The sequence below is a fragment of the Nocardioides luteus genome, from assembly GCF_000960475.2.
Taxonomy (GTDB): Bacteria; Actinomycetota; Actinomycetes; order Propionibacteriales; family Nocardioidaceae; genus Nocardioides; species Nocardioides luteus_A.
The window spans coordinates 1-56228 of record NZ_JZDQ02000009.1 but is presented as its reverse complement, the minus strand read 5'-3'; the positions used below and the strand labels follow the sequence as shown (position 1 = coordinate 56228).

Annotated in this window: 56 protein-coding genes, 1 tRNA gene and 1 riboswitch (1 of these 58 running past the window's edge); of the genes, 22 read left to right on the top strand and 35 right to left on the bottom strand. The window is 70.7% G+C overall.

Annotation, left to right across the window (positions count from 1 at the left end):
• The 4 genes in view from UG56_RS07930 to UG56_RS07915 are tightly spaced (at most 24 nt apart) and all read right to left on the bottom strand, a layout consistent with a single transcriptional unit that may run on beyond the window.
• Window positions 1-158: the 5' portion of a DUF350 domain-containing protein gene (locus UG56_RS07930; RefSeq protein ID WP_045548639.1), read on the bottom strand. It extends 265 nt beyond the left edge of the window; 158 of the gene's 423 nt are visible here — the first part of the coding sequence; it begins with the start codon at window positions 156-158; the stop codon falls past the left edge of the window.
• 24 nt (window positions 159-182) lie between these two features.
• Entirely contained in the window at window positions 183-668 is a 486-nt protein-coding gene (locus UG56_RS07925; protein WP_045548640.1) for a DUF4247 domain-containing protein, read from the bottom strand.
• Entirely contained in the window at window positions 661-1173 is a 513-nt protein-coding gene (locus tag UG56_RS07920; protein WP_045548641.1) for a DUF2617 family protein, read from the bottom strand. Before UG56_RS07920 ends, UG56_RS07925 begins: the two co-directional genes overlap by 8 nt.
• Window positions 1170-1787 carry a DUF4178 domain-containing protein gene (locus UG56_RS07915; RefSeq protein WP_045548642.1) on the bottom strand — a complete coding sequence of 206 codons (618 nt, stop codon included), beginning with the start codon at window positions 1785-1787 and terminating at the stop codon, window positions 1170-1172. The genes UG56_RS07920 and UG56_RS07915 overlap by 4 nt, the downstream gene beginning before the upstream one ends.
• A 132-nt stretch (window positions 1788-1919) precedes the next feature.
• Here UG56_RS07915 and tmk point away from each other — a divergent pair, with 132 nt between their 5' ends.
• The 4 genes from tmk to UG56_RS07895 all read left to right on the top strand — a co-directional run bounded on the left by tmk (window position 1920) and on the right by UG56_RS07895 (window position 5948).
• Window positions 1920-2570, top strand: a complete 651-nt coding sequence (gene tmk / locus UG56_RS07910; RefSeq protein ID WP_045548643.1) for a dTMP kinase — start codon at window positions 1920-1922, stop codon at window positions 2568-2570.
• Window positions 2567-3727, top strand: coding sequence for a DNA polymerase III subunit delta' (locus tag UG56_RS07905; protein ID WP_045548644.1), 1161 nt, complete (start codon window positions 2567-2569; stop codon window positions 3725-3727). The genes tmk and UG56_RS07905 overlap by 4 nt, the downstream gene beginning before the upstream one ends.
• Window positions 3724-5229, top strand: a complete 1506-nt coding sequence (locus UG56_RS07900) for an alpha/beta hydrolase (protein ID WP_045548645.1) — start codon at window positions 3724-3726, stop codon at window positions 5227-5229. The genes UG56_RS07905 and UG56_RS07900 overlap by 4 nt, the downstream gene beginning before the upstream one ends.
• 131 nt (window positions 5230-5360) lie before the next feature.
• On the top strand, window positions 5361-5948 hold the full coding sequence (locus UG56_RS07895; protein ID WP_143054954.1) for an excalibur calcium-binding domain-containing protein: 588 nt from the start codon (window positions 5361-5363) through the stop codon (window positions 5946-5948).
• 17 nt (window positions 5949-5965) lie between these two features.
• Here the strand turns inward: UG56_RS07895 and UG56_RS07890 are convergent, their stop codons facing one another.
• Window positions 5966-6892, bottom strand: a complete 927-nt coding sequence (locus UG56_RS07890) for a LysR family transcriptional regulator (RefSeq protein WP_045548647.1) — start codon at window positions 6890-6892, stop codon at window positions 5966-5968.
• Window positions 6893-7021: 129 nt separating this feature from the next.
• On the opposite strand from UG56_RS07890, the gene UG56_RS28270 reads away from it, so the two are divergent.
• The 3 genes from UG56_RS28270 to UG56_RS07880 all read left to right on the top strand — a co-directional run bounded on the left by UG56_RS28270 (window position 7022) and on the right by UG56_RS07880 (window position 8386).
• Window positions 7022-7180, top strand: coding sequence for a hypothetical protein (locus UG56_RS28270; protein WP_177191437.1), 159 nt, complete (start codon window positions 7022-7024; stop codon window positions 7178-7180).
• 13 nt (window positions 7181-7193) lie between these two features.
• Window positions 7194-7266, top strand: a tRNA-Thr gene (locus tag UG56_RS07885).
• Between the two features lie 304 nt (window positions 7267-7570).
• On the top strand, window positions 7571-8386 hold the full coding sequence (locus UG56_RS07880) for a CPBP family intramembrane glutamic endopeptidase (protein WP_045548648.1): 816 nt from the start codon (window positions 7571-7573) through the stop codon (window positions 8384-8386).
• A gap of 21 nt (window positions 8387-8407) precedes the next feature.
• Here the strand turns inward: UG56_RS07880 and UG56_RS07875 are convergent, their stop codons facing one another.
• Complete coding sequence (locus tag UG56_RS07875; protein ID WP_045548649.1) at window positions 8408-9709, bottom strand: MFS transporter; 1302 nt, start codon at window positions 9707-9709, stop codon at window positions 8408-8410.
• A 246-nt stretch (window positions 9710-9955) separates the two neighbouring features.
• Between UG56_RS07875 and UG56_RS07870 the strand changes: the two genes are divergently transcribed.
• The 4 genes from UG56_RS07870 to UG56_RS07855 all read left to right on the top strand — a co-directional run bounded on the left by UG56_RS07870 (window position 9956) and on the right by UG56_RS07855 (window position 16933).
• Entirely contained in the window at window positions 9956-12232 is a 2277-nt protein-coding gene (locus UG56_RS07870; RefSeq protein WP_045548650.1) for an immunoglobulin-like domain-containing protein, read from the top strand.
• Between the two features lie 10 nt (window positions 12233-12242).
• The gene (locus UG56_RS07865; protein ID WP_045548651.1) at window positions 12243-14798 is read left to right on the top strand and encodes an alpha-L-arabinofuranosidase C-terminal domain-containing protein; all 2556 of its coding nucleotides are present in this window, start codon (window positions 12243-12245) and stop codon (window positions 14796-14798) included.
• A gap of 10 nt (window positions 14799-14808) precedes the next feature.
• Entirely contained in the window at window positions 14809-16299 is a 1491-nt protein-coding gene (locus tag UG56_RS07860; protein ID WP_045548652.1) for a family 43 glycosylhydrolase, read from the top strand.
• A 73-nt stretch (window positions 16300-16372) separates the two neighbouring features.
• Complete coding sequence (locus UG56_RS07855) at window positions 16373-16933, top strand: TetR/AcrR family transcriptional regulator (RefSeq protein ID WP_256206512.1); 561 nt, start codon at window positions 16373-16375, stop codon at window positions 16931-16933.
• An 11-nt stretch (window positions 16934-16944) separates the two neighbouring features.
• On the opposite strand, the gene UG56_RS07850 is transcribed toward UG56_RS07855, so the two are convergent.
• The 12 genes from UG56_RS07850 to UG56_RS07795 form a co-directional block, all read right to left on the bottom strand.
• Window positions 16945-18153 (bottom strand): alanine racemase, encoded by a 1209-nt coding sequence (locus UG56_RS07850; protein WP_071326953.1) that lies wholly within the window; start codon window positions 18151-18153, stop codon window positions 16945-16947.
• Window positions 18150-19466: a D-arabinono-1,4-lactone oxidase gene (locus UG56_RS07845; protein ID WP_256206502.1), complete on the bottom strand. Its 1317-nt coding sequence runs from the start codon at window positions 19464-19466 to the stop codon at window positions 18150-18152. The genes UG56_RS07850 and UG56_RS07845 overlap by 4 nt, the downstream gene beginning before the upstream one ends.
• A complete protein-coding gene (sph, locus tag UG56_RS07840) occupies window positions 19463-20404 on the bottom strand; it encodes a sphingomyelin phosphodiesterase (protein WP_045550287.1) in 942 nt (313 codons plus the stop codon). The genes UG56_RS07845 and sph overlap by 4 nt, the downstream gene beginning before the upstream one ends.
• On the bottom strand, window positions 20401-22485 hold the full coding sequence (locus tag UG56_RS07835; protein ID WP_052693902.1) for a neutral/alkaline ceramidase: 2085 nt from the start codon (window positions 22483-22485) through the stop codon (window positions 20401-20403). The genes sph and UG56_RS07835 overlap by 4 nt, the downstream gene beginning before the upstream one ends.
• A 175-nt stretch (window positions 22486-22660) precedes the next feature.
• On the bottom strand, window positions 22661-24253 hold the full coding sequence (locus tag UG56_RS07830) for an MDR family MFS transporter (RefSeq protein ID WP_045550289.1): 1593 nt from the start codon (window positions 24251-24253) through the stop codon (window positions 22661-22663).
• A gap of 89 nt (window positions 24254-24342) precedes the next feature.
• Complete coding sequence (locus UG56_RS07825; protein WP_045550290.1) at window positions 24343-24948, bottom strand: TetR/AcrR family transcriptional regulator; 606 nt, start codon at window positions 24946-24948, stop codon at window positions 24343-24345.
• A gap of 72 nt (window positions 24949-25020) precedes the next feature.
• Window positions 25021-25509, bottom strand: a complete 489-nt coding sequence (locus UG56_RS07820; protein WP_218145162.1) for a nucleoside deaminase — start codon at window positions 25507-25509, stop codon at window positions 25021-25023.
• Between the two features lie 51 nt (window positions 25510-25560).
• Window positions 25561-26148 carry a superoxide dismutase family protein gene (locus tag UG56_RS07815; protein ID WP_045550291.1) on the bottom strand — a complete coding sequence of 196 codons (588 nt, stop codon included), beginning with the start codon at window positions 26146-26148 and terminating at the stop codon, window positions 25561-25563.
• Between the two features lie 51 nt (window positions 26149-26199).
• Entirely contained in the window at window positions 26200-26880 is a 681-nt protein-coding gene (locus UG56_RS07810; protein ID WP_052693906.1) for a hypothetical protein, read from the bottom strand.
• Between the two features lie 182 nt (window positions 26881-27062).
• The gene (locus UG56_RS07805) at window positions 27063-28400 is read right to left on the bottom strand and encodes an MFS transporter (RefSeq protein ID WP_045550292.1); all 1338 of its coding nucleotides are present in this window, start codon (window positions 28398-28400) and stop codon (window positions 27063-27065) included.
• 25 nt (window positions 28401-28425) lie between these two features.
• A complete protein-coding gene (locus UG56_RS07800; protein ID WP_045550293.1) occupies window positions 28426-29442 on the bottom strand; it encodes a PDR/VanB family oxidoreductase in 1017 nt (338 codons plus the stop codon).
• A gap of 10 nt (window positions 29443-29452) precedes the next feature.
• The gene (locus tag UG56_RS07795; RefSeq protein ID WP_045550294.1) at window positions 29453-30556 is read right to left on the bottom strand and encodes an aromatic ring-hydroxylating dioxygenase subunit alpha; all 1104 of its coding nucleotides are present in this window, start codon (window positions 30554-30556) and stop codon (window positions 29453-29455) included.
• Between the two features lie 115 nt (window positions 30557-30671).
• Between UG56_RS07795 and UG56_RS07790 the strand changes: the two genes are divergently transcribed.
• The gene (locus tag UG56_RS07790; protein WP_045550295.1) at window positions 30672-31265 is read left to right on the top strand and encodes a PadR family transcriptional regulator; all 594 of its coding nucleotides are present in this window, start codon (window positions 30672-30674) and stop codon (window positions 31263-31265) included.
• A gap of 1 nt (window position 31266) precedes the next feature.
• Here the strand turns inward: UG56_RS07790 and UG56_RS07785 are convergent, their stop codons facing one another.
• From UG56_RS07785 to UG56_RS07755, 7 genes are read right to left on the bottom strand one after another with little or no spacing between them, the layout of a single operon-like run.
• Window positions 31267-32418: a sensor histidine kinase gene (locus tag UG56_RS07785; protein ID WP_045550296.1), complete on the bottom strand. Its 1152-nt coding sequence runs from the start codon at window positions 32416-32418 to the stop codon at window positions 31267-31269.
• Window positions 32415-33101 carry a response regulator transcription factor gene (locus UG56_RS07780; RefSeq protein WP_045550297.1) on the bottom strand — a complete coding sequence of 229 codons (687 nt, stop codon included), beginning with the start codon at window positions 33099-33101 and terminating at the stop codon, window positions 32415-32417. Before UG56_RS07780 ends, UG56_RS07785 begins: the two co-directional genes overlap by 4 nt.
• Window positions 33101-33532: a hypothetical protein gene (locus tag UG56_RS07775; protein ID WP_143054953.1), complete on the bottom strand. Its 432-nt coding sequence runs from the start codon at window positions 33530-33532 to the stop codon at window positions 33101-33103. The genes UG56_RS07780 and UG56_RS07775 overlap by 1 nt, the downstream gene beginning before the upstream one ends.
• Complete coding sequence (locus tag UG56_RS07770) at window positions 33532-34674, bottom strand: molybdopterin-dependent oxidoreductase (protein ID WP_045550298.1); 1143 nt, start codon at window positions 34672-34674, stop codon at window positions 33532-33534. Before UG56_RS07770 ends, UG56_RS07775 begins: the two co-directional genes overlap by 1 nt.
• Window positions 34671-35366 (bottom strand): class I SAM-dependent methyltransferase, encoded by a 696-nt coding sequence (locus UG56_RS07765; protein WP_071326952.1) that lies wholly within the window; start codon window positions 35364-35366, stop codon window positions 34671-34673. The genes UG56_RS07770 and UG56_RS07765 overlap by 4 nt, the downstream gene beginning before the upstream one ends.
• Window positions 35363-36019, bottom strand: coding sequence for a TIGR04282 family arsenosugar biosynthesis glycosyltransferase (locus UG56_RS07760; RefSeq protein ID WP_071326951.1), 657 nt, complete (start codon window positions 36017-36019; stop codon window positions 35363-35365). Before UG56_RS07760 ends, UG56_RS07765 begins: the two co-directional genes overlap by 4 nt.
• Window positions 36016-36708 carry a glycosyltransferase family 2 protein gene (locus tag UG56_RS07755; RefSeq protein ID WP_071326950.1) on the bottom strand — a complete coding sequence of 231 codons (693 nt, stop codon included), beginning with the start codon at window positions 36706-36708 and terminating at the stop codon, window positions 36016-36018. The genes UG56_RS07760 and UG56_RS07755 overlap by 4 nt, the downstream gene beginning before the upstream one ends.
• A gap of 113 nt (window positions 36709-36821) precedes the next feature.
• Between UG56_RS07755 and UG56_RS07750 the strand changes: the two genes are divergently transcribed.
• Entirely contained in the window at window positions 36822-38192 is a 1371-nt protein-coding gene (locus UG56_RS07750) for a hypothetical protein (protein ID WP_052694225.1), read from the top strand.
• A gap of 1 nt (window position 38193) precedes the next feature.
• Here the strand turns inward: UG56_RS07750 and UG56_RS07745 are convergent, their stop codons facing one another.
• Together UG56_RS07745 and UG56_RS07740 are read right to left on the bottom strand one after the other, a co-directional pair.
• On the bottom strand, window positions 38194-39249 hold the full coding sequence (locus UG56_RS07745; protein WP_045551824.1) for an NAD-dependent epimerase/dehydratase family protein: 1056 nt from the start codon (window positions 39247-39249) through the stop codon (window positions 38194-38196).
• Window positions 39246-40061: an S-methyl-5'-thioadenosine phosphorylase gene (locus tag UG56_RS07740; RefSeq protein WP_045551823.1), complete on the bottom strand. Its 816-nt coding sequence runs from the start codon at window positions 40059-40061 to the stop codon at window positions 39246-39248. Before UG56_RS07740 ends, UG56_RS07745 begins: the two co-directional genes overlap by 4 nt.
• Before the next feature lie 119 nt (window positions 40062-40180).
• On the opposite strand from UG56_RS07740, the gene UG56_RS07735 reads away from it, so the two are divergent.
• Window positions 40181-40903, top strand: a complete 723-nt coding sequence (locus tag UG56_RS07735; RefSeq protein WP_052694222.1) for an HNH endonuclease family protein — start codon at window positions 40181-40183, stop codon at window positions 40901-40903.
• A gap of 4 nt (window positions 40904-40907) precedes the next feature.
• Here the strand turns inward: UG56_RS07735 and UG56_RS07730 are convergent, their stop codons facing one another.
• Both UG56_RS07730 and UG56_RS07725 read right to left on the bottom strand, forming a co-directional pair.
• Complete coding sequence (locus UG56_RS07730) at window positions 40908-41654, bottom strand: phosphotransferase family protein (RefSeq protein ID WP_071326949.1); 747 nt, start codon at window positions 41652-41654, stop codon at window positions 40908-40910.
• A gap of 12 nt (window positions 41655-41666) precedes the next feature.
• Window positions 41667-42650: a hypothetical protein gene (locus UG56_RS07725; protein ID WP_045549295.1), complete on the bottom strand. Its 984-nt coding sequence runs from the start codon at window positions 42648-42650 to the stop codon at window positions 41667-41669.
• A gap of 205 nt (window positions 42651-42855) precedes the next feature.
• On the opposite strand from UG56_RS07725, the gene UG56_RS07720 reads away from it, so the two are divergent.
• Entirely contained in the window at window positions 42856-43197 is a 342-nt protein-coding gene (locus UG56_RS07720) for a hypothetical protein (RefSeq protein ID WP_256206494.1), read from the top strand.
• Here the strand turns inward: UG56_RS07720 and UG56_RS07715 are convergent.
• Together UG56_RS07715 and UG56_RS07710 are read right to left on the bottom strand one after the other, a co-directional pair.
• Window positions 43166-44422: an MFS transporter gene (locus tag UG56_RS07715; protein WP_045549293.1), complete on the bottom strand. Its 1257-nt coding sequence runs from the start codon at window positions 44420-44422 to the stop codon at window positions 43166-43168. The two genes, UG56_RS07720 and UG56_RS07715, sit on opposite strands and share 32 nt — an antisense overlap.
• Before the next feature lie 2 nt (window positions 44423-44424).
• Complete coding sequence (locus tag UG56_RS07710) at window positions 44425-45000, bottom strand: ArsR/SmtB family transcription factor (protein WP_045549292.1); 576 nt, start codon at window positions 44998-45000, stop codon at window positions 44425-44427.
• 110 nt (window positions 45001-45110) lie between these two features.
• On the opposite strand from UG56_RS07710, the gene UG56_RS07705 reads away from it, so the two are divergent.
• Complete coding sequence (locus tag UG56_RS07705) at window positions 45111-46463, top strand: FAD/NAD(P)-binding protein (RefSeq protein WP_045549291.1); 1353 nt, start codon at window positions 45111-45113, stop codon at window positions 46461-46463.
• 79 nt (window positions 46464-46542) lie between these two features.
• Here UG56_RS07705 and UG56_RS07700 read toward each other — a convergent pair whose 3' ends face one another.
• A complete protein-coding gene (locus UG56_RS07700; protein WP_045549290.1) occupies window positions 46543-48006 on the bottom strand; it encodes a malate:quinone oxidoreductase in 1464 nt (487 codons plus the stop codon).
• A 183-nt stretch (window positions 48007-48189) separates the two neighbouring features.
• On the opposite strand from UG56_RS07700, the gene UG56_RS07695 reads away from it, so the two are divergent.
• Window positions 48190-49278 (top strand): PLP-dependent cysteine synthase family protein, encoded by a 1089-nt coding sequence (locus UG56_RS07695; protein ID WP_045549289.1) that lies wholly within the window; start codon window positions 48190-48192, stop codon window positions 49276-49278.
• Here the strand turns inward: UG56_RS07695 and UG56_RS07690 are convergent.
• Window positions 49242-49940, bottom strand: coding sequence for a YwaF family protein (locus tag UG56_RS07690; RefSeq protein ID WP_045549288.1), 699 nt, complete (start codon window positions 49938-49940; stop codon window positions 49242-49244). The two genes, UG56_RS07695 and UG56_RS07690, sit on opposite strands and share 37 nt — an antisense overlap.
• A gap of 239 nt (window positions 49941-50179) precedes the next feature.
• Complete coding sequence (locus UG56_RS07685; protein WP_045549287.1) at window positions 50180-50980, bottom strand: putative protein N(5)-glutamine methyltransferase; 801 nt, start codon at window positions 50978-50980, stop codon at window positions 50180-50182.
• 16 nt (window positions 50981-50996) lie between these two features.
• Between UG56_RS07685 and UG56_RS07680 the strand changes: the two genes are divergently transcribed.
• From UG56_RS07680 to UG56_RS07670, 3 genes are read left to right on the top strand one after another with little or no spacing between them, the layout of a single operon-like run.
• Window positions 50997-51353, top strand: coding sequence for a hypothetical protein (locus UG56_RS07680; RefSeq protein WP_045549286.1), 357 nt, complete (start codon window positions 50997-50999; stop codon window positions 51351-51353).
• On the top strand, window positions 51350-51772 hold the full coding sequence (locus tag UG56_RS07675; RefSeq protein WP_045549285.1) for a hypothetical protein: 423 nt from the start codon (window positions 51350-51352) through the stop codon (window positions 51770-51772). Before UG56_RS07680 ends, UG56_RS07675 begins: the two co-directional genes overlap by 4 nt.
• Window positions 51772-52824 carry an MBL fold metallo-hydrolase gene (locus UG56_RS07670; RefSeq protein ID WP_045549284.1) on the top strand — a complete coding sequence of 351 codons (1053 nt, stop codon included), beginning with the start codon at window positions 51772-51774 and terminating at the stop codon, window positions 52822-52824. The genes UG56_RS07675 and UG56_RS07670 overlap by 1 nt, the downstream gene beginning before the upstream one ends.
• Here UG56_RS07670 and UG56_RS07665 read toward each other — a convergent pair.
• A complete protein-coding gene (locus UG56_RS07665; RefSeq protein WP_045549283.1) occupies window positions 52814-53245 on the bottom strand; it encodes a GNAT family N-acetyltransferase in 432 nt (143 codons plus the stop codon). The genes UG56_RS07670 and UG56_RS07665 overlap by 11 nt on opposite strands.
• A 30-nt stretch (window positions 53246-53275) precedes the next feature.
• A riboswitch (TPP riboswitch) is annotated at window positions 53276-53384 on the top strand.
• On the opposite strand from UG56_RS07665, the gene UG56_RS07660 reads away from it, so the two are divergent.
• Window positions 53375-54445: a thiamine ABC transporter substrate-binding protein gene (locus UG56_RS07660; protein ID WP_045549282.1), complete on the top strand. Its 1071-nt coding sequence runs from the start codon at window positions 53375-53377 to the stop codon at window positions 54443-54445. Its footprint overlaps the riboswitch before it by 10 nt.
• Window positions 54442-56085 carry an ABC transporter permease gene (locus UG56_RS07655; RefSeq protein ID WP_045549281.1) on the top strand — a complete coding sequence of 548 codons (1644 nt, stop codon included), beginning with the start codon at window positions 54442-54444 and terminating at the stop codon, window positions 56083-56085. Before UG56_RS07660 ends, UG56_RS07655 begins: the two co-directional genes overlap by 4 nt.
• Window positions 56086-56228: the final 143 nt, after the last annotated feature.

Here is a 56228-nt window from a genome sequence, read left to right as displayed (position 1 = left end):
AGCAGCAGCGCGGGGTCGCGGCGGTGCTCGACGAAGATCAGCTGCCCGAGCTTGCCCGGGGTGAGCAGGTCGATCACGTAGAAGCCGATCACCAGCAGGAGCAGCCCGAGGGCGGCGAAGGCGACGGTGGACAGCAGTCCGCTCATGAGGTCGGTCATCGGTTCATCTCCAGTCTGAGGTGGTCACTTGCCGGATCCGCTGCCGCCGCCGCGGAACGAGGAGCCGCCGCTGCTGCCGCCACCGCTGTTGCGGCCGTAGTAGCTGTTCCAGCCCCAGAGGCCGATCACGGTGCTGTGGTGGCGGTAGCCGCGGTCGTACTCGTAGAGCGTGATCGTCGATCCCGACGGCGTACGCGGCTCCACGACGACCAGCCAGTCGTCGTCGTAGCGCAGGTAGCTGTTGGCGCCCTCGGCCCGGTTCTCGTCGGCGTCGGAGCCGCTGGCGATCTTGGCGGCCACCGAGGTGACCGTGCCGTCGTCCTCGAAGACGATCCCGGCGTCGCTGTCGGGGTCGGAGCCGCTCACGTGGTCGAAGTTCTTGCGCAGGTACTTCTCGGGGCTGTTCCCGTCACCCGCCACCGCGATGGCGATGATGATGGCGAGGACGACGCAGACCGCCACGATCGCCCAGCCGATCAGCTTGCGGTTCGGGCCGTTCGGTTCAGACACGTTCGACCTCCTCGGGCCGGTAGCTGGTGACGGTGGCGACGATCTCGCCGGTCTGCGGGTAGGTGTGCCAGGTGCTCCAGGTGATCTGCCACTCGCCGAGCTCCTCGAGGGCCAGCGCGGTCACCGCGTTCGGGTCGCCCGGGAAGTGTGCGACGACGGCGTCCGTACGCCCCCTCAGCCGCTCCACGAGCTCCGAGGCCCGCTCGGCGAGCTCGTCGGGCTCGAGCGTGGCGACGTGCGAGCCGAGGCTGTAGCCGCCCTCAGCGTGCGCCGCCGGAAGGGGTGCGGACTCGGTGAGGCCGCACGCGATGGTCTCGTGCAGCAGCGGGCGGTCGTGGCGGCGTACGACGACCTGGTGGCTGGCGCCCAGGACGCTCAACGTGACCGTCAGTCCGGTCCCGAGGTCCACCGTCTGGTAGGCCAGTGGAGTGACCTCGATGGGAGCGAGGCTCCAGCGCAGGGTGTCGCCGCGTACGTCCGCGAACGGGACGTCCAGGAGGGTCACTCGTCGTCCAGGGTCGCGGGCCGGTCGGTGGAGGGGTAGACCGTCAGCTCGAACGGCTGCAGCACCTCGCCGAGGGAGGGCTCCCAGTTGCTGCCCCACTTCTCGAAGCCGAGCAGCTTGCCGTCGACCGACTTGTAGTCGGCGTACTCGGCCGTGCCCGACGGCGCCGTGCCGGTCGCGCCGGTCGCGGTGAAGGATGCCGAGCCCTTCTCCTGGAGGCGGTAGGCGACCCCGCCGACGATGACGTCGCGGTCACCGACGGTGCCCTGCTCGATGTCGCCGAGCGGGATCGCGTGCCACAGCGAGACCTCGAAGCTCTCGTCGTCCTCAATCGAGAGCCACTTCTTGCCCTCGGCGTCGTCGAGCATGTGCTCGGTCCAGCGGTAGCCGTCCTCGTCGAAGTCGAGGCGGCCACGGACGAACCAGTTGTGGCCGAGGTATTCGATGACGTCGCCGTTGCGCACCTGCCGCAGCTGGTCGGAGGCGTGCTTGTGCTGGTCGCCGATGAAGTCGTCGGGTTCCGGCTGCGCCGTCGGCTGCTGCCTGCTCCTCCAGAGCAGGTAGGCCGCGACCGCGAGCGCGGCCAGCAGCAGGACGATCAGGACGTAGATCACCGAAAGACTCCTTGGGTCAGCGTGAGGACGACCCGAACCTTAACCTGGCTCCGGGGCCTTCCACAGCCTCAATCGCCGCACCTGCGGGCGGCGTACGTCTGGGTTGTCGGTCCCACCCCGTAGGTTGGGGTCGTGAGGTTTCCGGGTGTCTATGCAGAGCACGGCGTCTTCGTGTGTTTCGAGGGCGGCGAGGGGTCGGGCAAGTCGACCCAGTCGCGGCTGCTCCACGAGGCGCTGACCGCCCGCGGCCACCGCGTCCTGCTGACCTTCGAGCCGGGCGACACGGCCGTAGGAAAGGACGTACGCCGCATCGTGCTGTCCCCGGAGACCGGCGACCTCGACGACCGGACCGAGGCGCTCCTGTTCGCCGCCGACAAGGCCGAGCACATCGAGTCGATGGTCCGCCCGGCGCTGGAGCGGGGCGAGGTGGTGATCACCGACCGCTATGTCGACTCGATGCTGGCCTACCAGGGTGCCGGCCGGGTGCTGGACGCCGCGCAGCTCGAGGAGGTGGCCCGCTGGGCGACCGCCGATCTGCGGCCCCACCTGACCGTGCTGCTCGACCTGGACCCGACGGCCGGGTTCACCCGGTTCGAGGAGCGTGACCGGATGGAGCAGGAGTCGGTCGAGTTCCATCAGCGGGTGCGGTCGGCGTTCGTCGCGCTCGCCGAGCGCAACCCCGAGCACTACCTGGTCCTGGACGCCCGCGCCCCGGTCGAGGAGATCCACGAGGCGGTGCTGGCCCGGCTGGAGCCGCTGCTCACCCAGGCGGTGACGGCATGAACGTCGCCACGACGTCGGTCTGGGACAACCTGGTCGGCCAGCGCCACATCATCTCCACCCTGCAGACCGCCGCGACGGGTCATGGCATGACCCAGAGCTGGCTCTTCACCGGCCCTCCCGGCTCGGGACGGTCCAACGCCGCGATCGCCTTCGCCGCCGCGCTGCAGTGCCCCGACGGCGGCTGCGGCCAGTGCCACGAGTGCCACACGGTGCTCGCCGGCAGCCACGCCGATGTCAACCTGGTCCGCACCGAGAAGCTGACCCTCGGGGTCGACGAGATCCGCGACCTGGTGCGTCAGTCGGCGCTCACGCCGGCCGGCAAACGCTGGCAGATCCTGATCGTCGAGGACGCCGACCGGCTCACCGAGCAGGCCAACAACGCGCTGCTCAAGGCGGTCGAGGAGCCCGGGGCCCGCACCGTCTGGATGCTCTGCGCACCGACGGTCGAGGACGTCCTCCCGACCATCCGGTCCCGGTGCCGGCTGGTCACGCTGAGCACCCCGACGGCCCCGGACGTGACCGCGTTCCTCCAGCGCACGCTCGGTGTCGACGAGGAGCGTGCGGCCTATGCGGCCCGCGCCAGCCAGGGCCACATCGGCCGCGCCAAGGCGCTCGCCCGCGACGACGACACCCGGCGCCGCCGTGAGCAGGTGGTGGCCTATCCGGCCAAGCTGCGCAGCCTCGCCGACGCGCTCAGGGCCGCCGGCGAGCTCGCCGCGGTCTCGAAGGAGGAGGCCGACGCGGTCACCGCCGACCTCGACGCTCGCGAGAAGGCCGACCTCGACGCGGGCTACGGCGTGGTCGAGCGGGGTCGCCGCCCGCGGGAGTACGGCCCCGCCCTGTCCGCCCTCGAGAAGGACCAGAAGCGCCGCGCCACCCGCCGCCACCGCGACGTGATCGACCGGGGGCTGATGGACCTGGTCTCCGTCTACCGCGACGCGATCACCCTGGCCGCCGGTGCCCCGGTGACGCTGGTCAACGAGGAGCACCGTCGCGAGATCGAGCAGGTCGTCGCGTCCTCGACCCCCGAGCTCAACCTGCAGCGCATCGGCGCCATCTTCGAGGCCCGCGAGCAGCTGCTGGAGTTCAACGTTCAGCCCCAGTTGGTGCTGGAAGCCATGATGGTGGCGCTGTTGCCGCCCGGAGGAGACCAGTGAATCGCACAGCCGTTCTCGTCGTGATGTCAGCGCTCGCCCTGACGGGCTGCGGTGGTGGTGGCACTCCCGACGCCGACCAGGTGAGTCCGAGCGCGGCGGCGACCGCGGCCCCGAAGGCGGGGCTGCAGACCTTCTACAGCCAGAAGCTGGACTGGAGGGAGTGCAACGGCGCCTTCGAGTGCGCGACCCTGGAGGTCCCGCTCGACTACTCCGACCCCACCGGCCGCACCATCGAGGTCTCGGTCATCAAGGACCCGGCCAACAAGAAGAAGATCGGCTCGCTGGCGATCAACCCGGGCGGTCCGGGTGGCTCGGGCATCGAATACGCGCTCTACAACAACCAGTCGTTCAGCAGGACCGTCCGCAACTCCTACGACATCGTCGGGTTCGACCCGCGCGGTGTCGGTGAGAGCACCCCGGTCGACTGTCTCGACGACAAGTCGCTCGATGCCTATGTCGCGGTCGATCCCGACCCCGACACGCCCGCGGAGGAGAAGGCCTACGTCGACACCGGCGTCCAGATGGCCCGGGGCTGCGCAGCCCAGAAGGACGGCATCTCCGCCCACGTCAGCACTGTCGAGGCGGCGCGGGACATGGACGTACTCCGGGCGGCGCTGGGAGAGGACCAGCTCGACTACTTCGGCGCCTCCTACGGCACCCAGCTCGGCTCGACCTACGCCGAGCTCTACCCCGACCGGGTCGGCCGGTTCGTGCTCGACGGTGCGATCGCCCCCGGTCTGAGCGTCCTCGACTCCAACCTGGCCCAGGCGAAGGGGTTCGAGGTCGCGCTCCGCTCCTACGTCGGGCACTGCGTCGACGAGGGCAGCTGCTTCCTCGGCGACTCCGTCGACGAGGGTGTCGAGCGCGTCCAGAAGCTGATGGCCGACATCGACGCGAAGCCGCTGCCTGCCGGCAACCGCGAGCTGACCGCGGGCAACGCGCTCTACGGCCTGATCACCCCGCTCTATGTCGAGTCCTACTGGCCCTACCTCACCGATGCCCTGCAGGCGGCGCTGAAGGGCGACGGCTCCCAGCTGATGAGCCTCTCGGACAACTACGCCGGCCGCGACCCCGAGGGTGGCTACCTCAACAACACGATGGAGGCCAACTGGGCGGTCAACTGCCTCGACGACCCCTCCGGCTTCAGCCCGGAAGAGGTACGCAAACAGCTGCCCGCCTTCGAGAAGGCCGCTCCCACCTTCGGTGCCGCCCTGGCCTGGATGCTCAACGGCTGCGCCGCGGAGAAGTTCAAGGCCACCGAGCCCGAGCCCGAGATCGACGCCGAGGGCTCCAACCCGATCGTCGTCATCGGCACCACCCGCGACCCGGCCACCCCCTACGCGTGGGCCGAGAAGCTCGCGGAGGCCCTCGACTCCGGCGTACTCGTCTCCCGCGACGGCGACGGCCACACCGGCTACATGCAGGGCAACGGCTGCGTCGACGACGCCGTCGACGCCTATCTGGTCGACGGCAAGGTCCCCGACGACGGCCTGGAGTGCTGACGCGGCTCTTTCGTCGGATTTACCTCATGTGGGGTGGGTTGTCGTCATGACGCCCCCGGCGGATCCCGCTGGCTCAGAGGATCGCTTCTCGTAAAATCAACCTCGAGAAGAAGGGTCACGAGCACGTGATCATGAACCAGCGAATCCGTTCGACGACGAAGGCCTTCGCTGCCACCGCCATCGCCGCCCTGGCGATCGCGGTCGCCCCCGTCATCGGCCAGCCCGCCCACGCCACCGAGTCCCCGGCGACCATCTCGGCCAAGGTCGTCACCAAGGTCGTCAACGTCTCCGCCAACAAGTACGGGACGCAGTCCTACCGCCCCGTCGGCAAGCTGACCGCGGGCGGCAACCCGATCAAGGGCAAGCGCATCCACCTGCAGAAGCGGGCCAGCGGCCGCTGGATGAGCGTGACCTCCTGCGTCACGAACCGCTACGGCAAGTGCGCCGTCATCGTGACGCCGAAGGTCAGCCGCTACTACCGCTGGAAGTTCGCCGGCGACGCCAACCGGCGTGCCGACGTGTCCGCGTCGTTCTACCTGAGGAAGCGCGTCTCGGGTCTGGACTACACCTACGCCAACGGCGAGAAGGTCTACAACGCCACCTCGGCCAACGACCGCGACTGCGGCGAGATCCCGGCCTACAAGAAGCCGGTCCGGATCAACAACAGCTCCGACCCGTGGGCTCTCGACCGGGACAACGACGGCTACGGCTGCGAGTGACCTGAGCCTTCGCACCGCTAGCGCCGGTGGACCGGGTCCGCGATGGCCTGGATCCGCTTGGTGGCCAGCTCGATCATCAGCGTGGCGGCGGGGGAGAGGGTGGCGTCGGTGCGGTGGACGATGGCGAAGGTGTCGTACGTCCGGGGCCGCAGCGACACCCACCCTGCCTTCGGTGCCAGCCGGGGGAGCAGTTGCTCGGCTGCTCCCTTGGCGATGACGCTGTCGGCGTACCCCATCCCCACCAGCTCGACCGCCGTCTCGATGTCCTCGACCTCGACCCGGCTCGGTGGGTTGCGGCCGGTCTCGTGGAGCAGGTTGCGGATCGTGACCCGGGTGGGGTCCTCGGCGCTCCAGGTCGTGTCGGCCATCACCAGCGTGGCCAGCGAGAGCCGGTGCGGGGTGACCGGCGTCGCCAGGTGCGCGGGGTCGGCCGAGATGTAGACGAGCTCGTCGCGGGCCACGGGCGTGACCTTCAGCCCCGGTCCGGAGACGCTGCCGACCAGCAGCATCGCCGCCTCGAGCCGGCCGCGCCGCAGATCCTCCTGGACCTCGGTCGAGTTCTGACCGATCAGCTCGACGCGTACGCCTGGATACCGGTCGAGCACGTCGGCCACCAGGCCGGCCCCGCCGTAGAGCCGCGCGATCCCGAACATCCCGAACCGGATCGTCCCGGTCTCAAACTGCTTCACCGCCTGCACGGCCTTGCGCGCGTCCTCGGCGGCCGCGACCGTACGCTCCGCGTGCGGCCTCAGCTCGTCGGCCACCGCGGTCGGCACCACCCCGCGACCGACCCGGCGGAAGAGCTGGACGCCGAGCGTACGCTCCAGGCTCCTGACCTGCTCCGAGATCGACGGCTGCGCATAGCCGAGCTCATCGGCCGCCGCGGTCAGCGAGCCATGCTCGTAGACCGCGAGGAACACGCGGAGCTGGTGCAGCGACAACATAGAGTCATCCTATGTCTTTCCAAGGAAAGATCGTCTACCTCTATGAGTCGCCGACGGTCATCATTGAATCACCAACACTGTGTCCGCAGCCGGTGGTTGATTCACGTTCCTAGGGGAGTAGAGCAAGTAATGAAGCACGGCGTTCGCCGCCTGGGCCGCCTGATCGGCAAGGGCAAGCCCACCCGCATCACCATCGACGAGCAGGTCGAGGCGCACCGTTTTAGTGTCGAGCGCGCAGTCTCGGTACACTCATCCGGTCCGCTCAACCAGAGCCGCTTCATGCGGTAACGGATGACGGTACGCCGCCTTAGCTCAGTCGGTAGAGCGTCTCACTCGTAATGAGAAGGTCGTCGGTTCGATTCCGACAGGCGGCTCCGCAAAACCCCGGTCTCACCAGCGAAAACGCTGGCGCAAAGACCGGGGTTCCTTGATTTTCGGAGGCCGGATCGCCACCTCTGCCGCCTGTCGGACGCCAGGTCGAGCGTGGTCGTTACCAGTTGACGACGTTTGTCAGCGCCCGTTGGCAGATGCGTGCTATCACTTCCGTGTGCGGTCCGGACGCCCATGTTGCTGGAGTACCCCCCACTCGGTCGCGAGGGCGTCCAGGACCGCACACCAGCCCCCGGCTGCGTAGCGGATTCCGGCACGGCGGCGGAGAGGGTCCGGCAGGATGAGGCCATGACGATTCCGGAGTCCGGTGCGGCGGACGCGGCATCCGGCCACGATCGACCGGCGGGGACCCGCACGCCTCTGAGCTATGGGCTGTTCGCGGTGCTGGTGGTCACCTACCTGGCGATCATCCAGGGCGGCGGGATGCTGATGAAGGCGCTGGTCGAGGTCGGCGACGACCCGATGACCACGACGAAGGGCGTCGTGATCACCATGGTGATCCCGCTGGGCGTCGCGCTCGCCTTCGTCTACGGGGCCGCCGCGGTGCTGGGTCGCCTGCGGCCGGTGCTGCGCGACGACCGTCCCGTCAGCCGCTGGGTCATCGTCGTACCGGTCATCTTCGTGGTGTGCATCCTGCTGGCCATCGACTACGGCGCCCTGTCGGAGAAGACGGGCGGATACATCGTCGTCCTGCTGCTCGCGACCCAGCTGGTCGGCTGGGGCGAAGAGGGCATGTTCCGCGGCCTCGGGGTCACGACGCTGCGCGAGCACGGACTGACCGAGGGCAAGGTCGCGCTGTGGTCCAGCCTGATCTTCGGTGTCGTCCATCTCTCGAACGCGGTCGGCCGTGGTGCCAACGCGATCCCGCAGGCGCTCATCGTGAGCCTGGCGGGCTACTTCTTCTACCTGACCCGTCGCCGAGCCGGCACCAACGCGGTGAACTCGGTGATCCACGGCCTGTTCGACTTCTCGCTGCTCACCGGCACCGCGATCCTCGTCGACCAAGGCGCCTACCTCGGGTCGCTCGCGGGGATCCTGGCGTACGTCGTGACCGGCGTCGTGCTCCTGGCCCGGCGTCACCACATCGACCCCAGCCGCCCCTGAGCGACCGGCGGCCGCCCGAGGTCAGGCGTGATCCGCCGACACGGCCTCGACCGACGGCTCGGTGTGAGGCCCGGCCCACCAGACGATGGTGGTGATCACGCCGATCACCAGCAGCGCGCTGGTCAGCCAGAACGGATACGTACGGTCGATGCCGGAGAGCCACCCGGAGATCCAGCCGAAGGGCGCGGCAGCGAGCATCACCGCGGTGCGCTGCAGCGCCATCACCCGTGACCGCTCGGCCTCGTCGACGTGGAAGGCGACGAGCGACTCCGAGAGCATGAAGAGCATCCCGGCGCCGAAGCTGTCGAGGAGGAGGCACACCCCCAGAAGCGCGTACGTCATGATGTCGGCGTCACCGTCGGCGGCCGGGATCGCGACGAGCACGAGCTGGCCCGCCAGATAGATGCCGAAGCCCCACAGGGTCGCCTGCTTGAGGTCGTGACCCGAGGTCAGCCGGCGGATCAGGGTGAAGAGGAAGAGCACCGACAGCAGCGACCGCACCATCGGGAAGAACGGCAGCACCGGGTCGGGCACGTGCAGGTGCTGGTTGACCAGGAGCTGCCAGAACGTCCCGTTGACGAGCGTGACCGCCGCGACGAGGGCGGCGATGGCCAGCGCCAGGAGCGAGCCGTGCGAGCGACCGAGCAGCCGCGCGGCCTCGCGGTAGCCGACGAAGAGCCGCCAGAGGCTCTCGTGCCGGGTCTCCTCCATCCGGATCAGCCCTCGGCGGGTCTCGGTGGAGGCGGCGTACAGCAGGATGATCTTGGCCAGCATCACCACCGCGGCGTTGATGAAGAGCACCCGCACCGCCGGCTCGAGGCCGAACTGCGCGACCATGAAGGCGGCGATCGGGGCGAAGAGCGCCGAGCAGTCGGCGGCGACCCGGACGAGCGAGTAGATGCCGGTGATCTGGTCGCGCTCGGCGTCCTCGACCATCAGGCAGTCCCAGGCGTTCGCGGTGACCTGCAGGGCGCCGTTGAGCAGCGACGCGGCCAGGAAGGCCCAGAAGTCCTGAGCGAAGGCCCAGATGAGGCACGGGATCACGAAGGCGATCACGTCGAAGACAGCGTTCGTCAGCCGGCGACCCATCCGGTCGGTGATGATCCCGCCGGCGAGCCCGAAGAACACCTGCGAGATCATCCCGGCGGTCGCCAGCAGGCCGATCTGCGCGTCGTGCAGGCCGAGCGTGAGCATGAAGACGGAGAGATAGGGCAGCACCAGAGCCATCGACAGGCCCCACATCGGCTCGGTCCACACGCAGGCGCGCGGGTTGCCGCGGAGATGGATCAGGGTGTGCCACAGGGAGCCGGGGGAGGATGCCACCGGGTCAGTGAACCAGGTGTGACGTGATGCCGGAAAACGATTTCGCGACGGGCGATCCTGCGACGTCCGATTACCGCCGGATCGGCAGGTAGAAGGCCCATTGAGCAGGCGTCCGCGGCGGTGCGGATCGGTCCGGTTCTCTTGACGGGCGCCCCGATCGGCTGCTTATGTTAGCGCTCACATCCGATGTGACTGAGGTCACATCGGGTGGTGCCCCGGCCCGAAGACGACCCCTGGAGCGCGCAGATGGACCAGTCGAAACCGACCGCACACGACCCGCGCCGGCGGCATCTGGCGCGCACCCTGACGGCGCTCGCGTCGCTCCCCCTGATCCTGGCCGGCCTGGCGACCACGGCCCCGGCGCAGGGTGCGAGCGATACGGGGCTCGTCGTCCACTACCCGCTCGACCAGACCGGTGGCACCACGGTCGTCGACCAGTCGGGCACCGGTCACGACGCCACGGTCGTCGGCGACACGACCTGGCTCGGCGGTGAGGGACTCTCTCTCGGCGGCACCGACGGGTACGTCAAGCTGCCGAACGACGTGATGGCCGGCCTGACGTCGATCACCGTCTCGCTCGAGGTGAAGATCGCCGCGGACCAGGCCACCCCGTACTTCATCTGGGGTCTCGGCAACACCGGCTCCAACGGGTCGGGCAACGGCTACCTGTTCACGACCGGCAACGCCTACCGGACGTCGATCGCCACCGGCAACTGGAGCACCGAGCAGACCGTCACGGCCGGTCGGAACCTCGCCCGAGACACCTGGAAGACCATCAGCTACACGCTCGCGGACGGCACCGCGGTGCTCTACGAGGACGGTGTCGAGGTCGCCCGCCGCACCGGCGTGACCATCACGCCCGGTCAGATCGGGAACGGCGTCACGACGGCGAACTACCTCGGCCGATCCGTCTACAGCGCTGACCGCCACCTGAAGGGTCAGGTGCGCGACTTCCGGATCTACGACCACGCGCTGACGGCGGCAGAGGTCCACGACCTGGGCTACGTCACCGACGAGCAGCGCGTCGAGCGCGACCTGGCCTGGCTGGAGCTGGGCGACACGTCCCGCGTCGTCAGTGACCTCTCGCTCCCGGGCGGCGGCCCCAACGGCTCCACCTTCTCGTGGGCCTCCTCCGACCCTGCCGTCGTCTCCGCGACCGGTGACGTCACCCGCCCGCCCTACGGCAGCCCCGACGCCACCGTGACGCTCACCGCCACCGCCACCCACGGCTCCGCCAGCCGGTCCGAGGAGTTCACGGTCGACGTGCCGGCCGACATCAGCGACGCCGAGAAGGTCACTCGCGCCACGGCCGCGCTCCGCGTCTGGGACGCCGACGAGATCCGCGGCAACATCACCCTGCCGACCCAGGGTCTGCACGGCACCACCGTCAGGTGGGCCTCCAGCGAGCCCGAGGTCGTGACCCCGACCGGCGAGGTCCACCGTCCGGCGTACGGGAAGAACGCGGTCCGCCTGGCGCTCAACGCCACCGTGAGCCTCGGCAAGGTCAAGGAGAAGCGGCAGTTCCGGCTGACCGTGCTGCCGCTCCCGAAGCAGGAGCCGCTCGAGGGCTACACCTTCGCCTACTTCACGGGCGAGGGGACGGCCGACGGCGAGCAGGTCTACCTCGCCGCCAGCCGGGGCAACGACCCGCTGCACTGGGACGAGCTCAACGGGGGCCAGCCGGTGCTGCGGTCGCAGTACGGGGACAAGGGGGTACGCGACCCCTTCATCATCCGCTCCCCGGAGGGTGACAAGTTCTACCTGATCGCCACCGACCTCAAGATCTACGGCAACGGCAACTGGGACGCAGCCCAGCGGAGCGGGAGCCGCTACATCGAGATCTGGGAGTCCACGGACCTGGTGAACTGGTCCGAGCAGCGACACGTCCGCGTCTCCTCGCCCCAGGCCGGGAACACCTGGGCGCCCGAGGCCTACTACGACGAGGGGATCGGCTCGTACGTCGTCTTCTGGGCCTCGAAGCTCTACGACGAGTCCGACCCCGAGCATGCCGGCAACACCCACAACCGGATGGTCTACGTCACCACCAGGGACTTCCGGAGCTTCAGCGAGCCGAAGGTGTGGATCGACCCCGGCTACTCGGTGATCGACTCCACCGTCGTCGAGCACGCAGGGACCTACTACCGGTTCACCAAGGACGAGCGGAACAACACCTCCACGACGCCCTGCAGCAAGTTCATCGTCGAGGAGAAGGCCACCTCGCTGCTCGACCTGGACTGGAGCTTCGTCGCGGAGTGCATCGGCAAGGCGACCGCCGAGAACCCGGGCGTCGACCGGGGCGAGGGGCCGACGATCTTCAAGTCCAACACCGAGGACAAGTGGTACCTGTTCATCGACGAGTTCGGCGGCCGCGGGTATGTGCCGTTCGAGACGACGGACCTGGACTCGGGCAGCTTCTCGATCTCCAGCGACTACCTGCTTCCCAGCCGTCCCCGCCACGGGACCGTCCTGCCGGTGACCAAGGCCGAGCTGGACCGCATCCGCACCGTCTACCGCGTGTCCTGAGGAGACCATCGTGCATCGCATCCGTCTGCTGACCGCCCTGTCCGCCGCCACCGTCCTGGCCCTGCCCCTGACCCATGCCACGCCCAGCCTCGGCGCCGACGGCCGAGCCGCTGTACCCGAGCCCGACTACACGATCACGGCCCACGCCGGTGAGTCCGGGCCGGAGATCAGCGACACCATGTACGGCGTCTTCTTCGAGGACATCAACTACGCCGCCGACGGCGGGCTCTACGCCGAGCTCGTGCGGAACCGGTCGTTCGAGTTCCTGCCGGTCGACAACCGGTCCTACACCGGCCTGACCGCGTGGACCCCGCGAGCCGTCGGCGGCGGCGCCGGGACCGCCACCCCGGTCAACGACGGCTCCCGGCTCAACGAGCGCAACCGCACCTACCTGCAGCTGTCCCTGGCCAACACCGGCGGAGGCACGTACGGGGTCTCCAACAGCGGCTGGAACAACGGCGTCGCGCTCGAGGCCGGGAAGCGTTACGACTTCTCGGTCTGGGCGCGCTCGGACACCGCCGGCGGTACGCCGCTGACCGTGTCGCTGCGCGACGAGACCGGCGCCACGGCGTACGCGGATCCGGTCCGGCTCCAGGTGAACGGCGACACCTGGAAGAAGTACGCCGGCACCTTCACCGCGAGCGCCACGACCGACTCCGCTCGGCTGTGGCTGCAGGGCGAGGGAGTCGGCACGCTGCGCCTCGACATGGTCTCGCTGCTCCCCGAGGACACCTTCATGGGCCGGGAGAACGGGCTGCGCAAGGACCTCGCCGAGAAGATCGCGGCGCTGAAACCGGAGTTCGTCCGCTTCCCGGGTGGCTGCCTCGTCAACACCGGCAGCATGTCCGGCTACGACGCATCCTCCGCCTGGCAGCGCGCCCGGGCCTACCAGTGGAAGGACACCGTCGGCCCGGTCGAGGAGCGTGCGACGAACGCCAACTTCTGGGGCTACAACCAGTCCTACGGACTGGGCTACTTCGAGTACTTCCAGTTCGCCGAGGACATCGGGGCGATGCCGCTGCCGGTCGTGCCGGCGCTGGTCACCGGCTGCGGCCAGAACCGCGCCACCGACGACGAGGCCCTGCTGCAGCGCCACATCCAGGACACCCTCGACCTCATCGAGTTCGCCAACGGCCCGGTCGACTCCGAGTGGGGCGCCCTGCGCGCGAAGATGGGACACCCGGAGCCGTTCGGGCTCACTCATCTCGGCGTCGGCAACGAGGAGAACCTGCCGGCCGAGTTCTTCGAGCGCTTCGCGAAGTTCCGTGCGGCCATCGAGGCGCGCTACCCGGAGATCACGATCATCAGCAACTCCGGCCCCGACGACCAGGGTGCGCTGTTCGACCAGCACTGGGCGCAGAACCGGGCCGCGGGTGTCGACATGGTCGACGAGCACTACTACAACTCCCCGACCTGGTTCCTGCAGAACAACGACCGGTACGACAGCTACGACCGCAACGGGCCGAAGGTGTTCCTCGGCGAGTACGCCTCCCAGGACAACAAGCTCTTCAATGCGCTGTCCGAGGCGGCGTACATGACGGGTCTCGAGCGCAACGCCGACGTCGTCCGGCTGGCCTCCTACGCCCCGCTGCTGGCCAACGTGGACCACGTGCAGTGGCGCCCGGACATGATCTGGTTCGACAACGACCAGTCCTGGAGCTCTGCGAACTACCAGGTCCAGAAGCTGTTCATGAACAACGTCGGTGACCGGGTCGTCCCCAGCGAGGCGTCCGGCAAGGTGATCGAGCCGAAGCCGATCACCGGCGGCATCGGTCTCTCCACCTGGGCCACCTCCGTGGCGTACGACGACGTGTCGGTCACCGCACCCGACGGGACCGAGCTGTTCGCCGACGACTTCGCGGACGGTGACGCCGAGGGCTGGAGCCCGCTGGCCAACCGGGGAACCTGGTCGGTCGTCGACGGTGCCTACACCCAGACCGACGCCACCGCCCAGGACACCCTGGTCAGGGCCGCGAACATCACCGCGAGCGACTACGACCTCGAGCTCGAGGCGAAGAAGCTGGCGGGCGCCGAGGGCTTCCTGGTCGCGTTCGGGGTGAAGGACTCCGGCAACTTCTACTGGTGGAACATCGGCGGCTGGAACAACACCCGCACGGTCGTCGAGAAGGCCACCAACGGTGGCAAGGAGACCCTGGTCGCCCGGGAGGGCCACTCGGTCGAGACCGGACGCACCTACGACGTACGGGTCGAGGTCCGCGGCACCCATGTCCGGCTCTTCCTCGACGGCCAGCTCTTCCAGGAGTTCGACGACGACCAGGTCACCGAGCCGTTCGCGCAGGTGGTGACCCGCGACGAGGCGACCGGCGACCTGATCGTCAAGGTCGTCAACGCCCAGGCCGATCCGGCGGTCACCCGCGTCGACCTCGGCGTCAAGGTCGCCTCCAGGGCGCAGATGACCGTCATCAGCGGCGACCCGGAGGAGCAGAACACGCGTACGGCCCAGCCCATCAAGCCGGTGACGAGCACGATCCGCGGCGTGGACAGCAGCTTCACGCGCACGTTCGCGCCGTACTCCGTGACCTTCATCCGCATCCAGACCCGGTAGGGGAGCACCCATGTCCGACCACCTGAACCACCTCGCCCTCCGAGCCGGCCTCAGCAGGCGTCACCTCCTGCAGGCCGGGGTCGGCCTCGGGGCAGCGGCCGCGCTCGCCGGCTACGCCGCGCCAGCTGTCGCCGTCCCGGCGGGATCGATGCCCAGCGACGCAGAGATCTGGGGCGTGCCGACCCTCAACCCGCTGGTCGAGCGCCGGGCCGACCCGTTCGTCACCCGGCCCGTCGACGGGATGTACTACCTGACCGGCTCCGTGCCGGAGTACGACCGTCTGGTGATCCGCGGGTCGGCCTCGCTGGCCGGGCTCGCCACCGCGGCGGAGTCGGTCATCTGGCGCCGCCCGGCCAGCGGGAAGATGGGCGGCCACATCTGGGCGCCGGAGCTGCACCGCATCGACGGCCGCTGGTACGTCTACTTCGCGGCCGGCGACTCCGACGACGTCTTCCGGATCCGGATGTACGTCATGGAGTCGACGCTCGCCGACCCGCGTGACCCTGCGGGCTGGGGCACGCCGCGGCAGATCGTCACGCCGTGGGCGAGCTTCGCGCTCGACGCCACCACCTTCGAGCACGCCGGCCGCCGCTACCTGGTCTGGGCGCAGAGCGAGCCCGAGATCGCGGTCAACACCAGCCTCTACATCGCCGAGATGAGCTCCCCGTTCGCGATCAGCACCTTCCCGGCGCGGATCGCAACCCCGACCCGCAGCTGGGAGGTGCAGGGCTACAAGGTCAACGAGGGCCCGGCCGTGCTGGTCCGCAACGGCCGTGTCTTCCTGACGTTCTCGGCCAGCGCCACCGACGCGCGCTACTGCATGGGCCTGCTCACCGCGTCCGCGGACGCCGACCTGCTCGACCCGGCATCGTGGACCAAGAGCCCCGATCCGGTGTTCATGACGAACGCGCAGACCGGCCAGTACGGCCCGGGGCACAACTCGTTCACGGTCGCCGAGGACGGGGTGACCGACGTCCTCGTCTACCACGCCCGCGACTACCGCGACATCACCGGAGATCCTCTCTACGACCCGAACCGGCACGCGCGCGTGCAGAAGGTGGTGTGGCACGAGGACGGCACCCCCATGTTCGGCGTGCCGGTCGGGAAGGGCGGGCCGATCGTGCGGCTCACCCCGCTGGATGCGCCGGGCTCGTTCGTACGCCACTACGACTACGCCGTGCGGGTGGACCGTGCCCCGCGGGAGCTCGCCGACAGCCAGTTCCGGTTCGTCCCCGGGCTCGCGGGCGACGGATCGGAGTCGCTGCAGTCGGTCAACTTCCCCGACAGGTATGTCCGGGTGACCGGCGGCACGGTCCGGATCGACCCGGTCGAGCCGGGCCCGGCGTACGCTGCCGAGGCCAGCTTCCGCAGGATCCCGGTCAAGGGCGGCATCTCGCTGCAGGTGGCCACGGACCGCGGCGACTACCTCCAGCACGACCGGGGTGCGCTCACCGTCGGTTCCGCCCCGGGACGCCGCTCCAGCACCTTCGGCCTGACCTGACCCGGTCTGTGACTTGGACGCTAGTCTTGGTCACGTGGTGAGGGTGTCAGCGGATGAGCGTCGACGGTTGTTGGTGCAGGCCGCGATCCGGGTGATGGCGCGCGACGGGGTCGCCCAGGCGACGACGCGCTCGATCGTGGCCGAGGCGGACATGGCGCTCGGTGCCTTCCACTACTGCTTCCGCTCCAAGGAGGAGCTGCTGGAGCAGGTGATCACCACGATCACGAGCCACACGCTGGCGCCGGCGCTCGAGATCATCGAGGGCTCGGGGACGCTGGAGGAGAAGTTGCGGGGTGGGCTGGCGTCCTACTGGCAGCACGTGCTGGACAACCCCGACGAGCACCGGGTGACGTACGAGCTGACGCAGTACGCCACCCGCAACCCGGCCCTGGCCGAGTTCGCGCGGAAGCAGTACCGCACCTATCTGGACGCGCACACCCAGGTGATCGAGACGCTGGCCGCCAGCACCGGGGTCACCTGGGCGGTCGAGGAGGCGGTGCTGGCGCGCTACCTGACCGCGATCGTGGACGGCCTCACCCTGCTCTACCTCAACGAGGGCGACGCCGAGACCGCCGGCGCGGCGATCGACCTGGCGGCGACCCAGCTGCTGGGGCTGGTCGTGCAGGGCTCCTGACCGCCCGGCGGTCAGAGGAAGGTCTTTCCCTCGCCGCGGTAGGTGGGGACCACGTCGACGATCCGGTCGCCGTCGACCAGCACCATCTCGTCGACGTGCTCGGAGAGCTCGCCGGCCTTGGTGTGCCGGAACCAGACGTGGTCGCCGATGTCGAGGTCGTCGACCCGGTCGCCCACCAGCGGCGTCTGCACCTCGCCGGCGCCCTCCTGATCGACCAGAGACAGCCCCGGCGGCCACACCGGCGTCGGCAGCCGGTCCTTGCCGGCGGCGCCGGAGGCGATCCAGCCGCCGCCGAGCACCGTGGCGTGCTGAGGCGAGGGGCGGCGTACGACCGAGAGCACGAAGTACGCCGCGGGCTGGGGGTGGAACCGGGTGTAGAAGTCGAACAGGCGCGGCGCCAGGAGCCCGGACCCGGCGGCCACCTCCGTGACCGCGGGCTCCGCAGCGGTGAGCTCGAGGCTGCCGGTGCCGCCACCGTTGACGAACTCCAGCGGCGCCACGCTGCGTACGGCGGCGACCGCGGCGGCCCGCCGCTCGGCGAGCTCGGCGGCCGACCGGCGCTGCATCGCCCGGACCGCGAAGCGGCTCAGGTGCGGCTGGTTGTCGCCGATGCCCGCGATCTGGCCCTCGTAGCCCATCAGGCCGACCAGCTGGAAACGTGGGTGGGCCGCGACCGCACGAGCCAGCGCGGCCGCGTCCTCCGGCGAATGCACGGGGGAGCGGCGGGCGCCGAGGTGGAGCCGGCCGCCCGCGAGCCGGAGCGAGACGTCCAGCTCGAGGCAGATCCGGATCGGAGGGCCGTCCGGCCCGACGATCGCGGCGGTCAGGTCGAGATGCCGGGGGCTGTCGACCATCAGTGTGACCCGGGAGGCGAGCTCCTCGTCCTTGGCCAGCCGACGGAGCGCCTCGCGGTGCATGGTCGGGTAGCCGACGACGACGTCCTTGTGCTCCTCGGCCAGCCAGAGCGCCTCGGGCAACGTGTAGGCGAGGATGCCGGACATCCCCGGGACCTCGAGCGCGTCCCGGATCACCGAGCGCACCCGGATCGACTTGCTGGCGACCCGGATCGGCTTCCCGGCGGCGCGGCGGACCAGCTGGTGGGCGTTGGTACGCAGCGCGGCCACGTCCAGGACGGCGAACGGCGGGTCCAGGTGCTCGGTCGCGGCGAGCAGGTCCGGCCAGGGCGTACGGGCAGGGCCGGAGCGCTGGGTCAAAGTCATCGTCGGGCCTCCGGTGCCGGGCCGAGCACGCGGTCCAGATAGGGGTTGGCGAAGGTGCCGGCCGGGTCGAGCCGATCGCGGAGCGCGACGAAGTCGTCGAAGCGTGGATAGACCTCCCGGAGCGACGTCGCATCGAGCCGGTGCATCTTGCCCCAGTGCGGCCGGCCGCCGGCGGCGCCGAGCACGTCCTCGCAGATGCCGAACCAGCGTTCGTGCGGCATCCGGTGGTACTGATGGAAGGCGACGACGGCCGAGTCCCGCTCGTAGGCCGGCGAGAGCCAGATGTCGTCGTGACGTACGAACCGGACCTCGAAGGGGAACGACACCGCCTCGTCGTGGGTGTCGACCCACCGCTTCAGCTCGCGCAGCGCCGGCACGAGGGCGTCGCGCGGCACGAAGTACTCACCCTCCCGGAAACGTACGTCCCGGTCGGAGGCGAACACGTTCGGAGCCAGGTCGGTGAAGTCGCGTGCGGAGATCGCCTTGGTCACGAAGCGGGTGATCGCAGGAACCAGGCGCGGGAAGCGGGTGCCCACGCGCAGCATCGCCTCGAAGCCGATGTTGGTGACGATCCGGTCGTCGAGGGTGCGGACGAAACGGCTCATCGGGCGCAGCTCGGTGTCCCCGGGCAGCCGCTGAAACTTCCTGGTCAGGGCCGTCGTCGTGTGTGGGAACCAGAAGAACTCGAAGTGGTCGTTGGCGGCCACCAGCTCGTCGACGCCGTCGAGCACCTCCTCCAGGGGCGCGGCCGCGTCGACCGCCCGCAGCGCGTAGAGCGGCACGCACTGCAGCGTCACCGCGGTGATCACGCCGAGCGCGCCGAAGGAGACCCGCGCGGCCTCGAACAGCTCGGGCCGCTCGGTCGCCGAGCACTGCACGACCGACCCGTCGGCGAGCACCAGCTCGAGGCCGCATACCTGCGTCGAGATGCTGCCGAAGGCGGCGCCGCTGCCGTGGGTGCCGGTCGAGATCGCGCCGGCGAGGGTCTGCCGGTCGATGTCGCCGAGGATCTCCATCGCCAGCCCGTGCCCGGCCAGGATCGGGTTGAGCCGGTGCAGCGGGATGCCCGCGTCGACCGTCACCAGCCCGGAGTCGCGGTCGACCGAGCGGACCCCGTCGAGCCGGTCCGGCCGCAGCTGTACGCCGGGCGCGACCGCCGCGCCCGTGAACGAGTGCCCCGAGCCGATCATCCGGACCTTCAGCCGGTCGCGGGCGGACTCCTTGACGGCGGCCGCCACCTCGTCGGTCGTCGCGGGCGTCGCCACGCGAGCGGGGGTGACCCGCTCGGTGCCGGCCCAGTTCTGCCAGGTCACGATGTCCCTCCCAGGACCGGATAGTGGTCGGAGTAGTCCGCGTAGGTCGTGCCGCCGGAGCTCCACGGCGGGGACGTCGGGGTCAGGGTGGTGTTCGTCCATCCGCGAGGCTGTGCGTGGCCGCTCCGGAACAGCACGTAGTCGAGCTGTTCCCGCCCGCCCGAGCTCGCCAGCGGGTTGGTCTCCGGGTCCCAGCTGTAGGGGTGCCCGGCGAAGGTCGGGGCGGTGGCGTCGAGCGCGGTCAGCATGGTGGCGTACTCCGGGGAGTCCTTGACCACGTTGAGGTCGCCGGTGATCACGATCGGCTCGTCGGCCGGGATCGCGAGCCCGTCGAGGAAACCGTCGAGCTCGGCGAACTGCTCGGCCCGGACGTCGGCGCCGCGACCGAAGCAGGCCGAGTCCTCGGCCTGAACATGGGTGCCGACCACATGCACCGGACGGCCGTCGACGTCGAGCCGGGCGTAGACGAAGCCCTTGTTCGAGAACCAGTCGGCGCCGCACCCGTCGGCGTACACGTACTGGACGCGGTGAGTGATCGGCCACCGGCTCAGGATCGTCACGCCGCCGTCCTCGGGGGTCAGCGACGAGTAGGACCCGAGCGTCTCGTCCCAGCCCGACCGGGAGCGGCCGAGGACAGGCGTCTGATGGGGATACTGGCTGGACAGGCGCGACTTCAGGGTGTCCGACGGGCCGTTGTCGAACGCCTCCTCCAGCACCACCACGTCGTGACCGCGCAGGTGGTCGGCCTCCGCGAACAGGCCGGCGCGGGTGGCGTTGGCCTTCCCACCCAGGATCGTCGGGAGCATCGCGACGTTGTGGGTGAGGATGCTCAGGTCGGGTGGCGGGGGCGCTGCCGAGGCCGCCGGAGCCGTCGGGCCGGGCAGCAACGTGGCGGCGACGGCACATACCGCCGCGACGCCCAACGCTGCGGACCTCATCGGCCCACCACCGAGAACGTCGGGCTGGTGCCGCTGATCGACCGGACGCTCCCGAGCAGGCTCCGGGCGTCGCCGAAGTAGCGGATCCGGTAGCTGCCGGGCTCCACGTCGTCAGGTACGTCCCAGGCGATCGTCACCTTCGACGCGGCGATGCCGTAGCGCTCCCAGTGGAACTTCGTCGACCAGTCGCCGTCGTCGGCGATCCGCCGCCAGCCGTCCGGCGTGCTTTGCTCGACCGTGAGGTAGCTGCCTCCGTGCTTCAGGTCGTTGTTCGGATGCGCGCCCGCGAAGGTGACGCTCACCTGCTCGCCCGGACGGTACGTCGCCCCCGGCGCGGTGAGCACGTCGCCGTACGCCTTTCCGAGGGGTGGTGCGTCGGCCACCACCGCACCCTGGAGCGACGGGAACTGCTCGGCGCTGCGGTCGCGCTCCTTCTCGCCGAGCGGTACGTCGACCCCGTCCCGCATCGCGGCACCGAGGTCGGCCGCGGTCTGCATGAACGCCGGGAGCTCGTAGCGCCCGAAGAGGGTCGAGGCGCCCTCGTACTCCTTGGCGTCGTACTCCTCCGGAGTCGTCAGGTAGTGCGCGTAGGCGTTCGCGTAGCCCTGCACGAGCACGTGGTCGATGTCGGTGCCGACCGCCTCGGCGACCGCCTGGCGCAGCCGGAGGCCGGAGACCACGGTCACCTCGGCGGGCATGCCGACGAGGTAGAGGTCGCCGATCCGGACCAGCTGCACGGGCAGCTTCTGCTGCACCATGTCGAGCGGTCCGACGGGCAGCAGGATCTCCTTCGACCCCTGGCACGCGCGCAGTGCCGGGCTCGCGGTGTAGAGCGCCTCGGAGATGGCGGCGACCGCCGGGTTGCCGCCGTCCTTGCCCTCCTTGAAGATCGGCAGCCCGCCGCCGCCGTCCTCGGTGCTGCCTGCCGCGAACGCCGCGCCGAGCGCGGCCGGGCAGGTGGTGTGCGGCTTCCCGTCGGGGGTGAACTCGGGACGTACGGCGGTGTTCGCGAGGTCGACGTAGACGATCCGGGAGTCGACGCCTCCGGTCAGGGTGCGGTCGTCGTCGAGCCCGCGGCGGGCGGCGTCGTACGTCCTGGTGCCGATGATCCGGGTGTTCTCGAACTGGTCGGTGGTCGGGCCGTCGGAGGGGTGCAGATTGAGGTTCGGCGACATGTCGCCGGAGTTGGTCTGAGCGAAGGACGCGACGACGTCGGGGTCGTCGCTGTCCTCGACGTAGTCGACGCCGCTGGCCAGCCGCTCCCAGGCGTACTCGGCGTAGCCCTTGTTGTCCGGGCTCACCAGGGTGTTGTTGGTCGACATGCTCGTGGCGTGGACCGGGAACCAGTTGATCACCCCGTCGAGGTCGCCGCCTCGGTGGACCTGGAGCGTGGTGCTCCGGGTGTCGACGCCACCGGGGAAGTACGCCTTGTCGGCCTCCGGGTTGCGGTCGAACGCCGTCTTCGAGCGGTTGACGTTGGCGTTCGTGAGCTCGCTGGTCGACAGGCTCAGCTCGGCCGGGGCGAGGTCGGCGTCCGCCCGTTCGATCGAGGAGACGATCCCGTCGACGAGCGCCCGGAACGTCTTGCCGTGGTAGCCGAGCGTGGTGATGTTGTAGAGCGTGTGGTGCGAGAAGCCGCCGGGCGCCGAGTGGGTGTGGGTGGCCGTCAACATCACGTTGCGCTCGGTGTAGGTGTCGCCGTAGCGCTGCTCGAGCTTCGCCAGCACGGCGTCGCGGACGCTCTGGAAGATCATGCCGGCGTCGGCGAGGACGTGGACCACGCGCTCGCCCGACTCCGGGTCGGCGATCACGAAGGCCCGGGCGCGCTGCCGCATGTGCAGGCCGCTGCTGACCTGGCTGATGTCGGCGTAGCCCATCATCCCGGTCTCGGCGACCTCACCCGTGACGTCGGCGATGCCACGGCCGACCAGGAAGTCCTCGCCTCGGTCGGTCGTGGCCCGTGCTGTGCTCGACGGGACGGTCGTCGCTCCGCTCGCCGAAGGCGGTGCCGCCGCGAGTCCGAGCGCGGCGACCGTCACCGCCGCCGTGGCCGTCGCAGTCCTCCAGGTGACCCAAGTCATACCCGGAGGATGCCCGCTGCCTGCAGGGTGGGTCAATAGTCCTGGACAAATGACCCACTTCGTGGTCAGGCGTCCGCGGTCGTGCCCAGATGGAGATTCCGGTGAGCCGTACGCGGTCAAAGAGGTGGGTCCTGACCGGCAGAAACCGCTGGTCAGGACCCACCTTCCGAACGACTCAGCCGGCGACAGCCTCCCCGCGGGCGACCATGCCGGCCTCGTTGGAGAGCTTGACCTCCTTGAGGAACAGCGCGAGGGCGAAGCCGAGGAGGACGAGCGGCACGAGGTACCAGAACGCGGGGGCGAGCGCCTCGGCGAAGGCGTCGACGACCCAGCCGTGGATCGGCTCGGGCAGCTTGTCGACGGCGGCCGGCGTGAGGCTCCCGCCGGAGAACCCGGCACCGTCCGCCGGCATCATCCCCGAGGAGGCCATCTTCTCGGCGAGGCCTTCGAAGTTGTCGGTCAGCCTCGTGGTGAACACGGTGGTGAACAGGGCCGTGCCGACGGTGGCGCCGATCTCCCGGAAGAAGTTGTTCGCCGAGGTCGCGGTGCCGAGCTCGTGCGGGTCGACAGCGTTCTGCACGGCCAGGACGATGGTCTGCATGACCAGGCCCATCCCGGCGCCGAGGACGAAGATCATCAGCCCGAAGACGACCATCGACATGTCGCCGGTGATCGTGGTCATCCAGGCGATCCCGGCCGCGGTGACGGCCAGGCCGACGATCGGGAAGATCTTGTAGCGACCCGTCTTCGAGATCGCGATGCCGGAGACGATCGCGGTCAGCATCAGGCCGGCCATCATCGGCAGCATCAGCAGCCCGGAGCCGGTGACCGAGGCACCGGTCGACATCTGCAGGAAGGTCGGCAGCATCGCCATCGCCGAGAACATGCCCATCCCGAGCACCAGGCCGATCAGGGTGGTCACGGTGAAGGTGGCGTTCTTGAAGAGGCGCAGCGGGATCAGCGGCTCGGGCGCGAGGGTCTCGGTCACGATGAAGGCGGCCACCGAGGCCAGGGTGCCGACGAGCACGCCGAGCAGCTGCGGCGAGGACCAGTCGTAGCCGTCGTGGCCGAGCGACTCCCACGAGGTCAGCAGCACGATGCCGCAGGTGGAGAGCACCATGAACATGATCCCCAGCCAGTCGACCGGACGCCCGGAGCGGTGCGAGGGCAGCTTCAGCGCGTACCAGGCCACCACGAGCGCGATGATCCCGACCGGGACGTTGATCCAGAAGGTCCAGCGCCAGCCCGGACCGTCGGTGAGCCAGCCACCGAGCAGTGGCCCGATCACCGCGGAGATACCGAAGAGCGCACCCATCGGGCCCATGTACTTGCCGCGCTCGGAGGCCGGCACGATGTCGGCGATGATCGCCTGCGAGAGGATCATCAGCCCGCCACCGCCGAGCCCCTGGAGACCGCGGGCGGCGACCAGCTCGGGGAACGTCTGCGCCATCCCGCCGAGGAGCGAGCCGAGGGTGAACAGCGCGACCGCGAACAGGAACGGCCAGCGCCGACCCCACAGGTCGCCGAACTTTCCGTACAGGGGCATCACGATCGCGATCGCCATGATGTAGGAGGTGATTACCCATCCCTGGTGCTCGACCCCGTCGAGCTCCCCGACGATCGTCGGCATCGCCGTGCTCACGATCGTCTGGTCGAGGGAGGAGAGGAACATCGAGGCCATCAGGGCCCCGAAGATCAGCCAGATCGTACGCGGCGTCAGCACGACCAGCGGCTTGTCGGGCGCGTCGGGCGCGACCGTGTGGCTCATGGGTTGGACCTTTCAGGCAGGAGTTGACGAGGTGAGGACACACGGGTGCCGTGTGACGTGAGGATCCCGAGAGTTGAGGCTGTCTGCGGCTAGTCGTCGAGGAGCAGGCGGAGCTGGGCGACGGCCTCGGGCAGATGCGCCGCCGCATCGCCCTCGTAGCCCGACCGCGCCCAGGCGAGTGCGCTGGACCGCATCAGCAGTCCGGCGACCATCCCGATGGTGTCGTCGTCGACGGGGGAGGGTCGTGCCTTGCGACGCTCGGAGAGCAGCTCCTCGAACTCGCCGACGATGCGCTGGTGCCAGGCGACGTGCCGCTGCATGAGGCGGGGTTCCGAGGTCAGCAGCCGCATGGCTCGCTCGACCTGCTCGATGTTGGGAGCGGCGTCCTTGAGGAAGCCGGCCACCAGTGCCTCCAGGTCGCTCATCAGCCGCCCCGACGGCCCGCCGGAGACGAACTGTGCGCGCACCTCGGCATCCAGCTCGATCTCCTGGATCCCGAGAACCGCGTCGTCCTTGGAGTCGAAGTAGTTGAAGAACGTACGCGTCGACAGCCCCGCCGCAGAGCTGATCTCCTCCACGGTGACGTCATCGAGCCCACGCTCGCCGACCAGTCGCTGAGCAGCCTCGATCAGCGCCAGCCGACGCTCCCGCTTCTGACGCTCGCGGGCGTTCGGAGGCGGGGCAGAGGTGGGCACGCCACTATTCTTGCACTGAGTGCAAGTTGCAGTCAATGCAAGAAAAGTGTGTTGGCGGTTACACCGCGCCGATCAGGCTCCGGCGGCCGCCTGGTGGAGCGCACGGATCTCCTCGACCAGCTCGGGCACGGGGCCGACGACCTCGACGGCCGGTGCGACCTCCTGGATCGGCAGGGCCCGCACGGGCGACTCGGAGGCGCCCCAGCCCGCTCGCCACCGCGTCAGCTGCTCGGAGGAGGCGATGTAGACGATCCGTCCGACGCCGGACCAGCCGTGGGCGGCCGAGCACATCGGACAGTGCTCGCCGGAGGTGTAGACCGTCGCGCCCGCCCGGGTCGCGGGGTCGAGCTCGATGCCCGCCCAGCGGGCGAGCTCGATCTCGGGATGTGCCGTCGGGTCGCCGGTCGAGTGCTCGCGGTTACGCCCCTCCCGGAGCGCGGTGCCGGCGCTGTCGGCCAGGACGGAGCCGAACGGCCCGTCGCCGTCCGTCAGCGCCTCCGCGGCCAACTCCAGGCAGCGTCGCAGGTGAGCCATGTCGGTCGGGGTGAGTTCGGTGGTCACCGCCCCAGTCTGCGGCCCGGCGCTGCGTACGTCCCCTCATTTCGGCGAGGGTCAGCCCGCCTCGATCACCGCGCAGGCGATCCGGTCACCGGCGTCGCCGGTCTTGGTGGTGTCCTCGTCCGGGCCCTCGGGGGCATACCGCTCCGGGACGTTGGCGTAGTTGTCCCGGCCTTCGTGGATCATCACCGCGCTGCCGTCGGCGTCCCGGAGGTCGGTGAGCGTGAACGGGCCGGAGAACTCCAGGCTGGCGGTGCCGTCCTCGTTCACGAGGAGCGCCGGCAGGTCGCCGAGGTGCTCGCCGTGGGCGCTGTCGTCGGGGTTGAGGTGACCACCCGCGGAGAGGAAGTCACCGGTCTTCGACGGGTCGTCCGGAGCCGCGCTGTCGGCCTCACACTTGCCGGTCGTGTGTACGTGGAAGCCGTGGTAGCCGGGCGAGAGGCCACTGACCCGGACGCTGATCTGGGTGGCCCCGTCGTCCTCCTCGATCTCGACCGTCCCGACCTTCTTCCCGTCGGGGCCGGCGAGCTTCGCGCTCACCTCGTCGCGATCACCCGGGTCAGGGTCGGCGCCTTCCCCGCAGGCGGCGAGAGTCAGCAGGCAACCGGCTGCGAGCACGGCAGCCGTCGTACGACGGGACATGGGATACCTCCACGAGAACGGATCCGGTCGCCTCCACCGTACGTCGAAGGATCAGCAGCCGTCGCGGAGCAGGCCGGGCTGGCGGCCGACGGAGACCTCGATGAACTCGATCTTCGCGTCGCGGGTGTTGCCGGAGAGGAGGAAGCCGATCCAGCGGTCGCCGTCCTGGACGACCCAGGTCGTCTGGCCGTAGTCATTGGTCTTCTCCGAGCCCGTCCCGTAGACGTCCTTGAGCACCATCAGGGTGTCGCCGATCGTGACGCCCTGGGCGGTCTCGAGGACGGGCTTGCTCATCCCGAACGAGCCGATGGTGCCCTGCTGGTCGTAGGTGACGTCGATGCCGTCACCGAGCTGGTCGGCCCACTTCCAGTGCGTGCCCTCGCACGCGTCCTCGCGCGCGGTGTCGCGGGTCATCCAGCCCTGATCGACCAGGCTGCGTACGTTGCCCTCCGCCTTGATCTTCCCGAACGCCCCGGGCGCCAGCGGGCCGCCCCAGTCGAGCTGCGGCGTCGGCTCGGCCGACGGCGTCGCGGAGACCGGGACCTCCGACGGAGCCGGGGTGGGCGTCGCGGAGGGCTCGGAAGACGGCGCAGAGGACGGCACCGAGGAAGGTAGGGGCGTGGGCGATCCGGCGGCCGGCGCGGGATCGCTCCCGCACCCGGCCAGGCCGAGCAGCCCGACCACGGCGGTCGCCGCGAGCACGGCGCGGAGGTGAAGGCGGGATGTGGTCATGGGTGGCTCCTCGTCGGTCGTACGCCCCGAGCGGGCGTTCTGCCGATCCAGACGCTTCACGGCCGGTCCCGGTTGCATCCCGCGCGCCCCTGGCGGGGGATAGTCCAGGGAGCTTCCGTCGGTTACCGCCCAGTAGAGCGACGGAAACTCCCTGGACTATCTCGCCACACCCGACGCGCCACCTAAGCCGACGCGACCTCCGGAACCGGCCGGGCGGCCCGGCCGCTCCGCAGGAAGAGCAGCGCGACGGCGGAGATCGCGACGACGACAGCAGCGCCGACATACAGGTTCACCGGGGTCCAGGAGGCGTCGAGCAGGCGCCCGGCGAGCATCGGCGACAGGATCGCCCCGATCCGGCCGATGCCGATCGCCCAGCCCATGCCGGTGCTGCGGATCTCGGTGCCGTAGACGGCCGGGGTGATCGTGTAGAGGCCGGCGATGCAACCGTTGATGAGCGCGCCGACGCCCACGCCGATGATCAGCGCGACCGTGAGCAGCGCCGTGCTGGTGATGAAGACGACCATCGTCAGCGCCGAGAGCACCGTGAAGCCGATCAGGACCAGGCGGCTGTCCAGCCGGGAGGCGACGAGGCCGTAGAGCACCGAGCCGGCGGTGCCGCCCAGCGCCAGCATCATGCCGGCGGTGACCGCGTCCGCCTCGGCCATCCCGGAGGTCACCAGCAGCTGCGGGGTCCAGCTGTTGACGAAGTAGAAGCCGAACATCGTCGCCAGGAACGCCACCCAGATGAGCAGGGTCGAGCGGCGCAGGTCCGCACCGAGCAGCACGCCGGGGTTGCCGTTCCGGCGCCGGGTCGAAGACACGAGCGCCGAGCCGAGCGAGTCGGCGGTGACGGTGGCCTGACCGAGCCGCCTGAGGATCCGGTTGATCCGCTCGACGGCCTGCCGCGGCCGGCGCTGGAGCAGGAAGTCGACCGACTCGGGCAGGAGCACGACCAGGAGCACCAGCGCGATCGCGGTCGCGACGCCGCCGGCGACGAAGACGCTGCGCCAGCCGAGGTCGGCGAGCATGCCGCGCGCGGCGACACCGCCGAGGGTGGCGCCGATGCCGTAGCCGGCCGTGTAGAGGCCGATCGCCAGACCGCGCCAGCGCGCCGAGGCGTACTCGCTCGCGATGACGTTGGTGCTGGCCAGAATGCCGCCGACCCCGAGCCCGGTGATGACGCGGGCGAGGCCGAGCAGGAGGGCGGACGGGGCGGCTGCGGAGAGCAGCATCCCGGCGGTCGCCAGGCCGACGCTGATCAGGATCAGCGGCCGGCGGCCGATGACGTCGGCAACCGGGGCCAGCGCCAGCGAGCCGACCGCCATGCCGACCAGGCCGGCGCTGAGCAGTACGCCGAGCTCCGAGCCGCTCAGCGCGAACTCCTCGGTCAGCGAGGAGGCGGTGAAGGCCATCGCCATCACGTCGAATCCGTCCAGACAGTTCAGCAGGACGCAGAGCGCGACGACCATCCACTGGTAGGGAGTCATCGCGGAGGCGTCGATGCGCGCACGGAGGTTCATCTCGGGTCTCTTTCGGGGTGGGGGTTCACGGAAGATGCAGGGTCACGGCCGCCGGCTCGGCGGCATCCGCGTCGGCGGAGTCGCCGCGGGCGGCGCGGGCGACGCAGAGGCACAAGGACGCGTACGTCTCCTTCTGCTGCTGGCTCAGGAAGACGTCGCGGTGGTCGATCCGGCCGCTGACGTCGAGCACCTTGACCTGGCAGATCCCGCACTCGCCCTTGCGGCAGTCCCACATCACGTCGACGCCGGCGTCCTCGAGCGCATCGAGCATCGAGCTGTCCTTGCCGACGCGGACCGAACGGTCGAGCTGGGGGAGGTGCACGACGAAGTCCTCGGCCGCCCAGGCGCCGCTGCTGCCGAACGTCTCGAACCGCAGGTTCGGCTCCGGCAGCTCGTGGGAGACCCAGGCGCGACGGATCGCGTCCATCAGCCGGATCGGCCCGCACATGTACATCTCGGTCCGCGCCGCGGCCGGCGACCCGGCGATCTCGCCGACGAGCTCGGCGACATCCAGACGTACGTCCTCGTCGTCGACGAACACCCGCACGCGATCGCCGTGCACCTCGACGAGCTCGCCCAGGTACGCCATGACCGCACGCCGCCGCCCGGCCAGGACGAGCGTGTAGTCGGCGCCGCGGCGGCGCAGCGCGTCGGCCATCGCGACCAGCGCGGTGACGCCGATGCCGCCGGCGACCAGTACGTAGCGGTCGGCGCCGACCCCGAGCGGGAAGCTCTGGACCGGGCCGGTCATCTCGACGACGTCGCCGGGCGCGAGACCGTGCATGTGCCGGGACCCGCCGCGTGAGGAGGGAGCCAGCTGGACGCCGAGCGTGAGCCGGCGGCCGCCGTCCTCGGAGCGGACGACCGAGTAGGACCGCTTCCGGACGTGCCCGGCGAGGTCGAGCCGGAGGTCGACGTGGGTGCCGGGTGCGGCGTGGACGGGTCGGTCGGGAGCGAGCACGACCCGGCGTACGCCTTCGGCGAGGTCGGAGGTCTCGACCACGCGGCCCTGCTGCCACCAGGTCTGGGTGTTCACTGCCATGGCGGCCGCCTCACTTCGCGGCCGCGGCGGCGGGGAGACCCTCCGCCTGCAGCATGCGGTCCAGGATCCGGCGCACCCACATGCCGCCGGCGTCGATGTTGAGGCTGTAGAACTCGTGGTCCGGGTTGGCGTCGATCGCGCGCTGCTGGGCGGCCAGCATGTCCTCGTCCTCGCCGAAGACGCCGTGGACGCCCTGGCGCAGCTGGGTGGTGATCGTCTGGCTCTCCAGCCGGTAGTTGCGCATGAAGGCCCAGAAGTAGTGCGACGTCCGTGCCGTCTCGGGGGTGATCGTGTTCATCACGAAGCCGTTCACGCCCTGGCTGCGGTCGCCCTCGGGGGCGCCGGTCCCGGCCTTGGCGACGCCGACGTCGATGCAGATGGTCGAGGGCGCCTCGAAGTGGATGATCTGCCAGCGGTCGACCTTCCCGGAGAAGCCGGGGAACTTGTCGCGCATGTTCTTCAGCCAGAACGGGGGCGCGTCGATGTCGCGCATCCAGCGGGTCACGGTCACGTGGCGGTCGTCGTGGCTCACCTCGAACTCGGCCTCGGAGAGCTCGTCCTGCCCGATGCTCGAGCTGTGCACGAACTCCTCGTGGGTGAGGTCCATCAGGTTGTCGAGCACCAGCTGGTAGTTGCACGGCGCGTAGATCGTCTCGCCGTCGCCGGCCCAGTCCGGTGAGTCCATCTGGTGCATGTCGGGCACGGCGGCGGGGTCGGCGAGATCGGGGTCGCCCACCCAGACCCACACGTAGCGGTAGCGCTCCACGACCGGGTAGGACGGGACGATCGCGCTCGGGTTGATCGTCTCCTGCGCGGGCATGCTCGTGCAGCGGCCGGCGGAGTTGTAGCGCAGCCCGTGGTAGGGGCACTGGATCTCGTCGCCGAGCACCGTGCCCTTCGAGAGCGGCGCCAGCCGGTGCCAGCAGGCGTCGGCGAGCGCGACCGCGCGGCCGTCGCTGTTGCGCCACAGCGCCAGCGGGACGCCGGCGATGGTGCGGGCGAGCGGCTGCTTGGCGGTCACCTCGTGGTCCCAGGCCGCGACGTACCAGGCGTTGCGGGGGAAGTTGAAGATCTTGCTGGCCGCGGTGATCGGCGGGGAATCCAGGATGGTCATGGGGAACTCCCTATGGGGATAGGTGTTGTACTCGTCACAAACTACCTATCTCTATAGTGAGTGACAAGAGGCAGGTACGCTCGCGGCACGGTCACCGCGTGGAGAGGGGGTCACGATGTCGCTGAGGTATGCGCTGCTCGCCCTGCTCACCTCGAGCCCGATGACCGGCTACGACGTCTCCAAGCAGTTCAGCCAGTCGGTGGCCCACGTGTGGCACGCGCCCGACTCCCAGATCTATCCGGAGCTCAACCGGATGGAGCGCGACGGCCTGCTCGAGTCGACGGTCGTGCCGTGGGGCAAGAAGGGCACCAAGAAGGAGTACGCCGTCACCGACGCCGGGGTGCAGGCCTTCCGGGAGTGGATGGACGCGCCCATCGAGATCCGCCGTCAGCGGGAGCCGGCCTACCTGAAGGCGGCCTACCTGGAGTGGGCCGAGCCGGGCGCCGCGCGCGCCGAGCTGGAGCAGTTCCGCGACTACTGGACCGAGCACCTGGCGATGCTCGAGGCCACCCGTGCCACGCTCGTCGACCGCAGCCACCCCACCCTGGCCCGCCGCCTGGACCACTACGACGCGAGCCAGTGGGACCGGATCGTGCGCTACAAGGTCTTCGCCTACGACGGCCTGATCGACCAGGCGCGCGCCGCGATCGCCTGGGCCGAGCGCGGCCTCGTGCTCGTCGACGAGCTGGAGGGCTCCGCCGTCGAGTGACTCACGCCGGCAGGCGCACGTGGAACCGGCAGCCGGTCGCGGCCGGAAGGTTCTCCACCCAGACCCTGCCGCGGTGGGCGTCGACGAGGCCCTTGACGATGGCCAGGCCGAAGCCCGCGCCCTGGGCGCTGCTGCCGTCGGTGACCTCGGGCACGGCCGGGGTGCGCGCGGTGCTGCCCTGCCAGCCGAGGTCGAAGACCCGCTCCATGTCGCCGGGATCCAGGCCGCCGCAGCCGTCGCTGACGCTGAGGTCGACGCTGCGTACGTCTCCGGGGGCGAGCTGGCAGCGCACCTCGACCGTGCCGTCGGCGGGGGTGTGGCGGATCGCGTTCATCAGCAGGTTGGAGACGACGCGGGACAGGCTGGCCGGGTCGGCGGTGATCTCGAGGCCGTCCTCGACCTGGCCGCCGAGGCGGACCCGTCGTTCCCGGGCCACCGGGTCGGCCCCGGCCAGGGCCTCGCTGACCAGGTCGCCGAGCAGGACCGGCTCGGGCGTCAGGGTGAGCGCGCCGGCCTGGATCCGGGAGAGCTCGAAGAGGTCGTCGACGAGCCGGGCCAGCCGCTCGACCTCGACGCGGATGCGCTGGTGGTAGCGGTGCGGGTCGGCGGCGATCCCGTCCTCGAGGGCCTCGGCCATCGCCCGCAGGCCGGCCAGCGGCGTACGCAGGTCGTGGGCGACCCAGGAGATCAGCTCGCGCCGCGACTCCTCGAGCCGCGCCTCCCGCGCGCTCGCCTCCTCGAGCCGTCGCTGCGTCTCGGCGAGCTCGGCCGACAGCGACCGGAGCTCCCGCGGGCCGCTCTCGGAGGGCTTCTGGTGCCCGCCGAGCGCCATCTGCCGGGCCTGCAGCTGGACGGCTCCCGACCAGCGGACCATCGCGGAGCCGATGACGAACGCGACCAGGATCGCCACGACCACGGCGATCGAGGTGACCACGGTGATGACCAGCAGGTCGTGGCCGGAGAGGAACATGAGCCACGCGATCCCGAGTACGCCTCCGAACACCGTCAGCACGGCGACGGCGGCGACCAGGGTGAGCTGCCAGCGGATCGACCAGCGCCGCGTCAGCCAGGCGACCAGCAGCCCGACCAGGCCGACGGCGAGACCGGCACCCGCGGCGACGAGAGCGATCAGGGCGGCATCGGCGAACTTCATGCGCCCACCTCCGCGGGCTCCCAGCGGTAGCCGACGCCCCAGACCGTGACCAGCCGCTCCGGCCGGGTCGGGTCGGACTCGATCTTCTCCCGCAGCCGGCGTACGTGGACCGTGACCGTCGAGCGGTCGCCGATCGTCCAGCCCCAGACGTGCTCGAGCAGGTCCTCGCGGGTGAAGGCCTTGCCGGGATGGGCGATCAGGTAGCGGAGCAGGTCGAACTCGCGGGTGGTCAGCGCCAGCTCGGCTCCGGCGTTCGTCGCCACCCGCCGGTCGGCGTCGACCACGAGGGAGCCGTCCGAGACCACGCCGCCCTCACCGGAGTGGCCGGTGCGCTTGAGCACCGAGTCGACGCGCAGCACCAGCTCCCGGGGACTGAACGGCTTGCCGACGTAGTCGTCGGCACCGAGCTCGAGCCCCATGATCCGGTCGGCCTCGCTGCCGAGCGCGGTGAGCATGATGATCGGCACCTCGCTCGCCAGCCGCAGCCGACGGCACACCTCCAGCCCGTCGATCCCCGGCAGCATCAGGTCCAGGACCACGATGTCGGCGGGCCGCTCGCTCATCGCCCGCAGCGCCTGCTCGCCGTCGCCCGCCTCGACGACGTCGTGCGAGCCCGCGCGCAGGTAGGACGCCAGCACCTCACGCACGGTGAGGTCGTCGTCGACCACGAGCACACGTGCCATCAGCTCTGTTCCTCCTCGACGGTCCGCTGTCGCGAGCGTAGTTCGCCGAGCGCGACCGCGACACCGGCACACACGCACAGAACGGCGAACCCCAGCAGCCCCTGCGTGTAGTCGCGGTCCAGCAGCGTCGGGTTGTCCGGCTTCGCGCCGAACCGGCCGAGCACCGGGATCGCGACCAGGACGATCGGCCCGAGCAGCACCAGCACCGTCACCGCACCCCGCGCGACCGCCCGCGGCAGCAGCCGGCCACCGAGCCAGCCCAGCGCCAGCACTGCGGGCGCCAGGATCCCGTCGTGGATCACGACCGCCGCCGCCAGCCAGAGCGCCACCTCGACGATCTGACCGAGATCCTGCCGGCTCAGCAGCAGCCAGGCGCCGTACGCCATCCCGACCGCGCCGAGCGCGATCAGCCCACCGCGCATCCCTCTCATCAGAGCACCTCGATCCGGGAGACCCACTTGGTCTGCATGACCCCGGGACGGTCGGGGGCGATGAGCCGGACCGGGTAGCCGTGGTCCATCGAGAGGGTCTCGCCGTCGAGCTCGAGGGCCATCAGGGTCCGGTCGTCGTCGGCGAAGTTCGCCGGCAGCACGGTGTCGGCGGAGGCGCTGAAGGTCTGGATCGACCGGATTCGCACGTCCCGTCCGGTCGGGGCGTCGATGAGGTCGAGCAGGTCGCGGAGGCGTACGCCGCGCCACTCGCCCGTCGCGCTCCAGCCCTCCACGCAGGCGATCGGCAGGGTCGAGGTCCGTTGCTCCATCGCGACGAGGTCCTCGCGGGACAGGGCCCGGGAGGTCGCGCCGTGGACCAGCTCCAGGCGGTAGGCGGAGCTGCTCGCCGCGGCCACGACCCGCGCCGAGTGGGCCGTCCGGTTGATGGGGATGCCGTGCTTGCGTGACCGTGAGGAGAGCGCCGCGATACGGCCGACGCCGGGGACGGTGCCGGCGGTGTAGAGGAAGGCCGCGGCCAGAGCCGAGGTGCCGGCCAGGACCAGCACCCCGCGGCGGCTCACCGGGCCCGCGGCGCGGGCGTTGGGACGGTCGTGGGCGGTGTCATCGACGTCGCCGGTCAGGGCGTCGCGGATGACCGGCAGCTTCACCGCGATGTGGACCAGCAGCGCCCCGACGGCGACGAAGGCGAGCGCGTAGTGGGTGGTCCGGAAGCTGAAGCCCCAGGGATACCACTGCGCGACGTTGAGCAGTCCGGTCGTGAGCTGGACCAGCGAGGTGCTGACCAGGATCGCGATGGAGCCACGCTCTAGCGCCGTCGGCAGCGCCTCGCGGACCTGTCGCGGCACCGGCTGGAAGAGCTTGGGGAAGACGACCCACAGCTTGACCAGCAGGAGCGGGATCGCGGCGGTCCCGGCGACGACGTGCAGGCCCTGGGTGACCTGGTAGAGCCACGACGGGCTGGTCGGCAGCGGCACCGGCTGGCTGTCGCCCTGGGCGTAGTGGCTGATCAGCCCGGTCGCGAGCGCGACCCCGAAGCAGATCCCGAGCCACAGCCCGACCCGGGCGGCGACCGCGGCGCTGCGCAGGCGGGAGGTGAAGGAGTCCTCCGACGGGATCCTCATGACGGGTCCTCCATGAGTACGGCCACCCACCGCTCGCCGGTGGGCGTCAGCGGTGTCCGGGACAGCGGTCCGAAGGCCGTCCGGCGGGAGTGGGGCAGGGGTGAGAGCCGATGGACGGCGAACCCGACCTCGGCAGCGATCGGTCCGATCGAGTCGGCGCCGACGATCGCCCACGGGAGCTGCGAGACGCCGCCGCAGTCGCAGACCAGCTCGGCGAGCAGCGGGCCGCCCGGCGTCCCCGGCGGGTGCACCTCGGCGACCACGCGGCCGCCCGGCACCAGCAGCCGGCGTACGCGGGCGAGGAGGGCGAGCGGGTCGCCGCCGATCCCGAGGTTGCCGTCGGCGAGGAGAGCGGTCGCCCACCAGCCTTCGCCGGGCAGGGGGTCGAAGACGTCGCGACACACGGCGCGACCGCCGCGGGCCTCGGTCTCGGCGACGGCCTCCGGGACGATGTCGACGCCGAGCGAGGGCAGGCCGCGGGCGGCGAGCGCGGCGGTCATCCTGCCGGGGCCACAGCCGAGGTCGATCGTCGGCCCGGCGCAGTGCGAGAGCAGGGCGAGGTCCGCGGCATCGGCGGTGCGGGTCCAGTCCTCGACCGGCAGCCGCGACGCCCTGCCGTCGACGCTCACCACCCGGCACTTCTCGCTGGCGAAGGCGTGCGCGAACGCCGACTCCGCCGCCACGGCCGTCATCGGGTCACCCGCGCGATCTCGGCCGCCGCGGCGGCGAAGCGGGTGTGCGGGGCCGCCACGGCGACAGGGGCGACGTCGGTGACGTGGTCGACGTCGCGGAGCCGGTCACCTTCGGCGACGCGAAGGCCCCGTCGTTGGAGCGCTGACCGGGTGGCGGCGTACGTCTCGGGGGTGGACATGGGCACGTCGATCAGTGCGCCGGCGGCCGCGGGGTCGCGGAGCGCCAGGGCCCACCAGCCGCCGTCCTCGGCGGGGGCGAGGACGGCATCGGCCGCGATCAGGCTGCGGGCCACGGCCAGCAGGCCGGCCGGGGTCACCTGCGGGGTGTCCATCCCGATCTGCACGACCGGTCCGGTGACGTCGGCGTGGGCGTTCGCGAGCCGCTCGCCGAACCCGTTCCCGCGCTGCGGGGTGATCGTCCAGCCGATGACGGCCGCGCGGATCTCCTCCGCGCGGACCGCCGCGGAGACGTCGCCGGAGAGGGCCAGCCGGCAGCGGTCCGGTCCGACCGCGAGCGTGCACGCCTCGATCGTGTCGAGCAGTGCGGCCGCCGCGATCTCCGTGGCCGCCGCCTCGCCGACATCGGCCGCCAGCCGGGTCTTCACCAGGCCCCGGACCGGTGCCTTGGCGACGAGGAGGAGCGTCGGCGTCATGCGAGCACCCGCCAGAAGTCGTACGCCGCCCGCAGGCTGCCGCGCACGGAGCCGGAGACCTTCGAGCGGGTCCCGGCGGTGCGCAGGTGGTAGTCGACGTCGATCTCGTGCACCCGCCAGCCGGCGCGGGCCGCGCGGTCGAGGAGCTCGACCGGATAGCCGGAGCGCCGGTCCTCGACGCCGAGCTCGAGCAGCGCCTCCCGCCGGGCCGCGCGCAGCGGGGCGATGTCGCGCACCCGCAGCCCGGTACGTCGCCGCAGCGCGCGCAGCACGAGCCGGTTGCCGACCCTGGCATGCCAGGGCTGGGCACCGGGCGTCACCGGCCGGCGGCAGCCCAGCGCCAGGTCGGCCTCGTCGCGCCTGATGGCGTCGACCAGTGGCAGTGCGGCCTCGGGATCGAAGGAGCCGTCGCCGTCCATCACCACGACGTAGGGAGCGGTGGCGGCCAGCAGGCCGGCGTGCACCGCCGCCCCATACCCCGGCCGCGACTCCGACACCACCCGCGCCCCCAGCGCGCGGGCGATGTCGGCGGTGCCGTCGGTCGAGCCGTTGTCGACGACGATCACCGAGAGGCTGGAAGGTACGCGCGGCAGCAGCTCGCGCAGGGCGGCGGCCTCGTCGCGGCAGGGCAGCACGAGGTCGGTCTCCGGATCTGGTCCGGGACCTGTTTCGGGGCGGGTTTCGGCCATGGGATCGACTCTAGGAACGCCTCGCCCTCGATGGGGCCGGCAGATCTTACGGTCCGATGACGGGGGCCGTGGCGCGACGTCGGCCGGGTCGTCGCCGACCTACGCTCGCAGTCGTGAACTCCTCAGCTCACCGCGCCGCCATGGTGGGGCTCGTCGTCACGGTCGCCCTCGTCGGGACGGCTGTCGTCGTGCCGCCGCTCCTCGACTGGCAGGTCTGGCCCCGGGTGCACATCGAGGACGGGACCTTCCCGCCGCTCCACGGGTTTCCGCAGGTCAAGCTGGGGATCGGCACGATCCCTGCGGTCCTCCTGGCTGCCGCCTCGGTGCGCTGGGCCGACCCGGTCGCGATGCGGCTGCCGTGGCGGCGCCTGCTCCTCGTGGCGTACGCCGTCGGGCTGGTGTGGCTGCCGTCGCTGGCCCTCGTCGACGGCGCCGAGGGCATCTCCGGCGTGCTCGGCAGCCCGTCCGAGTACCTCGGCACCGCCCGGTCGGTGGACGACGTGGGCGGCCTGCTGCGGGAGTACGTCGCCCGGATCCCCTACGACGCGCCCGACGGCAACTGGCCCGTCCACATCGCCGGGCACCCGCCCGGGATGGTGCTCTTCTTCGTGCTCCTGGTGAAGCTGGGCCTCGGCGGCGACCTGGCCGCCGGGCTGGTCGTCACCGTGATCGCCGCGACCCTGCCGCTCGCGGTCATGACGACGCTCCGCGTGCTCGGCAGCGAGCACCGGGCGCGCGCGGCGGCCCCCTATCTCGTCCTCACCCCGTCCGCCGTGTTCCTCGCCGTCTCCGCCGACGCGGTGATGGCCGTGACCGCCGCCTGGGGGATGTGCTGCCTGGCCCTCGGCTGCCGCGTCGGCCCGCGCCGCGGCTGGCCGTGGGCGGTCGTGGCCGGGCTGCTCCTCGGCTATCTGGTGATGATGTCGTACGGCCTCCCGCTGGTCGGCGTGCTGGCGCTCGCGGTGCTGTGGCTGGGCAGCGGCCGGCGGTGGGGCTGGGGCCGGGGGTGGTGGGTCCAGGGGTGGTGGGTACTGCCGGTGGCCGCCGTCTCGGCGCTCGGGGTGGTGCTCGTCTTCGCCGCGGGCGGCTTCGTCTGGTGGGAGGCCTACCCGGTGCTGGTCGACCGCTACTGGGACGGTCTCGCCAGCCAGCGTCCCGGTTCCTACTGGACCTGGGGGAACCTGGCCGCGCTCGCGATCAGCGCCGGCCCGCTCGTCGGCGCCGGGATCGGTGCGACCTGGGCCGCCCGGCGCCGGCTCGACGACCGGGCGGTGGTGGTCCTGGTCGCCGCGGCGCTGATCATGGTCGTGCTGGCCGATGCCTCCCAGATGAGCCGGGCCGAGGTCGAGCGGATCTGGCTGCCGTTCATCCCCTGGCTGACCCTCGGCTGCGCCCTCCTGCCCGAGCGGTGGCGCCGCCCGGGTCTTGCGCTCCAGCTCGCCACCGTGCTGCTCGTCGAGCATCTGTTACACACGAGCTGGTGACTCACCCCGCGGCGGGACGCAACGGGGCGGTCGCGAACGCCGGGAGACCGACGTCGGGCAGCACCTCGGCGCGGAAGCCGAGCTCCTTCTCCGCGAGCTGTGGGGAGGCGACGACATGGCGTACGTCGCCGATCCGGTAGCGCCCGGTGACCACCGGGGCGACCTCGTGCCCGGCACCTCGCGCGACCAGTTCCGCGACCTCGCGGATCGTGACCGGGTGCCCGGAGGCGACGTTGTAGGCCGCCAGGGTCCCGGGTGACCGCTCGGCGGTCGCCTCGAGCCCCGCGAGGTTGGCCCGGGCGACGTCGTCGACGTGGACGAAGTCGCGCTGCTGGCCGCCGTCCTCGAACACCTGCGGCGCCTCGCCCCGCTCCAGCGAGGACCGGAAGATCGCGGCCACCCCCGAGTAGGGGGTGTCGGCGGGCATGTGCGGCCCGTAGACGTTGTGGTAGCGCAGCGCGATCGCGGTCGCGTCGGCCTGACGGGCCCACGCGGAGGCGTAGTGCTCCTGGGCGACCTTGCTGGCTGCGTACGAGCTGCGCGGGTCGAGGCGGGCCGACTCGGCCACCGGCCCCCACGTCAGCGCGCCGCCGCAGAGGTCGCAGTGGTTCTCGAAGTCGCCGGCGTCGAGCGCGGCTCGCGAGCGCGGGGGTGGCACCCGGTCGCCGTGGGTCTCGCAGACGTAGCGGCCCTCGCCGTAGACGACCATCGACGAGGCCAGCACCAGCCTCGAGACCCCGTGCGCGCTCATCGCGGCCAGGAGCGCCGCGGTGCCGAGGTCGTTGTGGGCGGCGTATAGCGGGAGATCGGCCACCGTCACTCCCGCCCCGACGACGGCGGCCTGGTGGCAGACCGCGTCGACGCCGTCCAGCAGGTCACCCCACGCGTCGGCGTCGCGTACGTCGAGCAGGTGGGTGTCCGGTGGCGCGGGGGCGGAGGAGCCGTGGGCCATGGGCAGCAGCGCGTCGACGCGGACGACCTCGTGGCCGGCCTCCTCCAGCGTCCGCCCGATGGCGGTGCCGATGAAGCCGGCGGAGCCGGTGAGCAGGACCCTCATGGGATCTCGTAGGCGAGCTGCTTGCCCTCGGCCCAGGTCGAGCAGGAGCACCCGGCCGGGTCGGGCAGGCCGCCGATCGTGTCGGCCAGGATCGTGCGCATCCGCTCCAGGTTGGCGGCGAAGAGCGCGTAGACGTCGTCCTCGTCGACCCCCTCGCCCTCGGCGGCACCCGCGTCCATGTCGGTGACCAGGCACAACGGCGCGTAGCACATCCGCAGCTCGCGGGCGAGTGCCGCCTCCGGGGCACCCGTCATCCCGACGAGCGTCCAGCCCTGGGCGGCATGGTGGATCGACTCGGCCCGTGTCGAGAACCGCGGACCCTCGATGACGATGAGGGTGCCACCGACCTTCACGGACGGGTCGGCGGCCACGTACGCCTTGGCGATCCGCGCGCAGTAGGGATCGGCGAGAGGTACGTGGGTGGCGCCCGTCTCGACATAGCTGGGGATCCGTCGCCAGGTGCGGTCGACCAGCTGGTCGGGGGTGACCAGGTCACCGGGGGCGACGGCGTCGGGCCGGAGGCCGCCGACGGCGCTGGGGGAGAGCACCTGGGTCACGCCCAGCGACCGCAGCGCCCACAGGTTGGCGCGGTAGGGGATGGCGTGCGGCGGGTACTCGTGCGAGCGGCCGTGGCGGGGCACGAACGCCACCGCCCGGCCGGCGACCGTGCCCACCGTGATCGGCGCCGACGGAGCGCCGTAGGGAGTCTCGACGACCACCTCCTCGGCATCGCTCACGAACTCGTAGAGCCCCGTCCCGCCGATCACCCCGACCTCGGCGCGAGGTGTCTGTCCCATCTCCGACCCAGTCATGGCTTCACTGTGCCAGCGCCGAGGCGCCCGGCGACAGGACTCGTCACATCCGTCATCGATCGGTAATACCTCGCGGCGGAGCCCGTCGATGTCGGTGGTCGCAGGCACAATGCGATCCCGTGGGGAGACGTACGTCGCTGGGCGTCCTGGTCGTGCTGCTGGCGATCGCCGGGTGGGCGGTGTCGCTGTGGCTGCCGGACGAGGCGCCGGCGACCCGGAGCACGCCGCCTCCGGCGGTCACCGACGTCCCGTCTCCGGTGGGCGGGCCGGTCGACGTGGCGAAGGTGCGCGGTGACCTCGCGGGGCTGGCGACGGTCGCGAGGCGGCCGGAGGGGCTGGTTGCGTACGAGCGCTCGGTGTTCGGCGAGAGCTGGGCCGACGCCGACGGCAACGGGTGCAACCAGCGTGACGACGTGCTGCGGCGTGACGCCGTCGAGGTGCGGACCGGGCAGCAGGGCCGGTGCGACCACGACGTGCTCGCCGGGACGTGGGTCGACCCCTACACCGGCCGGCCCCTGACCTTCACCGACCTGAAGGAGCCGAGGCAGGCGCAGGCGATCCAGATCGACCACATCGTCCCGCTCTCCGAGGCCTGGCGCTCCGGGGCGAGCAGGTGGCCCGAGGACCGGCGCCGCGCGTTCGCCAACGACCTGGACAACCTGCTCGCCGTCGACGGCCCCACGAACATGAGCAAGGGCGACGACGACCCGGCGGGCTGGCGTCCGCGGAAGGGGTTCCAGTGTGCGTACGCCGCCCGCTGGGTCGAGACCAAGAAGCGCTGGTCGCTCGCTGCCGATGACAGCGAGCGGCGTGCGCTGGGCGAGATGCTCGGCTACTGCTGAGGGGTCACATCCGGGCTCTCAGCACGTCGACCTCACAGCCCGGCGCGAAGGGGTCGAAGCCGTGCTCGCTCAGCCAGCGAACGGCCAGCAGGCTACGCAGCGACCACCACGCATGGATCACCTCGAGGTCGACGCCGGTGCCGTAACCGGCGAGGACGTCGTCGAGGTGCTCCTCGTGTCCGAGCGTGAAGGTGGCGAGGTCGTACAGAGCATCCCCCTGGCCCGCCTCCGACCAGTCGATGATGCCGGTGACCTCGTCGCCGTCGACGAAGACGTGCGCGATCTGCAGGTCGCCGTGGGTGAACGCCGGGGTCCACGGCCGGAGCGCGGCCTCGGCGACCTGGCGGTTGCGCGCGACCAGGTCGGCGGGCAGGATGCCGGTCGCCACGAGCGCGTCGCACTCGTCGTCGAGCTCGGCCGCCAGGGCACCGCTGCTCCGGCCCGCCCGGCCGCGCCGGGGCGGCAGCGGCGCGTCGTGCAGCTTCCGGATGGCCGCGCCCGCCGCGGCCCACGCCGCCGGTGACCCGGTCGCCGGTCCGCCGAGACGCCCGAGCGTCGTTCCCGGGAGCGCGGCGATAGCGAGCACGGGCGGCTTGCACCACAGGATCTGCGGTGTCGGGACCGGCGCCAGGGAGATCGCCTCGACCTCGGCGTCGATGCGCGCCTGATCGGCATCCACCTTCAGGAACACGTCACCCACGCGCAGCGTCGCGCGCTCGGAATGGGCGACGACGACCTCGACCTCATCCATGAGCGACCAGTCTCAGACCGCCCGGCGGTAGTTGGCCATCGCGCGGTCGTAGGCCTCCCAGGCCCGCCAGGACTCCAGAGCCCGCTCGCCCTGGGGCTTGAGGCCGTCGACCTTGTGATAGGACTCGCCGCTGGCGTACTGCGACTCCCGGCCCGTCACCAGCGAGAGCAGCATCGGCAGCACGCTCTCGTCGGTCACCGTGATCGTGGCGACCCGGAAGGTCTGCCGCACCCACTCGGCACGCTGGTCCGAGCCCAGGACGAGCACGACCGGCAGCTGTGGGGCGCGCGCGATCGAGTCCAGGATCGGGCCGAGCCCATCGGGAACCCATCGCTCGTCGGCCGGCGGCGTGGGTGCCTTGGGGATGCTCATGGTCGTGTACGCCGGGAGCGGGCCGGTCAGCGGGCCGGCCACCCTCTCGACGGACGGCGGGGCCGGGTCCGGCGCGACATCCGGGGTCACCTTGTCCTCGACCTTGTCCCCGGCCCGCCGGCGCGGCCGGACGGCGGGGATCTTGGCGGTGAAGCTGAAGCTCCCGGTGCGGGTGGGGTCGACGTGGCGGCCGGGGGTCGGCTCGGGCGCCCTGCCGATGACCGGCGGTGCCGGCGCGATGGCCGTGGTGACCAGCTCGGCGGCGTGCGTCCCGTGTGGCCGGATCGAGCCGTCGGCGGCGAACTCGAACAGCGCGACCCGGACCCGATCGGCCCACTCGACCGCGTCCGGGGTGTAGCCGGCCCGGCTGAACAGCGCGACCGTACGGGCGTCGTAGGCGTAGCCCGCGCCGCGTACGGCACAGACGCTGCGGGCCTCGGTCAGCGCGCGGGTGAGCACGACCTGCGCGACGATGACGTTGTCGGGCCGGCCGCCGATGATGTCGACGTCGGCGGCCGCGGTGCTGCCCGAGGGGGCGGCATCGGGCCAGCCGAGGGAATGCAGATGCTCCGCGGCGCGTTTCTCGGCTTCTTCGCCCGTTCGGGGCTGCCTCGGGGATGCCAACCTAGGGTCCTTCCTCGATCCTCCCTCGGGCCTCCCTGCCCGATCGAGTTGGGGAGGATGATAGGCCCGCTGCGTACGCCCTGTCCCGCGGGGTGGCGAATCGGGTCGCGATGTTCGCTCCTGGCGGATCGGCCGCGAATGTCGGCGCTCGCCGCTAGCGTTGATGTGTATGAGGCGCCCGCATGAGAACGTCGCTACGGTCTTGGTGGATCCGCGCATTCTCGGCGACATCGAGATCGAGCTGATGTCGCTCGACATGCCGCTGTGGCGGGTGTGCGCGGCGCCGATCGTGAAGGACGGTCAGCGCTTCGCGTTCCAGATTCGCAACAAGCTGCTGATGTCCAAGCGCGGCGAGTGGGACTGCGCCAAGGACTGGGTCCCGGTCTGGATCGGCTTCGGCTCGACGTGGGCCGCTCCCGGCGAGGCCATCCCCTGGCCGGCTCACAAGGCGCTCTGGACGCTCCTGGAGGACTACTCCGAGCAGGTCCGCTACCACAAGCGGCTCGGCGGCATCCCTAGGATCCCGCGGCTGCGGGAAGCCTGCTAGCCGTCTTCGGCGTGCGCTCGATCTGCTTCCAGGTCGGGTCGACCGCGGGGAACATCGTGACCACGAAGTAGGCGATCCCGCAGCCCACCAGGGCCGTGGTCAGGCCGAACGCGGAGACCAGGCTGCCGCCGAGGAGCCCGCCGAGCGGCATCAGGCCCCAGGCGAACGCCGAGATCAGCGACATCACCCGGCCGAGCACGTGCGCGGGGATCCGCTCGAACTGGATCGCGCCGAGGATCGGGTTGATGAACCCGCTGCTGGTCCCGCCGATCGCGAACACCATGAACACCACCCACAGCGGCGCCCCGAACGCGATCACCAGGAACCGCGGGATCCCGGTGACGAGGAAGCAGACCAGGTACGTCGGGTAGCGGCGCATCCGGTCGCCCAGCGCCGCGGCCACGGCCGATCCCAGCGCGGAGAAGCCGGAGAAGGTCGCGAACAGCAGCCCGATCGTCTCCGGGCCGGCGTGCTCCTGACCCCAGACAGGCATCAGCACGCTGCTCCAGGCCAGGTCGATGAGGTTGGTCAGCGCGACCATGAACGCGATCCCCAGGAGCACCCGGTCGCGGCGGAGGAAGTGCCAGCCCTCGGCGAGCTGGGCGCGGTAGGAACCGGGGTCCTCCGCCGATTCGGCGGGCTTCGTGGCCGGGAGGCTCGTCAGCGCGGCGGTCGACATGCCGAGCACCAGGGCACCGAGCGCGAACGAGGCGGCGTCGATCACGATCGCGTTCGTCGCGCCGACCAGCCCGATGAGCAGCCCGGCCACGGCGGCGCCGAGCATCGAGGCGGTGCGCTCGACGAACGAGTAGAGCCCGGTGGCCCGCTCCGTCGGGACACCGGCCGCCTCGACCAGCTGCGGGAGCATCGACACCTTCGCGGCGTCACCGGGGCCGCGCAGCGCGCCGGCGAGGGCGACGAGAGCGAGCAGGATCGGGAAGTGCAGCAGGGCCGCGGCGTACAGGAGCGGGATGAGGCCGACCACGACGGCCGAGCCGAGGTCGCAGGCGATCGCGACGCGGCGTGGGCCGATGCGGTCGATGACCGGGCCGCCGAAGATCTTGCTGAGCACCAGCGGGGTCATCTCGAAGAGCGCGATCAGGCCGGCCTTGGCGGGGCTGCCGGTCGTCTCGAGCACGAACCAGGGCAGCGCCAGCATCGAGATGCGGGTGCCGACCAGGGAGATGGTCTCGGCGGCCAGCGAGCCGTAGAGGGGGAGCTTCATCGTCAGTCCTTCTCGGGATCGGGGCCGAGGTGTCCGGGCAGTGCGAAGGTGTGGAACTGGACCGTCACGGGCTCGCCGTCGGGGTCGTCCTCGAAGCCGAAGACGACCTCGTTGACCTGTTCCTGCAGCCGGCGGACCTGGCTCGGGGTGAGGCGGAGGACCCGGTCGTTGAGGTTGAAGACCTCGCGCCACTCCTTGGCGATGAGCTCGCGCTCCTCGAGCGCCTTCTGGAGCTGCTGGGTGTAGAGGGTGACGACGGTCTGCAGATAGGCGCCGAGGGTCTCCTGCCCCTCGGCAGTGTCAGGCACGGCCCTGTCGCCGGTCACCGTCATCTGGTGCGTGGCCTTCCACCAGCGTTCCCGGGCGTTGCCGCGGCTCTCGTCGTCCTCGATGAACCCGTGCTGCGCGAGCTGTCGCAGGTGGTAGGACGTCGCGCCGCTGTTGAGCCCGAGGCGGGCGGCCAGGGTGGTCGCCGTCGCCGGTCCGTCGATGCGGAGCATCCCGAGCATGCGTACGCGCACGGGGTGGGTGAGGGCCTTGAGCTGGTCGACTCCGGGGACGATCTCGCGTGCTGCCATGGGCCAACCGTAGACCGCAAAGATATCTTTGCAAATGGATTTTTGCGGTTTCGGGACATATACGAGTAACCCGGTGAACAAAGCCTGGATAGCGCCGTTACCCTGTCGGAGTGACGACAGATGCCGCGCCGCCGACGCCGACCTCCACCCCGACGGTGGCGATCATCGGAGGAGGAGCCAGCGGCACGCTGACCGCGATCAACCTGCTCCGCCGAGGCGCGTCGGTCACGCTCTTCGAGTCACGGGGAGAGCCCGGCTACGGGGTGGCCTACTCGACCACCGACCGCCGTCATCTCCTCAACGTCCGGGCCAATAACATGTCGGGCTTCCCCGACGACCGTGACGACCTGCTCGACTGGGCGGCCGAGGCCGGCATCGAGCTCGGGCCGATCGACTTCCTGCCCCGCCGCGACTACGCGCGCTACCTGCGCGATCGGCTCGCCGGAGCGGCCGAGGCCGGTCCGGGGAAGCTGCAGCCGGTGGGCGAGACGGTCATCGACGTCGAGCCTGTCGCGGGCGGTTTCCGGGTGCTGACCAGCGACGACGATGAAGGTCATCTCGCCGATGCCGTCGTCCTCGCGTACGGCAACCCGCCGCCCCAGCCGCTGGACGGTCTGCCCGAGGCCTCGTGGAACCTGTCGGACCCGTGGGACGTGCCGCGGATCAGCGCGCTGCCCGAGGACGCGACCGTGCTCGTGGTCGGGAGCGGCCTGACCGCCGTCGATACGACGGTCACCCTGCTCGACGACTCCCCGGCCCGCCGGGTGATCATGGTGAGCCGCCACGGTCTGATCCCCAATCCCCACGTCGACGACCAGTTCACGTCCTGGGTGACCCCGATCCCCGAGGGACCGCTGACCGCCGACGGCATCGCCGGCCTCGTACGAGACCAGATCGAGCACGCCGCCGCCCTCGGCGTCGACTGGCGAGCCGTCATCGACGGTCTCCGCGGCCCGACCCAGTCGATCTGGCGCCGCCTGCCCGAGCCCGAGCGCCGCCGCTTCCGAGAGGTCTACGCCCGCGAGTGGGAGGTACGCCGCCACCGCATGGCCCCGCGCATCGCCGCGCTCCTCGCCACCTATCAGGCCGAGGGACGCCTGGAGATCCTCGGCGGCGGGGTGCTCGGCTGCCGGGCGGATGCCGGGAAACCGGTCGTCACGCTCGCCGACGGCGACCGCGAGGTCACCGCGGTGATCAACTGCACCGGCCCCTCACCCGACATCACCCGCACCGACAACCCGCTCCTGCTCGCGCTCCAGAAGCGCAGCCTGATCGCCCCCGACCCCCTCCGTCTCGGCATCGACGTCACCGAGGACGGCCGGGTCGTCGGAGCGGACGGGCGCGTCGTACCTGGTCTTCTGACCGTCGGTCCGCCCTGCAAGGGCGCGCTCTACGAGGCCACCGCCATCCCCGAGATCCGGGTCCAAGCCGCAGCGGTCGCCGCCCGCCTCACCGCCGAATAGGTGGTTCTGGGGGCCGAGAAATCAGTGGTGGGCGACGAAACTGCCGTTTCGTCGCCCACAACTGCAGATTCGGCTGTCGCTACCCGAGGTGGAGCTGGCGGTCGGTGCGCGCGAAGGTCTCGGCGGCGAGCTCCGGGTCGGCGCTGAGCTCGGCACCGGTGGCCGGGATCATCGTCTTGAGCTGCGGCTGCCAGCCGTCCCAGCGGTCGGGGAAGCAGCGGCGCAGGACGTTGACCATGATCGCCGGGGCGGTCGAGGCGCCGGGGGAGGCGCCCAGCAGACCGGCGATGGTGCCGTCCTCGGCGGTGATGACCTCGGTGCCGAACTGGAGCACGCCGTCGGGGCGGATGACCTGCACCCGCTGGCCGGCGATGATCCGCTCCCAGTCCTTGCGGTCGGCGGCCGGGAAGAAGTCGAGCAGGTCGTCGAACTTCTTGCGCGGCGAGCGCAGCAGCTCCTTGACCAGGTAGACGGTGAGGTCCATGTTGGTGAGCCCGGCCCGCAGCATCGGCAGCAGGTTGTGGGGCCGCACCGAGAGGAACAGGTCGGTGAGCGAGCCGGTCTTGAGAAAGCGCGGGCTCCAGCCGGCGTACGGACCGAACATCAGGTGGGTCTTGCCCTCGACGTAGCGGGTGTCGAGGTGGGGCACCGACATCGGCGGCGCGCCGACGGCGGCCTTGCCGTAGGCCTTGGCGCGGTGCTGGGACACGAGCTCGGGCTTGGACGTACGCAGGAACTCACCGGAGACGGGGAAGCCGCCGAAGCCGCGGATCTCCTGGATCCCGGCCTTCTGCAGCAGCGGCAGCGCGTAGCCGCCGGCGCCGACGAAGACGAACCGCGACCGGAGGTGGTACTTGCCGGACTCGTTGCGGCCGTAGATGTGCCAGAAGCCGTCCATGGTCTGGTGCAGGTCGGTGACCTCGGAGGACGTCTCCAGGTCGGCGCCCTTGTCCACCAGTGTGCGGGTCAGGATCGAGGTGAGCGAGCCGAAGTCGACGTCGGTGCCGGCGTTGGTCCAGGTGGCCGCGACGGGCTCCTCGGCGAGCGACTTGGCCGTGCGGCCCTCGAGCAGCAGCGGCGCCCAGCCCTTGATGACCTCGGGGTCGGTGGAGAACTCCATCCCGGGGAAGAGCGGGTGGGCGGAGAGGGCCTCGTAGCGCTTGCGCAGGTAGTCGACGTTCTCGGCGCCCCAGACGAAGGACATGTGCGGGACGGTGTGGATGAACTTGTCCGGGTCCGGGATGCGGCCGTTCTCGACCAGGAAGGACCACAGCTGACGCGAGACCTGGAACTGCTCGTTGACGTTGACGGCCTTGGAGATGTCGACCGAACCGTCGGGGTTCTGCGGGCTGTAGTTGAGCTCGCACAGTGCGGAGTGACCGGTGCCGGCGTTGTTCCACGGGCCGGAGGACTCGACGGCGAGCGAGTCGAGCCGCTCGATCATCTTGATGGACCAGCTGGGCTCCAGCTCCTGGAGGAGCACACCCAGGGTGGCGCTCATGATGCCGCCGCCGATCAGCACTACGTCAAGAGGTTCGTCCACAGGTCTTTTGTCTCGCTTTTGAGGCCGCAATGGTTAATCGGGGTCCTTAGATCGGTCTAACTTGTGGGCAACTTCACTGCCTGGAACACCGGTCTCCGGTGGTCGAGCTCGTCGAGACCCCGTCTGTCATTGTGGCTCACCGCACCCATCGGTGGTAGCTCAGGGTGGAGTTACGCTCGGGCGGTGCCACGCCTCTCTGACTCCCATCGTGCCTGGATCGACGAAGCCGTACGCCGCGTCGAGGCCGACGCGCAGCGCTCCGCCGACACCCATCTGCACGCCGTTCCGCTCCCCGGGTGTCCGGGCATCGACCTCTATCTGAAGGACGAGTCCGTCCACCCCACCGGCTCGCTGAAGCACCGTCTGGCCCGGTCGCTGTTCCTGTACGCGACCTGCAACGGCTGGCTGCACGAGGGCGCGACGGTCGTGGAGGCATCCTCGGGGTCGACCGCGGTCTCCGAGGCGTACTTCTCCCGGCTCCTCGGGCTTCCGTTCGTCGCGGTGATGCCGCGCTCGACCTCGGCGGAGAAGGTGCGCCTGATCGAGTGGTACGGCGGCCGCTGCCACTTCGTCGACCGCGCGCCGGACATGTACGCCGAGGCCGAGCGCCTCGCCCGCGAGTGCGGCGGCCACTACATGGACCAGTTCACCTACGCCGAGCGGGCCACCGACTGGCGCGGCAACAACAACATCGCCGAGTCGATCTTCGACCAGATGTCGCAGGAGCGGCACCCGGTGCCGACCTGGATCGTCGTCTCCGCCGGCACCGGCGGCACCTCGGCCACCATCGGCCGCTACCTCCACTACCGCCGCCATTCCACGAAGCTCATGGTCGCCGACCCGGAGAACTCCGCCTTCTACGGCGGCTGGGAGACGGACACCTCCGACTACGCCACCGGGATGCCCTCGCGCATCGAGGGGATCGGGCGGCCGCGGGTCGAGCCGTCCTTCGTCGGCGGGGTCGTCGACGACATGGTCCAGGTGCCCGACGCGGCCTCGATCGCGACGATGCGCTGGCTCTCGAACCGGATGGGCCGCTCGGTAGGCCCCTCGACGGGCACCAACGTGTGGGCATCGCTGGGCGTCGTACGCGACATGGTGGCGGCCGGCACGGAGGGTAGCGTCGTCTCGCTGCTGTGCGACTCCGGGGAGCGCTACCGCTCCTCCTACTACGACGACGCCTGGGTCAGCGAGAAGGGCATCGACCTGGCGCCGTACGCCGCGGCCCTCGCCGACTACGAGCGAACCGGGGTCCTCGTCGACCCCTCCTGACGTGCCCAGAGCCGCAGCCCCAGCGTGATCAGCGCCCACACCGAGGAGATCAGCGCGATCTCGCTGAGGATGTAGAACGGCCATGGCCCGAGCAGGTCGAGCATCGAGCCGAACTTCGGCTTGTAGCGCAGGTAGCCGTAGTTGGCGTCGAGGGCCAGATCGAAGACGTACGCGATGACGGCCCACGCCGCCGTGGTCGCGACCGTCCAGCCGTAGGCGCGCCAGGTCGGGAGCAGCTTCATTCCGAAGACCAGGTAGACGGCGGCCAGCACCACCATCAGGTGCATTCCCCAGAAGGTGAAGTAGCTGACGTCGGGGAAATCCATCACGTCCGGAGTGAACACGCCCTGCGTGGTCAGGGTGAGACCCCAGAAGCAGGTCAGCGCGGTCGGGTAGGGGTGGTGGGTCCACAGCGCGATCGCCGCCGCGACCCAGGCCAGGTCGCACAGCTGGAGCGGCAGGTCGATGAAGAGGTCGAAGTCGGTGACCCACTCGTGGCCCTGCAGCGGGATCGTCGTGAGCGGGATCGCGAGGGCGAATCCTCGGGAGAACCGCGACGGATTCTCCTCGTCCCGCTGCCCTCGACCCAGCCGGATCACGGCCACGATCCCCGCTGCGAGCAGGGACAACGGCACCAGGTGGGTCACCCCGAATGCCTCCATGTCGGAAGTCTGACGGGAATCTCGAAAAAATTCTTCCCGACCCGCGTCATGGATCCGTGGGTGGTCCGTTTCATCGGCGAGAAGGTCGTCCACCGGTGGGGGGTGGACGACCTTCACACACCAAGGTTGGTGGCTGATCCGGGGGGATTCACCAGCCTGTGGAGGTCCCTCTGAATGCACACTGCGGGGGTGGTGTGCAATCAGAGGGACGCCTCGGTTTTGGCTGTAGGAATACCCGGTCAACCGGGTATTCCTACAGCGATCCCGGTCACTGCCGTCGCGTAGAGCTCCTCGTCGTGATGGATCTCCGCGACGAGTCCCTGCTCCCGCATCAGGCTCGCGGTGACCGGTGCCTGCTCCTGGCCGGCCTCGATGACGAGTACGCCGCCGGGCGCCAGATGCTTCGGCGCCTGCTCGATCACCCGGCGCTGGACGTCGAGCCCGTCCGCCCCGCCGTCGAGCGCCACGTGGTGCTCGTGGTCGCGGGCCTCGGGCGGCATGGTGCCGATCTCGGAGCTGGGGACGTACGGAGCGTTGGCCAGGATCACGTCGAGCTCGAGGCCGTGGGGGAGCGGGGCGTAGAGGTCGCCGAGGAGCACCCGCCGGTTCCGTTGATCGAGATTGTCGAGATTCGTCTGCGCGCACGCGACCGCCGCCGGGTCGATGTCGGTGGCCCAGATCTCCGCGCCCGGGACCCGCGCCGCGACCGCGGCGCCCAGGGCTCCGGTGCCGCAGCCGAGATCGAGCACCCTGACGGCCGTGCCTCGCTCGGCGGCCTGGCAGGCGAGCTCGACCATCAGCGCCGAGCGCTGCCGCGGCACGAACACCCCGGGCGCGACCCGGATCCGGAGCCCGCAGAATTCCGCCCATCCCAGGATCAGCTCCAGCGGCTCGCCGGCCACGCGACGTACGACCATCGCCTCTCGCTCCTGCTCGGAGACCGGTTCGGCTTCGAGGAGGGCGGCCTCGTCCTCGGCGAAGACGCAGCCGGCGGCGCGCAGGCGTGCGACGAGGCCCGGATCGGGAGGTGTGGAGCTCATTGGAGAAGATTGGCACGTGGACGCCGTCACCCTGATCGCATTTATCGTGGCCGGGTATGCCGCATTCGTGACGATCGCGGCTGCCCTCGGGGTGGCGCTGCGAGCGCCCCGGCCGAGGTGGCTGGACCAGCTCGGGTGGATGCTGGAGATCCTGGCGGTCGTGCTCGCGATCGGCGCACTGGCGGCCTGGTCGGCCGGGCGCAAGCCGGAGTCGCTGTCGACCTTCCTCGGCTATCTCGGTGCGCTGGTGTGCCTGATGCCGCTCGCCCTGCAGACGATGCGCGAGGACCGCTCGACCTGGTCCTCGGGCGTGATCGCGGCGGCGGCCCTGGCGACGGGGGTCGTGGCCGTACGCGTCATGATGGTGCGATGACCGCGACCTCGCCCGCCACGACCCGTTCCGGTCCGCACCTGGTGCTGCTGACCGTCTACGCGATCTTCGTGCTCGCCGCGGGCGCCCGGTCGCTGGTGCAGGTCTTCACCCGCTTCGACGAGGCCCCGATCGCCTACTCGCTCTCGGTGGTCGCCGCCGCGACCTACGTCGCCGGCTGGTTCGCGATCCGCCGGGCGGCCGCCGGCTCCGCGGGCTTCGCGAAGATCATGCTGTGGGTCGAGCTGGCCGGCGTCGTCACCGTCGGTGTCCTGTCCCTGGTCGTGCCGTCCTGGTTCCCGGATGCATCGGTATGGTCGAAGTTCGGGAGCGGATACGGTTTCGTTCCTGCTCTGCTGCCGATCCTGGGTCTGCTCTGGCTCTGGAGAGGTCGAACGTCAGGGCCGACCGAAGGAGTCTGATGAGTCAGTCGACAGCCACCGCCATCTCGCCTGACTCGGGGGAGCACTGGTCGGCTCCGGGAGCCTGGACGGTCGCCGAGGGCGTGCACCGGATCCCGCTGCCGCTGCCGATGGACGGGCTCAAGGCGGTCAACATCTACGTCCTCGAGGGCTCTGACGGGCTCTCGCTGGTCGACGGTGGCTGGGCGATCACCGAGGGACGTACTGCGCTGGAGTCCGGGTTGAAGAAGCTCGGCTTCGGGTTCGGCGACATCCGGCGCTTCCTGGTCACCCACGTGCACCGCGACCACTACACCCTGGCCTCGGTGCTGGGTGAGGAGTTCGGCGCTGACGTGCTGCTCGGCGCCGGCGAACGGCCCACGCTCGAGCTCACCAACGGCGACCTCGACGGCTGGATCTCGACCGACCGGCTGCTCGCCTACGCCGGTGCGCACGAGCTGGCCGCAGTGTGGGCCGCCAACCCGCCTCCGCTGCCCGATCTCTCGCACTGGCGGATGCCTTCGCGCTGGCTGGAAGGGGACGTACGCCTCGACGTGGCCGGCCGCGACCTCGATGCGGTGCACACCCCCGGCCATACCCAGGGCCACTACGTCTACGCGGATGTCGCCGGCTCGGTCCTGTTCGCCGGCGACCACGTGCTGCCCACGATCACGCCGTCGATCGGCTTCGAGCCGGTGCCGGTCGTCGACCCGCTGGGCGACTTCATGGCCTCGCTGACCAAGGTCAGGTCCCTGCCCGACCTGCAGCTTCTGCCCGCCCACGGCCCCGTCGCGACCTCGTCGCACGCCCGCGTCGACGAGCTCCTCGCCCATCACGAGTCGCGGCTCGCCCAGTCGCTGGCCTCCTTGCGGCTCGGGCGACGTTCGGCCCTCGAGGTCGCCAACGACCTCGGCTGGACCCGTCACGAGTGGGCCTTCGCCGAGCTCGACTACTTCAACGCCGGCCTCGCGGTCATGGAGACCAAGGCCCACCTGGAGCTGCTGGCTGCTCGCGGGCTCGCCACGCGTGAGGAGACCGAGGCGAGCGTGCTGTTCGCCCCCGTCAGCGAGTGAGCCGCATCGGGGTGTGCGGGATGCCGTCCTCGAGGAACTCCTCGCCGTCCTTCACGAACCCGAACTTGGCGTACCAGCCGGCCAGGGGTGACTGGGCGTCCAGGACGATGTCGCGGTCGGTGACGGCCTCGACGGCGGCCTTCATGATCACGTCCGCCAGGCCCTGGCCGCGGTGGGAGGGGGCGAGGACGACGCGGCCGATCCGCCACACGTCGCCGTCGTCGAGGATGCGGGCGGTGCCGGCGAGCCGGTCGCCGTCGGTCAGCACCACGTGACGCGTGCCGGGCTCGAGGTCACGGCCGTCCAGGTCGAGGTACGGGCAGTCCTGCTCGACGACGAAGACCTCCTGGCGCAGCTGCCACAGGGCGTACGCGGTCTTGGGGGTGAGGTCGTCGAAGGACGAGATGGCGACGTCGATCATGAGTGGATTCTCGCAAGCAGTAGTGTTTGCGGGAACAGACAGGGGAGGCCGGGAGGCCTGAGAGTGCGGCGAACAGCGCCGCAGACCCTCCGAACCTGCTCCGGTTGACACCGGCGAAGGGAGTCAGACATGCGCACGCGTACGCCTGCCATCACTGCGATCACTGCGGTCTCGGCGCTGCTGCTCGCTGCCTGCGGGGGCAGCCCCGCCGAGCCGGACGCCAAGCCGTCCGGTGGCGCCGACGACAAGACCGTCGTGCTGCTGACCCACGACAGCTTCACGCTGCCGAAGGAGGTGCTGGCCGAGTTCACCGAGAAGACCGACTACACCGCCGAGATCCGGCACGCGGGCGACGGTGGCGAGCTGACCACGAAGATCGCCATGGACACCGGCAACCCCGACGGCGACGCGGTCTTCGGCGTCGACAACACCTTCGCCAGCCGGGCGATCGACCAGGGCGCGCTGGAGGCCTACACGCCTGCTGAGGTCCCCGCGGGCGTCTCCGACTTCGACCTCCCGGGCGACGAGAAGCACTTCCTCACCCCCGTCGACAACGGCAGCGTGTGCGTCAACATCGACACCGAGTGGTTCGCGGCGAAGAAGCTGACGCCGCCGACGTCGCTCGACGACCTGGCCGAGCCTGCGTACAAGGACCTCCTGGTCACCCCGGGCGCGGCGACGTCGACGCCGGGGATGGCGTTCCTGCTGTCGACCGTCGCCGAGTACGGCGAGGACGGCTGGGCGGACTACTGGGCCAAGCTGATGGACAACGGCGCCAAGGTCGTCGACGGCTGGGACCAGGCCTACTACTCCGACTTCACCCAGGGCGGCGGGAAGGGGACGCGTCCGATCGTCGTGTCGTACGACTCCTCGCCGGCCTTCACCGTCAAGGACGGCAAGACGACGACGAAGGCCCTGCTCGACACCTGCTTCCGCCAGGTCGAGTACGCCGGCGTGCTCAAGGGCGCCGACAACCCCGAGGGTGCCCAGGAGCTGGTCGACTTCCTGCTCTCCGACAGCGTGCAGGCGGCTCTGCCGGAGAGCATGTACGTCTTCCCCGTCGCCTCCGACGTGAAGCTGCCTGCCGACTGGGCGAAGTTCGCCCAGCAGCCCACCGAGCCGCTCTCCGTCGAGCCGAAGGAGATCGAGGAGAACCGGGAAGCGTGGCTGGCGACCTGGAGTGACACGATCGCGAAGTGAGCTCCACCCGTCGCATAGGGACACTCGTCGCGCTCGCCGCCGTCCCGGTGGCCGTGCTGGCGGTCTTCTTCGTCCTGCCGGTCACGGGGATGGTGCAGCGCGGGCTGTTCTTCGGCGGCTCCTTCGACCCGTCCGTGGTGTCCCGGGTCGTGGGGCGCCCGGAGATCCAGCGCGCGCTCTGGTTCACGCTGTGGTCCTCGGGGCTCGCGACGGTGCTGAGCGTGGCCCTGGGGCTGCCGGCCGCGTTCGCGCTCCATCGACTGTCGTTTCCGCTGCAGCGGGTCATCCGGGCCGGGCTGCTGGTGCCGTTCGTGCTCCCCACCGTCGTCGTCGGCGTCGCCTTCCGTGAGCTCATCGGCGAGGCCGGACTGCTGGCGTCTCTGGGCCTCGATGGGACGCCGACGGCGATCGTCCTCGGGCTGGTCTTCTTCAACGCCTCCGTGGTGATCCGGGCGGTCGGCGCGGCCTGGGAGTCGCTCGACCCGCGTCCCGGCGAGGCCGCCGCGGCGCTGGGAGCCTCGCCCTTCCGGGTGCTGCTGACGATCACCCTGCCGGCGCTACGGCCGGCGATCGTCTCCGCGGCGTCGGTCGTTTTCCTCTTCTGCGCCACCGCGTTCGGGATCGTGCTCACCCTCGGCGGAGTGCGCTACAACAGCATCGAGACCGAGATCTACAAGCTGACCTTCACCCTCTTCGACCTGCCTGGTGCCGCGGTGCTGTCCGTGCTCCAGCTTCTCGTCGTGGTCGGGCTGCTGGTCCTGGCCGGTCGGCTGCGTTCCGTGCCGGACCCGGCGCAGTCCCGGGTCGTCGTACGCCGCCGGCGGGTCTCGCTGCGTGACCTCCCGGCCCTGTTGTCGACGTCGGTGCTCGTCCTGCTGGTGGCCGGACCGCTGCTGGCGCTGCTGCTCGGGTCGCTGCGTGTCGACGACCGCTGGAGCCTCGGGAACTACGTCGCGCTGCAGACCCCGGGGTTCGACCCGCCGCTCCCAGTGCCCGTCACCACGGCGCTGGTGACGTCGCTGGCGGTCGCGGTGCAGGCGTCCGTGGTCGCGCTGGTGCTCGGGTTGCTGGTCGCGTTCGCGGTCACCCGGCGGTCGCGGACGGTGGCCGAGCGTCGCGTACGCGCGGTCCTCGACGGGCTGTTCATGGTGCCCCTCGGGGTCAGTGCTGTCACGCTGGGGCTCGGGCTCTACCTCACCCTCGAGTCGGGCCCGTTCGACTTCCGCGACGAGCCCTGGCTGGTACCGCTGGCCCAGGCGCTGGTCGCGCTTCCTCTGGTGGTGAGGACGTTGGTGCCCGTCTTGGCGTCGGTCGACGATCGTCTCCGCCAGGCCGCTGCCGGGCTCGGGGCCGGGCCGCTGCGTGCGGTGATGACCGTCGACCTGCCTGCCATCTGGAAGCCGCTCCTCGCCTCCTCCGGCTTCGCCTTCGCGGCCTCGCTGGGGGAGTTCGGCGCGACCTCATTCCTCGTCCGCGAGGAGCGCCCCACCCTCCCCGTCGTCATCCTCCGGCTGCTGTCCCGCCCGGGATCCGACAACTACGGCATGGCCCTCGCCGCCGCCTGCGTACTCGCCGCCGCCACCGCCGTCGTGATGCTCCTCGTCGAGCGTCTCCGCGTCCCGTCGATCGGAGCACTGTGATCCGCCGAGAAGTCACCCCCGCCGGCCGAGGCGTCACGTACGTCGGGCGAGGCGTCGCGTACGTCGGGCGAGACGTCACTGCCGTCGGCCGAGACGTCACGGCTGTGACGGCTCGGCCGACCGGGCTGACGCTTCGGCCGACG

Coding starts and splice junctions, on each gene's coding strand:
- UG56_RS07685 (WP_045549287.1), bottom strand. CDS start 50,980: ATGAGCTCCACACCTCCCGATCCGGGCCTCGTCGCACGCCTGCGCGCC.
- UG56_RS07670 (WP_045549284.1), top strand. CDS start 51,772: ATGAGTCAGTCGACAGCCACCGCCATCTCGCCTGACTCGGGGGAGCAC.
- UG56_RS07835 (WP_052693902.1), bottom strand. CDS start 22,485: ATGACTTGGGTCACCTGGAGGACTGCGACGGCCACGGCGGCGGTGACG.
- UG56_RS07715 (WP_045549293.1), bottom strand. CDS start 44,422: ATGAAGCTCCCCCTCTACGGCTCGCTGGCCGCCGAGACCATCTCCCTG.
- UG56_RS07785 (WP_045550296.1), bottom strand. CDS start 32,418: ATGAAGTTCGCCGATGCCGCCCTGATCGCTCTCGTCGCCGCGGGTGCC.
- UG56_RS07660 (WP_045549282.1), top strand. CDS start 53,375: ATGCGCACGCGTACGCCTGCCATCACTGCGATCACTGCGGTCTCGGCG.
- UG56_RS07905 (WP_045548644.1), top strand. CDS start 2,567: ATGAACGTCGCCACGACGTCGGTCTGGGACAACCTGGTCGGCCAGCGC.
- UG56_RS07780 (WP_045550297.1), bottom strand. CDS start 33,101: ATGGCACGTGTGCTCGTGGTCGACGACGACCTCACCGTGCGTGAGGTG.
- UG56_RS07830 (WP_045550289.1), bottom strand. CDS start 24,253: ATGAGCCACACGGTCGCGCCCGACGCGCCCGACAAGCCGCTGGTCGTG.
- UG56_RS07745 (WP_045551824.1), bottom strand. CDS start 39,249: ATGAGGGTCCTGCTCACCGGCTCCGCCGGCTTCATCGGCACCGCCATC.
- UG56_RS07740 (WP_045551823.1), bottom strand. CDS start 40,061: ATGACTGGGTCGGAGATGGGACAGACACCTCGCGCCGAGGTCGGGGTG.
- UG56_RS07795 (WP_045550294.1), bottom strand. CDS start 30,556: ATGACCATCCTGGATTCCCCGCCGATCACCGCGGCCAGCAAGATCTTC.
- UG56_RS07800 (WP_045550293.1), bottom strand. CDS start 29,442: ATGGCAGTGAACACCCAGACCTGGTGGCAGCAGGGCCGCGTGGTCGAG.
- UG56_RS07770 (WP_045550298.1), bottom strand. CDS start 34,674: ATGAGGATCCCGTCGGAGGACTCCTTCACCTCCCGCCTGCGCAGCGCC.
- UG56_RS07860 (WP_045548652.1), top strand. CDS start 14,809: ATGTCCGACCACCTGAACCACCTCGCCCTCCGAGCCGGCCTCAGCAGG.
- UG56_RS07850 (WP_071326953.1), bottom strand. CDS start 18,153: ATGACTTTGACCCAGCGCTCCGGCCCTGCCCGTACGCCCTGGCCGGAC.
- UG56_RS07665 (WP_045549283.1), bottom strand. CDS start 53,245: ATGATCGACGTCGCCATCTCGTCCTTCGACGACCTCACCCCCAAGACC.
- UG56_RS07690 (WP_045549288.1), bottom strand. CDS start 49,940: ATGGAGGCATTCGGGGTGACCCACCTGGTGCCGTTGTCCCTGCTCGCA.
- UG56_RS28270 (WP_177191437.1), top strand. CDS start 7,022: ATGAAGCACGGCGTTCGCCGCCTGGGCCGCCTGATCGGCAAGGGCAAG.
- UG56_RS07730 (WP_071326949.1), bottom strand. CDS start 41,654: ATGGATGAGGTCGAGGTCGTCGTCGCCCATTCCGAGCGCGCGACGCTG.
- UG56_RS07815 (WP_045550291.1), bottom strand. CDS start 26,148: ATGTCCCGTCGTACGACGGCTGCCGTGCTCGCAGCCGGTTGCCTGCTG.
- UG56_RS07890 (WP_045548647.1), bottom strand. CDS start 6,892: ATGTTGTCGCTGCACCAGCTCCGCGTGTTCCTCGCGGTCTACGAGCAT.
- UG56_RS07710 (WP_045549292.1), bottom strand. CDS start 45,000: ATGGCAGCACGCGAGATCGTCCCCGGAGTCGACCAGCTCAAGGCCCTC.
- UG56_RS07765 (WP_071326952.1), bottom strand. CDS start 35,366: ATGACGGCCGTGGCGGCGGAGTCGGCGTTCGCGCACGCCTTCGCCAGC.
- UG56_RS07790 (WP_045550295.1), top strand. CDS start 30,672: ATGTCGCTGAGGTATGCGCTGCTCGCCCTGCTCACCTCGAGCCCGATG.
- UG56_RS07755 (WP_071326950.1), bottom strand. CDS start 36,708: ATGGCCGAAACCCGCCCCGAAACAGGTCCCGGACCAGATCCGGAGACC.
- UG56_RS07760 (WP_071326951.1), bottom strand. CDS start 36,019: ATGACGCCGACGCTCCTCCTCGTCGCCAAGGCACCGGTCCGGGGCCTG.
- UG56_RS07805 (WP_045550292.1), bottom strand. CDS start 28,400: ATGAACCTCCGTGCGCGCATCGACGCCTCCGCGATGACTCCCTACCAG.
- UG56_RS07880 (WP_045548648.1), top strand. CDS start 7,571: ATGACGATTCCGGAGTCCGGTGCGGCGGACGCGGCATCCGGCCACGAT.
- UG56_RS07810 (WP_052693906.1), bottom strand. CDS start 26,880: ATGACCACATCCCGCCTTCACCTCCGCGCCGTGCTCGCGGCGACCGCC.
- UG56_RS07675 (WP_045549285.1), top strand. CDS start 51,350: ATGACCGCGACCTCGCCCGCCACGACCCGTTCCGGTCCGCACCTGGTG.
- sph (WP_045550287.1), bottom strand. CDS start 20,404: ATGAGGTCCGCAGCGTTGGGCGTCGCGGCGGTATGTGCCGTCGCCGCC.
- UG56_RS07895 (WP_143054954.1), top strand. CDS start 5,361: ATGAACCAGCGAATCCGTTCGACGACGAAGGCCTTCGCTGCCACCGCC.
- UG56_RS07775 (WP_143054953.1), bottom strand. CDS start 33,532: ATGAGAGGGATGCGCGGTGGGCTGATCGCGCTCGGCGCGGTCGGGATG.
- UG56_RS07870 (WP_045548650.1), top strand. CDS start 9,956: ATGGACCAGTCGAAACCGACCGCACACGACCCGCGCCGGCGGCATCTG.